The 55388-nt window shown below is 66.4% G+C and carries 58 protein-coding genes and 1 tRNA gene (1 of these 59 only partly in view); 36 read left to right on the forward strand and 23 right to left on the reverse strand.

Translation table 11 applies throughout. The features are described 5' to 3' along the window. Window positions 1–62 precede the first annotated feature (62 nt). The 5 genes from rplQ (at window position 63) to IEX88_RS23410 (ending at window position 5094) form a co-directional block, all read left to right on the forward strand. A complete protein-coding gene (gene rplQ, locus IEX88_RS23395; RefSeq protein WP_188854903.1) occupies window positions 63–485 on the forward strand; it encodes a 50S ribosomal protein L17 in 423 nt (140 codons plus the stop codon). Between the two features lie 146 nt (window positions 486–631). Continuing rightward, on the forward strand, window positions 632–1657 hold the full coding sequence (locus tag IEX88_RS23400) for an NAD-dependent epimerase/dehydratase family protein (protein ID WP_188854904.1): 1026 nt from the start codon (window positions 632–634) through the stop codon (window positions 1655–1657). Between the two features lie 279 nt (window positions 1658–1936). Beyond that, window positions 1937–2071: a hypothetical protein gene (locus tag IEX88_RS27105; protein WP_274604637.1), complete on the forward strand. Its 135-nt coding sequence runs from the start codon at window positions 1937–1939 to the stop codon at window positions 2069–2071. Window positions 2072–2369: 298 nt separating this feature from the next. Continuing rightward, complete coding sequence (locus IEX88_RS23405; protein WP_244640462.1) at window positions 2370–3725, forward strand: DegQ family serine endoprotease; 1356 nt, start codon at window positions 2370–2372, stop codon at window positions 3723–3725. 16 nt (window positions 3726–3741) lie between these two features. Further along, window positions 3742–5094: a replication-associated recombination protein A gene (locus IEX88_RS23410; RefSeq protein WP_188854905.1), complete on the forward strand. Its 1353-nt coding sequence runs from the start codon at window positions 3742–3744 to the stop codon at window positions 5092–5094. Between the two features lie 112 nt (window positions 5095–5206). Here the strand turns inward: IEX88_RS23410 and IEX88_RS23415 are convergent, their stop codons facing one another. Next, a complete protein-coding gene (locus IEX88_RS23415; protein ID WP_244640456.1) occupies window positions 5207–5767 on the reverse strand; it encodes a DUF3291 domain-containing protein in 561 nt (186 codons plus the stop codon). Between the two features lie 189 nt (window positions 5768–5956). Between IEX88_RS23415 and crcB the strand changes: the two genes are divergently transcribed. From crcB to IEX88_RS23440, 5 genes are all read left to right on the forward strand, one after another. Continuing rightward, window positions 5957–6337, forward strand: coding sequence for a fluoride efflux transporter CrcB (crcB, locus tag IEX88_RS23420; protein ID WP_188854907.1), 381 nt, complete (start codon window positions 5957–5959; stop codon window positions 6335–6337). Window positions 6338–6715: 378 nt separating this feature from the next. Beyond that, entirely contained in the window at window positions 6716–7702 is a 987-nt protein-coding gene (locus IEX88_RS23425; protein ID WP_188854908.1) for an RluA family pseudouridine synthase, read from the forward strand. A gap of 2 nt (window positions 7703–7704) precedes the next feature. Beyond that, a complete protein-coding gene (locus IEX88_RS23430) occupies window positions 7705–8403 on the forward strand; it encodes an HAD-IA family hydrolase (protein WP_188854909.1) in 699 nt (232 codons plus the stop codon). Between the two features lie 133 nt (window positions 8404–8536). Continuing rightward, a complete protein-coding gene (locus IEX88_RS23435; protein ID WP_188854910.1) occupies window positions 8537–9310 on the forward strand; it encodes an ATP12 family chaperone protein in 774 nt (257 codons plus the stop codon). A gap of 85 nt (window positions 9311–9395) precedes the next feature. Next, complete coding sequence (locus tag IEX88_RS23440) at window positions 9396–10928, forward strand: acyl-CoA carboxylase subunit beta (RefSeq protein WP_188854911.1); 1533 nt, start codon at window positions 9396–9398, stop codon at window positions 10926–10928. A gap of 48 nt (window positions 10929–10976) precedes the next feature. Here IEX88_RS23440 and IEX88_RS23445 read toward each other — a convergent pair whose 3' ends face one another. The 4 genes from IEX88_RS23445 to IEX88_RS23460 all read right to left on the reverse strand — a co-directional run bounded on the left by IEX88_RS23445 (window position 10977) and on the right by IEX88_RS23460 (window position 14542). Next, window positions 10977–11993, reverse strand: a complete 1017-nt coding sequence (locus IEX88_RS23445) for a sensor domain-containing diguanylate cyclase (RefSeq protein WP_188854912.1) — start codon at window positions 11991–11993, stop codon at window positions 10977–10979. A 170-nt stretch (window positions 11994–12163) separates the two neighbouring features. After that, window positions 12164–12949: a molybdopterin-binding protein gene (locus IEX88_RS23450; RefSeq protein ID WP_188854913.1), complete on the reverse strand. Its 786-nt coding sequence runs from the start codon at window positions 12947–12949 to the stop codon at window positions 12164–12166. Continuing rightward, the gene (locus IEX88_RS23455) at window positions 12949–13848 is read right to left on the reverse strand and encodes a cytochrome b/b6 domain-containing protein (protein WP_188854914.1); all 900 of its coding nucleotides are present in this window, start codon (window positions 13846–13848) and stop codon (window positions 12949–12951) included. The genes IEX88_RS23450 and IEX88_RS23455 overlap by 1 nt, the downstream gene beginning before the upstream one ends. Window positions 13849–14098: 250 nt before the next feature. After that, window positions 14099–14542 (reverse strand): YaiI/YqxD family protein, encoded by a 444-nt coding sequence (locus IEX88_RS23460; protein ID WP_188854915.1) that lies wholly within the window; start codon window positions 14540–14542, stop codon window positions 14099–14101. Between the two features lie 65 nt (window positions 14543–14607). Here IEX88_RS23460 and IEX88_RS23465 point away from each other — a divergent pair, with 65 nt between their 5' ends. Both IEX88_RS23465 and IEX88_RS23470 read left to right on the forward strand, forming a co-directional pair. After that, window positions 14608–15561: a DMT family transporter gene (locus IEX88_RS23465; protein WP_188854916.1), complete on the forward strand. Its 954-nt coding sequence runs from the start codon at window positions 14608–14610 to the stop codon at window positions 15559–15561. 208 nt (window positions 15562–15769) lie between these two features. Further along, window positions 15770–17776, forward strand: coding sequence for an acetyl-CoA carboxylase biotin carboxylase subunit (locus IEX88_RS23470; protein WP_188854917.1), 2007 nt, complete (start codon window positions 15770–15772; stop codon window positions 17774–17776). A gap of 318 nt (window positions 17777–18094) precedes the next feature. Here IEX88_RS23470 and IEX88_RS23475 read toward each other — a convergent pair whose 3' ends face one another. The 4 genes from IEX88_RS23475 to lipB all read right to left on the reverse strand — a co-directional run bounded on the left by IEX88_RS23475 (window position 18095) and on the right by lipB (window position 19703). Further along, window positions 18095–18397 (reverse strand): addiction module antidote protein, encoded by a 303-nt coding sequence (locus IEX88_RS23475; protein WP_188854918.1) that lies wholly within the window; start codon window positions 18395–18397, stop codon window positions 18095–18097. Then, entirely contained in the window at window positions 18384–18689 is a 306-nt protein-coding gene (locus IEX88_RS23480; RefSeq protein WP_188854974.1) for a type II toxin-antitoxin system RelE/ParE family toxin, read from the reverse strand. Before IEX88_RS23480 ends, IEX88_RS23475 begins: the two co-directional genes overlap by 14 nt. Window positions 18690–18754: 65 nt before the next feature. Beyond that, window positions 18755–18934, reverse strand: coding sequence for a hypothetical protein (locus tag IEX88_RS23485; protein WP_188854919.1), 180 nt, complete (start codon window positions 18932–18934; stop codon window positions 18755–18757). Next, the gene (gene lipB, locus IEX88_RS23490; protein ID WP_188854920.1) at window positions 18927–19703 is read right to left on the reverse strand and encodes a lipoyl(octanoyl) transferase LipB; all 777 of its coding nucleotides are present in this window, start codon (window positions 19701–19703) and stop codon (window positions 18927–18929) included. Before lipB ends, IEX88_RS23485 begins: the two co-directional genes overlap by 8 nt. A 147-nt stretch (window positions 19704–19850) precedes the next feature. Here lipB and IEX88_RS23495 point away from each other — a divergent pair. Continuing rightward, window positions 19851–19935 (forward strand) — tRNA-Leu (locus tag IEX88_RS23495). A 493-nt stretch (window positions 19936–20428) separates the two neighbouring features. Here the strand turns inward: IEX88_RS23495 and IEX88_RS23500 are convergent. Further along, window positions 20429–20845, reverse strand: coding sequence for a hypothetical protein (locus IEX88_RS23500; protein ID WP_188854921.1), 417 nt, complete (start codon window positions 20843–20845; stop codon window positions 20429–20431). A gap of 428 nt (window positions 20846–21273) precedes the next feature. Between IEX88_RS23500 and IEX88_RS23505 the strand changes: the two genes are divergently transcribed. Both IEX88_RS23505 and mgtE read left to right on the forward strand, forming a co-directional pair. Next, a complete protein-coding gene (locus IEX88_RS23505; protein ID WP_188854922.1) occupies window positions 21274–21588 on the forward strand; it encodes a hypothetical protein in 315 nt (104 codons plus the stop codon). A gap of 287 nt (window positions 21589–21875) precedes the next feature. Beyond that, the gene (gene mgtE / locus IEX88_RS23510; RefSeq protein WP_188854923.1) at window positions 21876–23312 is read left to right on the forward strand and encodes a magnesium transporter; all 1437 of its coding nucleotides are present in this window, start codon (window positions 21876–21878) and stop codon (window positions 23310–23312) included. Between the two features lie 67 nt (window positions 23313–23379). On the opposite strand, the gene ugpC is transcribed toward mgtE, so the two are convergent. From ugpC to ugpB, 4 genes are read right to left on the reverse strand one after another with little or no spacing between them, the layout of a single operon-like run. Beyond that, window positions 23380–24444: a sn-glycerol-3-phosphate ABC transporter ATP-binding protein UgpC gene (ugpC, locus tag IEX88_RS23515; RefSeq protein ID WP_188854924.1), complete on the reverse strand. Its 1065-nt coding sequence runs from the start codon at window positions 24442–24444 to the stop codon at window positions 23380–23382. A gap of 4 nt (window positions 24445–24448) precedes the next feature. After that, window positions 24449–25297 carry a sn-glycerol-3-phosphate ABC transporter permease UgpE gene (gene ugpE / locus IEX88_RS23520; RefSeq protein ID WP_188854925.1) on the reverse strand — a complete coding sequence of 283 codons (849 nt, stop codon included), beginning with the start codon at window positions 25295–25297 and terminating at the stop codon, window positions 24449–24451. Further along, window positions 25297–26184, reverse strand: a complete 888-nt coding sequence (gene ugpA, locus IEX88_RS23525) for a sn-glycerol-3-phosphate ABC transporter permease UgpA (protein WP_188854926.1) — start codon at window positions 26182–26184, stop codon at window positions 25297–25299. Before ugpA ends, ugpE begins: the two co-directional genes overlap by 1 nt. A 14-nt stretch (window positions 26185–26198) precedes the next feature. Beyond that, window positions 26199–27500 (reverse strand): sn-glycerol-3-phosphate ABC transporter substrate-binding protein UgpB, encoded by a 1302-nt coding sequence (gene ugpB / locus IEX88_RS23530; RefSeq protein WP_188854927.1) that lies wholly within the window; start codon window positions 27498–27500, stop codon window positions 26199–26201. Window positions 27501–28053: 553 nt separating this feature from the next. On the opposite strand from ugpB, the gene IEX88_RS23535 reads away from it, so the two are divergent. Next, window positions 28054–28446, forward strand: coding sequence for a MerR family transcriptional regulator (locus IEX88_RS23535; protein WP_188854928.1), 393 nt, complete (start codon window positions 28054–28056; stop codon window positions 28444–28446). A 59-nt stretch (window positions 28447–28505) separates the two neighbouring features. On the opposite strand, the gene IEX88_RS23540 is transcribed toward IEX88_RS23535, so the two are convergent. Beyond that, on the reverse strand, window positions 28506–29477 hold the full coding sequence (locus IEX88_RS23540; protein ID WP_188854929.1) for a heparan-alpha-glucosaminide N-acetyltransferase: 972 nt from the start codon (window positions 29475–29477) through the stop codon (window positions 28506–28508). A gap of 110 nt (window positions 29478–29587) precedes the next feature. Between IEX88_RS23540 and IEX88_RS23545 the strand changes: the two genes are divergently transcribed. Both IEX88_RS23545 and IEX88_RS23550 read left to right on the forward strand, forming a co-directional pair. Further along, on the forward strand, window positions 29588–30418 hold the full coding sequence (locus tag IEX88_RS23545) for an aldo/keto reductase (RefSeq protein WP_188854975.1): 831 nt from the start codon (window positions 29588–29590) through the stop codon (window positions 30416–30418). Window positions 30419–30525: 107 nt separating this feature from the next. Continuing rightward, the gene (locus IEX88_RS23550; RefSeq protein WP_188854930.1) at window positions 30526–31371 is read left to right on the forward strand and encodes a YdcF family protein; all 846 of its coding nucleotides are present in this window, start codon (window positions 30526–30528) and stop codon (window positions 31369–31371) included. Here the strand turns inward: IEX88_RS23550 and IEX88_RS23555 are convergent. Then, window positions 31272–31622: a DUF3253 domain-containing protein gene (locus IEX88_RS23555; RefSeq protein ID WP_188854931.1), complete on the reverse strand. Its 351-nt coding sequence runs from the start codon at window positions 31620–31622 to the stop codon at window positions 31272–31274. The genes IEX88_RS23550 and IEX88_RS23555 overlap by 100 nt on opposite strands. Beyond that, window positions 31574–32326: a DUF599 domain-containing protein gene (locus IEX88_RS23560; RefSeq protein WP_188854932.1), complete on the reverse strand. Its 753-nt coding sequence runs from the start codon at window positions 32324–32326 to the stop codon at window positions 31574–31576. Before IEX88_RS23560 ends, IEX88_RS23555 begins: the two co-directional genes overlap by 49 nt. Before the next feature lie 166 nt (window positions 32327–32492). Here IEX88_RS23560 and IEX88_RS23565 point away from each other — a divergent pair, with 166 nt between their 5' ends. Further along, window positions 32493–32927 carry a DUF1489 family protein gene (locus IEX88_RS23565; protein WP_188854933.1) on the forward strand — a complete coding sequence of 145 codons (435 nt, stop codon included), beginning with the start codon at window positions 32493–32495 and terminating at the stop codon, window positions 32925–32927. Window positions 32928–33023: 96 nt separating this feature from the next. Here the strand turns inward: IEX88_RS23565 and IEX88_RS23570 are convergent, their stop codons facing one another. Then, complete coding sequence (locus IEX88_RS23570; protein WP_188854934.1) at window positions 33024–33293, reverse strand: hypothetical protein; 270 nt, start codon at window positions 33291–33293, stop codon at window positions 33024–33026. 142 nt (window positions 33294–33435) lie between these two features. Then, a complete protein-coding gene (locus IEX88_RS23575; RefSeq protein WP_244640458.1) occupies window positions 33436–34908 on the reverse strand; it encodes a D-alanyl-D-alanine carboxypeptidase in 1473 nt (490 codons plus the stop codon). Between the two features lie 398 nt (window positions 34909–35306). Here IEX88_RS23575 and clpS point away from each other — a divergent pair, with 398 nt between their 5' ends. The 4 genes from clpS (at window position 35307) to IEX88_RS23595 (ending at window position 39338) form a co-directional block, all read left to right on the forward strand. Next, the gene (gene clpS, locus IEX88_RS23580; RefSeq protein WP_244640464.1) at window positions 35307–35699 is read left to right on the forward strand and encodes an ATP-dependent Clp protease adapter ClpS; all 393 of its coding nucleotides are present in this window, start codon (window positions 35307–35309) and stop codon (window positions 35697–35699) included. A gap of 8 nt (window positions 35700–35707) precedes the next feature. Then, window positions 35708–38152: an ATP-dependent Clp protease ATP-binding subunit ClpA gene (gene clpA / locus IEX88_RS23585; RefSeq protein ID WP_188854935.1), complete on the forward strand. Its 2445-nt coding sequence runs from the start codon at window positions 35708–35710 to the stop codon at window positions 38150–38152. Between the two features lie 89 nt (window positions 38153–38241). Further along, entirely contained in the window at window positions 38242–38979 is a 738-nt protein-coding gene (locus tag IEX88_RS23590; protein WP_188854936.1) for an AzlC family ABC transporter permease, read from the forward strand. Next, window positions 38979–39338, forward strand: a complete 360-nt coding sequence (locus IEX88_RS23595) for an AzlD domain-containing protein (RefSeq protein WP_188854937.1) — start codon at window positions 38979–38981, stop codon at window positions 39336–39338. The genes IEX88_RS23590 and IEX88_RS23595 overlap by 1 nt, the downstream gene beginning before the upstream one ends. A 31-nt stretch (window positions 39339–39369) precedes the next feature. Here the strand turns inward: IEX88_RS23595 and IEX88_RS23600 are convergent, their stop codons facing one another. The 4 genes from IEX88_RS23600 to IEX88_RS23615 are packed head-to-tail and all read right to left on the reverse strand — an operon-like array spanning window position 39370 to window position 42326. Beyond that, a complete protein-coding gene (locus tag IEX88_RS23600) occupies window positions 39370–39795 on the reverse strand; it encodes an HIT family protein (protein ID WP_188854938.1) in 426 nt (141 codons plus the stop codon). Window positions 39796–39853: 58 nt separating this feature from the next. Next, complete coding sequence (locus tag IEX88_RS23605; RefSeq protein WP_188854939.1) at window positions 39854–41089, reverse strand: GNAT family N-acetyltransferase; 1236 nt, start codon at window positions 41087–41089, stop codon at window positions 39854–39856. Between the two features lie 37 nt (window positions 41090–41126). Continuing rightward, window positions 41127–41852, reverse strand: a complete 726-nt coding sequence (locus IEX88_RS23610) for a glycerophosphodiester phosphodiesterase family protein (protein WP_188854940.1) — start codon at window positions 41850–41852, stop codon at window positions 41127–41129. 6 nt (window positions 41853–41858) lie between these two features. Next, a complete protein-coding gene (locus IEX88_RS23615; protein WP_188854941.1) occupies window positions 41859–42326 on the reverse strand; it encodes a RidA family protein in 468 nt (155 codons plus the stop codon). Window positions 42327–42428: 102 nt separating this feature from the next. On the opposite strand from IEX88_RS23615, the gene IEX88_RS23620 reads away from it, so the two are divergent. The 13 genes from IEX88_RS23620 to IEX88_RS23680 form a co-directional block, all read left to right on the forward strand. Further along, complete coding sequence (locus tag IEX88_RS23620; protein WP_188854942.1) at window positions 42429–43307, forward strand: EipB family protein; 879 nt, start codon at window positions 42429–42431, stop codon at window positions 43305–43307. A 275-nt stretch (window positions 43308–43582) separates the two neighbouring features. After that, the gene (rpsB, locus tag IEX88_RS23625; RefSeq protein ID WP_188854943.1) at window positions 43583–44428 is read left to right on the forward strand and encodes a 30S ribosomal protein S2; all 846 of its coding nucleotides are present in this window, start codon (window positions 43583–43585) and stop codon (window positions 44426–44428) included. A 121-nt stretch (window positions 44429–44549) separates the two neighbouring features. Further along, window positions 44550–45476, forward strand: coding sequence for a translation elongation factor Ts (gene tsf, locus IEX88_RS23630; protein WP_188854944.1), 927 nt, complete (start codon window positions 44550–44552; stop codon window positions 45474–45476). A gap of 96 nt (window positions 45477–45572) precedes the next feature. Next, window positions 45573–46292 carry a UMP kinase gene (gene pyrH, locus IEX88_RS23635; protein ID WP_188854945.1) on the forward strand — a complete coding sequence of 240 codons (720 nt, stop codon included), beginning with the start codon at window positions 45573–45575 and terminating at the stop codon, window positions 46290–46292. 28 nt (window positions 46293–46320) lie between these two features. Beyond that, complete coding sequence (frr, locus tag IEX88_RS23640; RefSeq protein WP_188854946.1) at window positions 46321–46878, forward strand: ribosome recycling factor; 558 nt, start codon at window positions 46321–46323, stop codon at window positions 46876–46878. 60 nt (window positions 46879–46938) lie between these two features. After that, the gene (locus tag IEX88_RS23645) at window positions 46939–47655 is read left to right on the forward strand and encodes an isoprenyl transferase (protein WP_188854947.1); all 717 of its coding nucleotides are present in this window, start codon (window positions 46939–46941) and stop codon (window positions 47653–47655) included. Window positions 47656–47676: 21 nt separating this feature from the next. Next, a complete protein-coding gene (locus tag IEX88_RS23650) occupies window positions 47677–48528 on the forward strand; it encodes a phosphatidate cytidylyltransferase (RefSeq protein ID WP_188854948.1) in 852 nt (283 codons plus the stop codon). Between the two features lie 119 nt (window positions 48529–48647). Continuing rightward, window positions 48648–49787: an RIP metalloprotease RseP gene (gene rseP / locus IEX88_RS23655; RefSeq protein ID WP_188854949.1), complete on the forward strand. Its 1140-nt coding sequence runs from the start codon at window positions 48648–48650 to the stop codon at window positions 49785–49787. A gap of 245 nt (window positions 49788–50032) precedes the next feature. Continuing rightward, window positions 50033–52588: an outer membrane protein assembly factor BamA gene (bamA, locus tag IEX88_RS23660; RefSeq protein ID WP_188854950.1), complete on the forward strand. Its 2556-nt coding sequence runs from the start codon at window positions 50033–50035 to the stop codon at window positions 52586–52588. A 38-nt stretch (window positions 52589–52626) separates the two neighbouring features. Then, window positions 52627–53700: a UDP-3-O-(3-hydroxymyristoyl)glucosamine N-acyltransferase gene (gene lpxD / locus IEX88_RS23665; RefSeq protein ID WP_188854951.1), complete on the forward strand. Its 1074-nt coding sequence runs from the start codon at window positions 52627–52629 to the stop codon at window positions 53698–53700. Further along, window positions 53675–54142, forward strand: coding sequence for a 3-hydroxyacyl-ACP dehydratase FabZ (fabZ, locus tag IEX88_RS23670; protein WP_188854952.1), 468 nt, complete (start codon window positions 53675–53677; stop codon window positions 54140–54142). The genes lpxD and fabZ overlap by 26 nt, the downstream gene beginning before the upstream one ends. A gap of 13 nt (window positions 54143–54155) precedes the next feature. Next, window positions 54156–54953 carry an acyl-ACP--UDP-N-acetylglucosamine O-acyltransferase gene (gene lpxA / locus IEX88_RS23675; protein WP_188854953.1) on the forward strand — a complete coding sequence of 266 codons (798 nt, stop codon included), beginning with the start codon at window positions 54156–54158 and terminating at the stop codon, window positions 54951–54953. Window positions 54954–54955: 2 nt separating this feature from the next. Then, window positions 54956–55388 carry the 5' portion of an LpxI family protein gene (locus IEX88_RS23680; protein ID WP_244640459.1) on the forward strand. 467 nt of this gene lie beyond the right edge of the window, so 433 of the gene's 900 nt are visible here — the first part of the coding sequence; the start codon lies at window positions 54956–54958; its stop codon lies off the right edge, out of view.

Raw genomic sequence — 55388 nt, forward strand, 5'->3', positions numbered from 1 at the left:
CGTGGATGCGAGGATGCCGTCCCCCGGCTGAGCAGGCCGGCCATTTCTTAGAGGAAAATCCCATGCGTCACGGTAAAGCCGGTCGTAAACTCAATCGCACCGCCGAACACCGCAAGGCGATGTTCGCCAATATGGTGGCCTCGCTGATCCTGCACGAGCAGATTGTCACCACCCTGCCGAAGGCGAAGGAACTTCGCCCGATCATGGAAAAGATGATCACCCTCGGCAAGCGCGGCGACCTGCATGCCCGTCGCCAGGCGATCTCGAAGGTCCGCGACGAGACCTGCATCCGCAAGCTCTTCGACACGCTCGCGCCCCGCTATGCCGAGCGCCAGGGCGGCTATTGCCGCGTGCTCAAGGCCGGCTTCCGCCGCGGCGACAACGCCCCGATGGCCGTCATCGAGTTCGTCGAGCGCAACCCCGAGGCCCGCGGCCAGATCGACCGCGACCGCGTCGAGGCCGAAGCCGCTGCCGACGCCGCGTAAGCGCGCGGCATCCTGAGTTCGTGAGGGGCCCTTCGGGGCCCTTTTTCGTTTGAGGTGCGTGGCCGCACGACCAGATCGTGTTTGCCGGCGTTGCGCGTCTCACGGGCGCCTGGCGCCGCATCCAAACCGGCACGGAGGGAATCGGGATGGCAGGTGACATGGATCGGGTGCTGGTCACCGGCGCGTCGGGCTTCATCGCCCGGCATATCGTCCTCGACCTTCTGCGCGAGGGTTACGCGGTTCGCGGGACCGTTCGCTCTCAGGACGCGGCGGCCGATGTCGTGGCGGCCGTGGAGGGGCAGGGCGTTTCCACCGAGCATCTCGACTTCGTCCCAACCGACCTCACCCGGGACGAGGGGTGGGATGCGGCGGTGGCCGGCTGTCGATTCGTCATCCACGCCGCCTCGCCCTTTCCCGCCTCTCTTCCGAAGGACCGGTTTGCGTTGGTGCCGGCTGCCCGCGGCGGCGCGCTCCGGGTCGTCGAGGCGGCCGCCCGGGCAGGTGTCGAGCGCCTGGTGATGACGTCGTCGGTCGCCGCCGTCTACTACGGCCACGGCCCGGCCGAGGGCCGCGTCTTTTCCGAGCGCGACTTTTCCGACGTAGATGCGCCGGCGATCTCGGCCTATGCCGTGTCGAAGACATTGGCCGAGCAGGCCGCCTGGGAGGCAGTCGCGGGAACGGGACTGCAGCTCGTCGCGATCAACCCGGCGCTGGTGCTGGGACCGCTGATCGGCGGAAGTGTCGGCACCTCCGCGCGGATCGTCCAGACGATGATGCGCGGCTGGATGCCGGTCGTGCCCGACATGGCCTTCGGGATCGTGGACGTGCGGGACGTGGCGCTGGCGCACCGCCGCGCGATGACGGTGCCCGATGCCGCCGGTCGGCGCTTCATCCTGTCGGGTGGCTCGCGCTCCCTGCGGCAGATCGGGGAAGCGATTGGCCACGACTTCCCGCGCTACCGCCGGAAGATGCCGCGGGCGACCCTGCCGGACCTGATTCTTCGGGTGGCGGCCCTGGCATCGTCGTCCGCCGGTCAGATGCTGCCGGAACTCGGACCCGCCAAGCAACTCGATATGGAGCCGGCCCGAAAGTGCCTGGGTGTTGTATTTCTGCCGCCGGAAACCGCCATCCACGCGACGGCGGCAAGTCTCATCGGCCACGGGCTCTGTTGAAAACTTGATTCAATATCCAGCGCTAAGGCGTTGTTTTATCGATCTTGGCTGATCGCGGGGGAGTGTTGCGCCTTTGCGATAGGCGGCAGTGCCGGGTCCATGCCATTAGCTCGGCCGTCGGATACCGGCCGGATAATTGAAATGCCTCGCAACTTTTGGCGGGGGCACGTCATTTCTAAGGCGGCAAAGGGACGATTGCCGCATGTGTGGCAGGTTTACGCGGATTAAATGATTCAAATGAATGATAACACGATCGAAATCGGAACGAGTATCCCCTCCATGCGCCGCACTCTCCTTACCCTTCTCGGCGCTGTTGCCGCATTCGGCGTCCTGACAGCGAGCTATGCCACGGCAGACCTGCCGGCAGAGATCGCTGCCAACGGTTCCGCGCCGCAGGCGATCGTCGGGCGCTGACGCCAGGCACGCCCTGAACCACAGATTTTAGGAAAGGGGGTCGCGGTGCGGCCCCTTTTTCGTTGCAATCACCGGGCGACATCGCCTGCCTGAAACGGTAGGTCATGGAGCGGGCCCGACCATCCGGCCTTGGCATGGGACCATCTGCGTGAAAAACCAAAAAGCTCTTCTCGTTGCCCTCTCCCTCGTTGCCGCTTGTCCGCAGGTCGCCGCCGCCGAGGGTTGGCTGGACGGCCTGTTCGGCAAGAAGGACGAGCAACGGGCCGCCGCCGAAAATCCGCCCGCGCCGCCGGTTCCAGTGGCTCCTGCGGCCCCTGTCGGGGCGCCGGCGAAGGAGGTCCCTTCCAGCTCTGCCGAAATCAAGCTCTCCTTCGCGCCCCTGGTGAAGAAGAGCGCCTCGGCCGTGGTCAACGTCTATGCGGCGCGGGCCGTGCCGCAGCGCTCGCCTTTTGCCGGCGACCCCTTCTTCGAGCAGTTTTTCGGTCGCCGTCTCCAGCAGCAGCAGCGACCGCGCATGCAGGCCTCGCTCGGCTCGGGCGTCATCGTCGAGTCGAGCGGCCTCATCGTCACCAACAACCACGTGATCGACGGCGCGGACGAGGTGAAGGTGGCACTCAGCGACGGCCGGGAGTTCACGTCGAAGGTCCTGCTCAAAGACGACAGGGCGGACCTCGCGGTGCTCAAGATCGAGGGCGACGCGCCGTTTCCCGCCATCGGCCTGGCCGATTCGGACGCCCTGGAGATCGGCGACCTCGTTCTGGCGATCGGCAACCCGTTCGGCATCGGCCAGACGGTGACCAACGGCATCGTCTCCGCGCTCGCCCGCACGCATATCGGCGTCAGCGACGCCGGCTACTTCATCCAGACCGATGCGGCGATCAATCCCGGCAATTCCGGCGGGGCGCTGATCGACATGCGCGGCGAGCTTATCGGCGTGAACACCGCGATCTTCTCGCGCTCGGGCGGATCGAACGGCATCGGTTTCGCCATTCCCTCCAATATGGTCCGCGTCTTCATCGAGGCGGCGCGCAAGGGTGGGCGGTTCGAGCGGCCTTATATCGGCGCTGGCTTCACCCCGGTGTCGCCGGATGTCGCCGCCGCGGTCGGGCTCGATCTGCCGCGCGGCGCGCTGGTTCAGGATGTCGCGCCGAAAGGGCCGGCGGCGGAGGCCGGGCTGAAGCCGGGCGACGTCGTCCTGGCCATCGATGGCTTCACCGTTGGCGATCCGGACGTGCTCGGCTATCGCCTGGCGACGTCGGGCATCGGCCGCACCGTCGGACTCGAGGTGCTCTCCGGCGGAAACCGGGAGAATCTGTCTCTGGCTCTGACGGCAGCGCCCGAGGAGCCGCCCCGGGATCTCCGCCGGCTGGAGGGCGAGACGCCGTTCGCGGGAGCGACCATCGCCAATCTCTCGCCGCGGCTCGCCGACGAGCTCGACCTGCCGCCGACGAAGACCGGCGTCGTCGTCATGGAGGTCGATCCGCGTTCCTTCGCCGCCCGTTTCGGCCTCAAGCCGAAGGACATCATCGTCGGCCTCAATGGCGAGGCGGCCGTGTCGTCTCAGGCGTTCGAGCGGATGGCCGAGGCCACGCGCCGCGGCTGGCGCTACGAGATCGAGCGCGACGGCAAGCGGCTGACGCAGACGGTGCGCTGATGCGGCGGGCAGGGCGGTGAGCGACCTTTTCGGCGGATCATCCGGCGCACCGGCCCCGCCCGAGCCTCGCCGTGGTGGGGGCGCGGCGGCTGCCGAGCCGAAACGGCCGCTGGCCGACCGGCTGCGGCCGACCTCGCTGGCCGAAGTCGTCGGACAGGAGCACCTGACCGGCCAAGCCGGCGTGCTGACGCGCATGCTGGGCGCCGGCACGCTCGGCTCGATGATCTTCTGGGGGCCGCCAGGCACCGGCAAGACGACGGTCGCGCGCCTCTTGGCCGGCCAGGTCGATTTCGCCTTCGAGCAGATCTCCGCGATCTTCTCCGGCGTCGCCGACTTGAAAAAGATGTTCGAATCAGCGCGGCTGCGGCGCAGCAACGGGCGGCCGACCCTCCTCTTCGTCGACGAGATCCACCGCTTCAACCGGGCCCAGCAGGACAGCTTCCTCCCCGTCATGGAGGACGGCACCGTCGTCCTCGTCGGGGCGACGACGGAAAATCCCTCCTTCGAGCTGAACGCCGCTCTGCTGTCGCGGGCCCGCGTCCTGACCTTTCATCCGCACGACGCCGACAGCCTGTCGCAGCTTCTCCTGAGGGCCGAGGACGTGGAGCAGCGGCCGCTGCCGCTCGACGCCGAGGCGCGCGCGGTTCTCGTGCGCATGGCCGATGGCGACGGCCGGGCGATCCTGACGCTGGCCGAGGAGGTCTGGCGCGCGGCGCGTGCCGGCGAGACCTTCGATGCGACCCAGCTTCAGACGATCGTCCAGCGCCGGGCCCCGGTCTACGACAAGGGGCAGGACGGCCACTACAATCTGATCTCCGCCCTGCACAAGGCTGTGCGCGGTTCCGATCCCGATGCCGCGCTCTACTATCTCTGCCGCATGTTCGATGCCGGCGAGGACCCGCTCTATCTCGGTCGCCGGCTGGTGCGCATGGCGTCGGAGGATATCGGCCTCGCCGATCCCCAGGCGCTCGTCATCGCCAATGCCGCCAAGGACGCCTTCGACTATCTCGGCTCGCCCGAGGGCGAGCTGGCGCTGGCCGAGGCCACGGTCTATCTCGCCACCGCGCCCAAATCGAACGCCGTCTACACCGCCTACAAGGCCGCGATGCGGGCCGCCAAGGAGCACGGCTCGCTGGTGCCGCCGAAGCACATCCTCAACGCCCCGACGAAGCTGATGAAGGGCGAGGGCTATGGCACGGGCTACCGCTACGACCATGACGAGCCCGACGCCTTTTCCGGCCAGGACTATTTTCCCGAAGCCCTCGGCCGCCAGAATTTCTATCAGCCGGTGGAACGGGGCTTCGAGGCGACGCTGAAGAAGCGGATGGATCACTGGGCGCGGCTGAGGGCGGAGCGGGGCGAGGGGTAGGCGCTCGCATCCGGCCCCCACGAGCGGGTTCGGCCGCTGGTGGGTAAGCGCGCATGACGGGGAACTTGCAGGGTCCCGTCGCCGCGGCAGAGGTCCGACATCGTCCCGGCGATCAGCTGCCCGCAAACATCCCCGCTTGGGCGGTCTTGTTGTCTTGGCGCTTGCGCAGGACGGCAGCTCGATCGACGACGACCGGATTTCCTGCCGCGTCGAACGCATGCTTGAAGTCGAACGCATGGGCGGTCGGCCCGGTCTTGTGCAGGGCTTCGAACCGCTCGACGCCCTCGGCCCAGTCCGGGACATGATCGGCGGTGACCCACCACAAAACGTAGCGTGGCCAGTCGCCTTGCACGAACCATTCGCGCGCTCGGCCCAGGGTTTCGGCGTGGATGCCGTCATAGGCGAAGGCCATGGGGGAGGCGAGGTCCTGCCAGAGCGACAGCGTCGAGGGCGCCCAGCCGTCGCCATTGTCGACGTAAAAGCGCGGAAAGACCTGCGTGCCCCAGCTCGGCGGGCCCGGTTCGTCGGGATAGCCGGACCGGGCGATGAAGCCGCCGCTCGCCTCGACGGCGCGCAGGTTCGGGTCGTTCCGGTCGTGGAAGCCGCGATTGGCCGGATCGTCCGAGGGGCGACGAAACATGCCGAAATTGTACAGGGCCAGGCGAGAGGCCATGAGTACAGCGTCCCCGATGACAACCGATGGCAAGAGAGAAACATGCACCATGACGGGTTGCAAGGCCCGAAGGCTTGTCCGGGAAGCTCCTCGATCAGCGCGCTTGGCTGTCTCCACAGAGGCCGGCGCCTTTACCGTCGGCGCGGTTTCCGGCTAGGAACGGGCTCGCCCGGATCAGGCAGTCAGCGAATGCTTAAGCAAATACTTCTCGTCGCCGCCGGCGGTGCCGCCGGTTCGGCCCTGCGTCATCTCGTCGTCGTCGGCTGCACGCGGCTTCTCGGTCTCGGTTTTCCCTGGGGGACGATGGCCGTGAACATCGCCGGCTCCTTTGCCATGGGCGTTCTGATCGAGCTCCTGGCGCGCCGCTTCGACATGTCGATGGAACTGCGCCTCCTGCTCGCCACCGGCTTTCTCGGCGGCTTCACGACCTTTTCCAGTTTTTCGCTCGATGCCGTCGGGCTCTTCGAGCGCGGGTCGTCGGTGCTCGCGCTGGCCTATGTGGTCGGCTCGGTGCTGGCCGGCATCGCCGCTTTGGTGGCGGGACTCTCGCTGGTTCGTGCCCTGGCCTGAGTGTTTGGGGCAGGGCGCGTGACGGGCTGGTTCACCGTCTGGCGAACGAGATCGATGTGCGGCGTTACAAGCCCGCCGCGAATGTGGTACGAGCAGGCCTGGTACCGGCCCTGCTCTCTTCGTTTCTGTTGGGCGTTTACGCCGTCGCCGACAGATTGAAGTCTGTGCCCTGTCGAAGGGAAGAGGACCGACCGTCGCTCCGCGAAGTCGAAGAAGCGCCCGACGCGGTATGCGGGGCTTCGGCGCCGCGCCGGCGGTCGCCCTCTTCCGGGCTTCAGCTTCCCCGATGAAGAAGACTTGATGTTCGGCGTCGCCGACAGTCTCCCGGCCATGCCGGCTGGCCCCGGGCCAGCGGACCAATAAGGAGTTCGCCCAGATATGGCGATCATCGAACAAAAGCGCGTCGAAGACGACGAAGCTGGCCTGCGGCTCGACCGCTGGTTCAAGATCCACTATCCCGGCCTCGGCTTCACGCATCTGCAGAAGCTGCTGCGTTCCGGGCAGATCCGGGTCGATGGCGGCCGGGTGAAGTCCGATACGCGGATCGCGCCGGGCCAGATGGTGCGCGTGCCGCCGATCGGCACGGATGCGGCCCGTGCCAAGGGCGCGCCGCTGACCACCAATCTCATGAAGGGCCGGCAGGACGGCGACGTCCTCTCGCAGATGCTGATCTACGAGGACGAGAAGGTGCTCGTCTTCAACAAGCCGGCGGGTCTCGCCGTGCAGGGCGGCTCGGGCGTTGCCCGGCATGTCGACGACATGCTGGAAGCCTGGCGCAACAAGAGGGGCGAAAAGCCCCGGCTCGTGCACCGGCTCGACCGCGACACCTCCGGCGTCCTCGTCGTCGCCCGCACCCGCGGCGCGGCCTCGTTCCTGACCAAGATGTTCCGTGAGCGCGACACGACGAAGACCTACTGGGCGATCGTGAAGGGCGTGCCGAACCCGAAGGAGGGGCGGATCTCGACCTATCTCGTCAAGGAAGAGACGCAGGACGGCGACCGCATGCGCGTCGGCAAGCATGGCGAACATGGCGCCGACCACGCGCTGACGCATTACCGCGTCGTCGACCAGGCGGCGCAGAATTTCGCCTGGATCGAGTTCGAGCCCTATACCGGCCGCACCCACCAGCTCCGCGTCCACGCGTTGCATATCGGCCACCCGATCATCGGCGACCCGAAGTATTTCGACGCCGATACCAACTGGGACTTCCCCGGCGGCGTGCAGAAGCGGCTGCATCTGCATGCCCGGCGCATCCGCATTCCGCATCCCGATGGCGGCGTGATCGAGCAGATGGCGCCGCTGCCGCCGCACATGGTGCAGACGTGGAATCTCTTCGGCTTCGACGAAGCCGAGACCGGGGACTGACCATGAAGCTCGTTCTCTTCGATTGCGACGGCACGTTGGCCGACAGTTTTGGGCTGATCTGCGAGGCCATGCGCCGCACCTTTGCCGCGCACGATCTGCCGGTGCCGGGCGATGCAGCGACGCAGGCGATCATCGGCCTGTCCCTGGATTCGGCGATCCTGCGGCTCTATCCGGAATGCCCGCCGAAATTGCTGCCGTTGCTGGTCGCCGCCTACCGCCTGAATTTCCGCGCCGCGCGCGAGGATGCCGCGTTTCGCGAGACGCTGTTTGCCGGCATCCCCGCATTGCTCGCGGACCTCAGCGGTCGCGAGACGCTGCGACTCGGCCTCGTCACCGGCAAGACGCGGCGCGGCGTCGACGCGGTTGTCGCCACGCATGGTCTGGAAGGCGTGTTCCTGGCCATCCGCACCGCCGACGACTGCCCGTCCAAGCCGCATCCGGCCATGGTGCTGGAATGCTGCGAGGCGCTCGGCGTCGATCCGGCCGAGACGCTGGTCGTGGGCGACGCCGTCTTCGACATGCAGATGGCGGTGGCCGCGGGCGCTTCGGCACTCGGCGTCGCCTGGGGAGCGAGTGCGCCCTTGGCGCTGTCGCAGGCCGGGGCCTACGAGGTCGCTGCCGATGTCGCCGAGATGGGCACGCTGATCGACGGCTGGCTGGCCGGCGAGACTCTTTCCGCCCGCGCCCCGGTCCTCGCCTGACGGCCGCGCGTCCCTGACACGTCGGACGGCGGCCGGTAATGTCCGCCGCCTCCGCCCCCTGTTTTACGCGTGACGCCTTGCGAAAGCCGGCCTTCCCGCTTCGGGATCACGCTCACACCCGACGAGATCCGCCATGTCCTCGCTGAATCGCCCGGAACTTCCCAAGCGCTTCTACACCGCCGTCTCGGTCGTCGCCGCGGAAGGCGGCGGCTTTACCGTCGAGCTGGACGGGCGCGGCCTGCGCACGCCGCTGCGGCGCAAGCTCGTGGTGCCGACGCGAGCGCTGGCCACGCTTCTCGCCGGCGAATGGGAGGCGCAGAAGGAGCGGATCGATCCCGCGACCATGCCGCTGACCCGGCTCGCCAACACCGTGATCGACGGCATCGCGGATGATCCCCAGGCCGTCCGTGCCGATCTCGCCGGCTATATTGAGACCGACATGCTGTTCTACCGCGCCGGCTATCCCGACCGCCTGGTCGAGCGCCAGCGTGCCGCCTGGGACCCGGTCCTCGCGGAGGCCGAGCGGCGCATCGGCGCCCGCTTCGTCCTCGCGGAGGGCGTCATGCACGTCGCCCAGTCGCCGGAGGCGATCACCGCGTTTCGCCGGCGCATCGAGACGGTCGAGAATCCCTTCGCGATCGCCGCGCTCCACCAAATGACCACGCTGACCGGCTCGGCCCTCCTGCCGCTGGCGGTTGCCGAGGGCTGGATCGATGCGGCGGCGGCGTGGGCTGCGGCGCATGTCGATGAGGACTGGAACATCGAGCTCTGGGGCAGCGATGTCGAAGCGGAGGCCCGCCGCGCGGCGCGCTATGGCGACATGCGCGCCGCCGACGTGTTGCTGCGGGCGCTGGCGCCGGAGGACGGCGGGGCCGGGCGCGGGCAGGACCCCGACGCGGCGGACTAACGTCTCCGCCTTCCGTCGGATTTCCGGGCCTTGACGGCACGTGCTAGACCCGGCGGCAAGGGCAGGATTGCGGGAGGCGCAGGGCATGAAGGACGTCATCGTCGAACTCGAACGGCGACGGGGGCTCGCCCGCGCCGGCGGCGGTGCCGCCCGTGTCGCCGCCCAGCACGCCAAGGGCAAGCTCACCGCGCGCGAACGCCTCGCCGTGTTTCTCGACGAAGGGTCGTTCGAGGAATTCGACATGTTCGTCCAGCACCGCTCCACCGATTTCGGCATGGAGGATCAGAAGGTCTATGGCGACGGCGTCGTCACCGGCTGGGGCACCGTGAACGGCCGCACCGTCTTCGTCTTCGCCAAGGATTTCACCGTGTTCGGCGGCTCGCTGTCGGAGGCGCATGCCGAAAAGGTGCAGAAGGTCCAGGACATGGCGCTGCGCAACCGCGCGCCGATCATCGGCTTCTACGATGCCGGCGGGGCCCGCATCCAGGAGGGCGTCGCCGCGCTCGGCGGCTATGCCGAGATCTTTCAGCGCAACGTGCTCGCCTCCGGCGTCATTCCGCAGATTTCGGTGATCATGGGGCCCTGCGCCGGCGGCGACGTCTATTCGCCGGCGATGACCGACTTCATCTTCATGGTCCGCGACACGTCCTACATGTTCGTCACCGGCCCCGACGTGGTGAAGACCGTCACCAACGAGACGGTGACGGCAGAGGAACTCGGCGGTGCCTCCGTCCACACGACGAGATCCTCGATCGCCGACGGCGCCTACGACAACGACGTCGAGGCGCTCCTGTCCATGCGCCGGCTGATCGACCTGCTGCCGGCCTCGAACACCTCGCCCGTGCCGGAACTGGCTTTTTCCCAGTCGGTCACCGACATGGACATGTCGCTCGACACGCTGGTGCCGGACAGCGCCAACAAGCCCTATGACATGAAGGAACTCGTCCGCAAGACGGTGGATGAGGGTGATTTCTTCGAAATCCAGGCGGCGTTTGCCCGCAACATCGTCACCGGCTTCGGCCGCATCGAGGGCCGGACGGTCGGCATCGTCGCCAATCAGCCGATGGTGCTCGCCGGCGTTCTCGATTCGGACGCGTCACGCAAGGCGGCGCGGTTCGTGCGCTTCTGCGACTGCTTCTCGATCCCCGTCGTCACCTTCGTCGACGTCCCCGGCTTCCTGCCGGGAACCGCGCAGGAATATGGCGGCCTGATCAAGCACGGGGCGAAGCTCCTGTTCGCCTATGCCGAGGCGACGGTGCCGAAGGTGACGGTGATCACCCGCAAGGCCTTTGGCGGCGCCTATGACGTGATGGCCTCCAAGCACCTGCGTGGCGACGTCAACTATGCCTGGCCTTCGGCGCAGATCGCGGTCATGGGGGCGCGCGGAGCCGCCGAGATCATCCATCGCCGCGACGCCAAGGACCCCGACAAGATCGCCGCGCATGCCAAGGCCTACGAGGAGCGGTTCCTGTCACCCTTCGTCGCGGCGGAGCGGGGCTATGTCGACGAGGTGATCATGCCGCACTCGACGCGCCGCCGCGTCTCGCGGGCGCTGGCCATGCTGCGCAACAAGGATCTCGAGAACCCCTGGAAGAAGCACGACAACATCCCGCTGTAGACCTGCACGCCGCGAAGGCGGCTGTAGGGATTGCGGACGGCCTGTCACCTATGCCGACATCAGCGCCTCGACCTGCGGGGCCCTGGCCCGCTCCGCGACGACCACACGGTTCCGGCCCTGGCGCTTGGCATTGTAGAGGGCGGCGTCGGCCGTCGCGATTAGACTGTCGGGCGAGGTCATGTCGGTGCCGAGGCTTGCGGCGCCGATGCTGACCGTCAGGACTTTCGGGTCGATGCCGGGATGGGGCAGGGCCGTCGCCCCCATGATCTCCAGGATGCGTTCGCCGACACTGGCTGCGCCATCCAGGTCGGTGCCCGGAAGCACGGCCGCGAACTCCTCGCCGCCGTAGCGGGCGACGAAATCGGTCGAGCGCAGCATCGCGCCGGACAGCAGCGACGCCGTCCGTTTCAGGCACTCGTCGCCGTTCTGGTGGCCGAGCACGTCGTTGTACTGCTTGAAGTGGTCGATATCGATCATCAGCAGCGACAGCGGCCGGTCGTCGCGCATGGCGCGGTGCCATTCCTGCTGCAGGAACTGGTCGAAGTAGCGCCGATTCGGAATGCCGGTCAGGCCGTCCTGGCTGGCCAACGCCTCCAGCGCCATCTGCGCCTCCTTCTGGACAGTGATGTCGCGCAGCGTCTCGACGACCGCCAGGAGCTCCCCGGTTTCGCTGAAGATCGGCCCGGCGTCGAAGGCGAGGTAGCGCCGCTGGCCGCAGGCATTGGGCGGCTCGCACCAGTTCTCGGCCGACAGGCCGGTATCGCCGAAGGATTTTCCGCGATTGACGCTGTAGAGGGAATCGATCGAGTCCGACCGTTCACGCAATACGAGATCGGCGAGGCAGGGACGCTTGCGCCGGTACAGTCCGCGCCAGTGATCCTTCGTGCCGACGACCTGTGCGGCGGCCAGCCCCGTCAGCCGCTCGCAGGCAAGGTTCCAGATGATGCAGGTGCCCGATGCGTCGAGGACGAAGGTCGGGACGACGAGGTGCTCCATCAGCTGGATGGCGAAGATCTGCGGGTGCTCGGTGACGTTGTGGGATGAGGAAAGCTGCTTGGCACCCATAGTGACGATCCCCTTGCCCGATGTTCAGCGAGGATGCTCCGTCAAAACCATTAACAATGGGTTCTGTGAAACCACTAAAACACTGTTCCGCGTAGACTATCCGTTTGCATTCCGAAGCGGCAGGAACGGCGATTGACGTGTTTGATCAGGTGACTAACGACATTGTGCAACTAGATTCCGGCGAACCAGTCATAGCCGTTGTCTTCCCAATAGCCGCCATTGCCTAGGCCGTGACCGTCGAGCCTGTCCGTCAGTTCGATGCCTGAAATGTATTTTGCCATTTTGTAGCCGAGCTGGCGCTCAACCCGGACGCGAAGCGGCGCCCCGTTGGCGATCGGCAGCGACCGGCCGTTCAGGCCGTAGGCGAGGATGGTCTGCGGGTGGCGGGCGTCGGCGAGGTCGATAGATTCGTAGTAGGGCACGAGCCCGCCGCGACCGTTGCCGTAGCTGTCCATGCACGAGAACACGACGAACCGCGCCTGGCTCTTCACCCTGGCGGCTTCGAGCAGGGCGGACAGCGGCGTGCCGGTCCACTGCGCGATGCAGCTCCACCCCTCGACGCAGTCGTGCCGGGTGATCTGCGTGCGCGACGGCATGTTGCGGATCTCGTCCATCGACAGGCTGAGGCGCTGTTCGACGAGCCCCGTGACCTCCAAGCGGTAGTCGGAAAAGTCCTTGGCGACATGGGCGAGGTAGTTGGCGTCCTGCGGATTGGTCGTGCCGTTCGGCCGCTGCGCCTGGCGAATTTCGCTCTCGGGAAACTCCTGCGCCAGGCTGTCCGAGCTCAGCAAGAGACGCTGGACCCGGTAGGTCAACGAATTGGCGATCTCGAGCACGTTGCGCACCGTGCCGTCGCGCTGGCCGGCGGCATCGAAGCAGCCCGACAGCGGCAGGGCGGCGGCAGAGACGGTGGCGCCGGTCAGAAAACGGCGACGGGAGATGTCCAGCTTGCGCATCACTTCGACTCCGGTTGCACGTCCGCCGTTGCTTCGGCTGGCTCCGGTTCCGCGCCCGGATCGGTGCGGTACCAGCCGGTGATGATGGAGCGGATTTCGTTGAGCGGCCCGGCGGCAAGGACCATGACGAGATGAACGACGAAGAAGGCGACGAGCGCCAGCATCGTCAGGAAATGGATGGTGCGGGCCGTCTGCCGGCCGCCGAACAGATCGGCCAGCCACGGCGCCATCGCATTGACGCCCGGCGACATGCACAGGCCGGTGATGATGATGAGGGGCAGGGCGACGAACAGCACCGAGGCATAGGAGAGTTTCTGCAGCACGTTGTAGTCGCGCCCATGCGAAAAGCGCAGCCGGGCGTGATCGGCGATATCAGGCCCGATGCGGCGGATGTCGGCCGGCTTGGGCAGGATGTCGCGGCGCAGGTGGCCGTTGATCAGGCTGGCGACGAGCCAGCCGATGAGCGTGACCACCAGGAGCCAGGCGAAGAAGAAGTGCACGACGCGGCCGGAACCGAGATCGCGGTATGACGGGATCGTCATCCAGCCCGGAAAGCTCTTGCCCTGCAGGCTGCCATTGACCCAGATCGCCCCCAGCCATCCCGTCGTGTCGAAGCGATGGCCGAAGATCTCGGTGAAGCCGCGCATCGTCGCGCCTTCGAAGGCGGCGCCGATGGTGAAGAAGGAATTGTCGAAGGAAAAGCCCGATTGCCGGCCGATATAGAGGTCGGGCCGCGCCATGAAGATCTGCAGGCCCGACAGCAGCAGGAAAAACAGGCAGATGACCCAGAGCCAGTGGGTGATGCGGGTCGGCAGCCTCTGCCGGTAGATCAGCGGACCCTGGCCCGCCTTCGCGGCATTTCCGGATTTCAGGCCGAATCTGGTTTTCAACCCGATCATCGGTGCGGTTCCCTCTGCGACACGACCGTCCCGACTGTTTCGTCGGACGCGCAGCGTGCAGATCAATGGGCTTTGGAGCGAAGTGACGTCAAGTCGTTCTTCGGCCGAAAGTCCCTGAAAGCTCTGACGATTTTGTGCGAGATAGACATGTAACCTTTGTAATCGCGCAGCGAACAGTCAGGCCGGCCAGACACTCGCGACAGGCCCTTGCCCCCGCGGTCCGCCGCTCGCGCGGCAGCCGCCTGACCGCCTACCGCAGCGCCCGGAGGTTGCGCTCCAGACTCTGGCGAAAGCGGGAGCGGTCGGCGGGCGCAAAGCTCTTGTTGTAGCCCTTGCTCTCGCCGGTTTCGCGCAGATGCTGCTGGAAGGCGCGCATCGACAGCGCCGTGCCGATCGATTCCGGCGTGAAGTCGCGTCCGTTCGAATTGAGCACCTTGGCGCCCTTTTCGAGCGCCCGGGCGGCGAGGGGAATGTCCGAGGTCACGACGACGTCGCCGGCGAGCACCGCCTCGACGATCCAGTCGTCCGCCGCGTCCGCGCCGTCGGCGACCGTCACCATCCGCGCGCCGGGATAGCGCGAGGGGCGCATGCCGCCATTGGAGACAAAGACGCAGGCGACGGAGTGCCGGCCGGCGATTTCCAGCGCCTCGTCTTTCACGGGGCAGGCGTCGGCGTCGATGTAGAGGGTCGTCACGGCATAGCCTCCTGAAGTTCCCTGTCGTCATAGCCGCCGCCCGGCCGATCTGCCATGGTCGGGGCATGTCGACCCCCGTCTCCGCCATCATTCTCACCGACAACATTCGCCGCGGCATCGGGCTGATGGTGCTCGGGGCGCTGCTCGTCCCGGGCCTCGATGCGGCCGCCAAGCTGCTCGGCGGCCGCCACGGCCTGCCCACCGGCGAGATCGCGCTGCTGCGTTTCGTTCTGCAGTGCCTGATGGTGCTGCCGTTTCTCGTCGTGCTGGAGGGGTGGCGGAGCCTGAGGATTCGGCATGTCCGTCTCAACCTCCTGCGCGGTGCCTTGCTGGGGGTCGCCAGTTTCCTGTTCTTCCTGGCCCTGAAATCGATGCCGCTCGCCGACGCCACCGCCATCTTCTTCGTCGAGCCGATGATCGTCACGCTGCTCTCGGCGCTCTTTTTGAAGGAAAGCGTCGGCTGGCGGCGAATCGCGGCGGTGCTTGTCGGCTTTGTCGGCGCGCTGATCGTCATCCGCCCGAATTTTCTCGCGCTCGGGCTGGTGGCGACGCTGCCGCTGATGACGGCCGCGCTCGTCGCGGTCTATCTCATTCTCAGCCGGCACCTCGCTGCCCGGACGCCGCCGCTGGCGATGCATTTCTACGCCGGCATCGGCGGCTCCCTGGTCATGCTCGCCGCCTGCCTCGGGGGCATGGCCATCGGCATGCCGGAGATGGACCTCGTCGTGCCGCGCGGGACGGCCGTCTGGGGTCTGCTCGTGATCATGGGGCTTTTCGCCACCGTCGGCCATCTGCTCTTCGTCCAGGCCTATCGCTACGCCCCCGCCTCGCTGCTGGCGCCCTTCAGCTATTTCGAGATCGTGTCCGCGACCATCCTCGGCCTCGCTCTGTTCGGCGACATGCCAGATCTCGGCAAAGCCAGTGGCATCGCGATCATCGTCGCCTCCGGCGTTTACATCGTCTGGCGCGAGAACAGCCTGGCCCGGCGCCCGCCCGTGCGCCCGCTGGATCGGACCTGAGGGCACTCGGCTTGCCGCTTTAAGGTTCAAAGGTCTAGGGGATTTTTGTCATCTTTCAGATGAACCTGTTCATCCGGTTTCGCAGGTCGAGAAGCGTCCTCCGGCAGCCGTTTGGCGTGTCAGCCCGCGATAGGCCGCCTTTCGTCGTGCTTGCGGGACCATCTCCGGCGCGCCAAGACAGAAAACAAAAGTGCCGGGGGGATGCCTGATGTTCAAAAAAATCCTGATCGCCAATCGTGGCGAGATCGCCTGCCGCGTCATCAAGACCGCGCGTCGAATGGGCATCGCCACGGTCGCTGTCTATTCCGAGGCGGACCGCGGCGCCGTGCACGTCGAGATGGCCGACGAGGCGGTGGCCATCGGCCCCTCCGCCGCTTCCGATAGCTATCTCGTGCCGGAGAAGATCCTGGCGGCCTGCCGGGCGACGGGGGCGGAGGCCGTGCATCCGGGTTATGGCTTCCTGTCCGAGCGCGCCAGCTTCTGCGAGATGCTGGAGGCGGAGGGCATCGTCTTCATCGGGCCGAAGCCGCGGGCCATCCGCGCCATGGGCGACAAGATCCAGTCGAAGCTCTTTGCCAAGGCGGCAGGCGTCAGCATCGTGCCCGGCCATCTCGGCATCATCGAGGATGCCGACGAGGCGGTGCGCATCGCCGCCGGCATCGGCTATCCCGTGATGATCAAGGCGTCCGCCGGCGGCGGCGGCAAGGGCATGCGCATCGCATACAACGAGGCGGAGTGCCGGGACGGCTTCGAGCGGGCTCGGTCGGAGGCGCAGTCTTCCTTCGGCGACGACCGGCTGTTCGTCGAAAAATTCATCGTCGACCCCCGCCACATCGAAATCCAGGTCCTGGCCGACGCGCATGGCAACGCCATCCACCTCGGCGAGCGGGAATGCTCCATCCAGCGCCGCAACCAGAAGGTCGTCGAGGAGGCGCCGTCGCCCTTCCTCGACGCTGCGACCCGTGCCGCGATGGGCGCCGAGGCCGTCGCGCTGGCCCGGGCGGTGGACTATCAGAGCGCCGGCACGGTCGAGTTCATCGTCGACGCCGACCGGAATTTCTATTTCCTCGAGATGAACACGCGGCTGCAGGTCGAGCATCCCGTCACCGAGCTCGTCACCGGCGTCGACCTCGTCGAGCAAATGCTGCGCATCGCCGCCGGCGAGCCGCTGGCCATCGCGCAAGGCGACGTCGTCCTCGACGGCTGGGCGGTGGAGAGCCGGATCTATGCCGAGGATCCGTTCCGCTCCTTCCTGCCGTCGATCGGCCGGCTCACCCGCTACCGTCCGCCGGCCGAGGGACCACTGGGAACAGCGACGGTGCGCAACGACACGGGCGTCACCGAGGGCTCGGAGATCTCGATGTTCTACGATCCGATGATCGCCAAGCTCTGCACGCACGCCGCCACGAGGGCGGAGGCGATCGCGGCCATGGGCGCGGCGCTGTCGCGCTTCGAGATCGACGGCATCGAGCACAACATTCCCTTTCTCGCCGCGCTGATGCGCCATCCGCGCTGGCAGGAGGGACGCCTGTCCACCGCCTTCATCGCCGAGGAGTTTCCCAACGGCTTCGAACGACCGGTGGCGAGCGAGGCGCTGCAGCAGCGCGCGGCGCTGATCGCCACCGCCACCGAGCTCGCCCGCCACCAGCGGCTCGACCGCCATGTCGACCGGCTCCGGCCGCACGGCGGTCAGATCGCACGGGACTGGGAGGCCAAGGTCGACGGCGCCTATTGGGCGGTGACCCTGGAGCGCTGGGACGTCGAGCGCGGCGAAATGGATCTGAGGGTCGGCGGGACGACGTCCGTCGTCGCCAGCCGCTACCATCCGGGCGAAGCGAGCTTTTCGGGCACCATCGACGGCACGGACGTCTTCGTGCAGCTGCGCGACCGGCCGAACGGCGTCGCTCTGTTTCTGGACGGGCTCTGGTTCGAGGCGCGCGTCATGTCGCCGGCGGTCGCTGCGCTCGACCGGTTGATGCTGGAGAGAGTACCGGCCGACACCTCGCGCCTGCTCCTCTGCCCGATGCCGGGCCTCGTCGTCTCCATCGCCGTCGTGGCGGGGCAGGCGGTCAAGGCCGGGGAGACCCTGGCGGTGGTCGAGGCGATGAAGATGGAGAACGTGCTGCGGGCCGAGCGCGATCTCGTCGTCGCCGGCATCGACGCCGTTCCGGGCGACAGCCTCGCCGTCGACGCCGTGATCATGACGTTCGAATAGGCTACGCCAGCACGGAACGTGCAGCCTGGGTGCGCAATCGCCGGGACGGTAGCGTCGAGGCGGTTTTCACCGCGGAGGACGATCCTGTCGAGGAAATCCTCCAAAGCGTCTGGCGGGGGGCGCGCGGGGCTGCAGGCAACGTTCCTCTTCGCGAGGCGGGGCAATGCTCGAATCGCTCAGAGGGTGGAGCTGTTCAAGTGGGAATCCGAGAACGGTTGCGGACCGTGCCCGGACATAGCCGACAAATCTCCGTTCCGACCTGTCCGGACGCTAGAACAATCACAAAGGCCCTTCTCAGGTTCGGATAGAGCAGAGGCGCTACGGCGTCGAAGCCGTGATCGTTATCTTCATGCCCATGGCGCGAACGATCTTCATGACCGTCGAGAAGGCAGGGTTCCCGTTCTCGCTCAACGCCACATAGAGGCCTTGCCGGTTCATGTCGGTTGCCTCGGCGATGCCCGTCATTCCCCGTGCACGGGCAATGACGCCAAGGGCATTCCGGATGCCGGCGTCGTCGCCATCTTCCAAGGCCGCGGACAAAAATTCGGCCTGGCGCTCCGGAGTCGTCAGGTAGTCGGCCGCGTCGAATTCGGGGAGGGAGTTCACGTCAATTTTGGCCATCGTCCAGTTCCTTCGCCAGTTCGTGAGCCCTGCGGATGTCGGCGTGCTGAGTGGACTTGTCGCCACCGCAGAGAAGGACAATCACCACGTCGCCAAGCTGGACATAGTAGACCCGATACCCCGGACCATACGTCACGCGTAGCTCCATAACGCCCTTGCCGACCGACTTGTGATCGCCGGGATTGCCAAGGCGCAGACGTTCAAGGCGCTCAGCGATGCGGGCCACAGCCCGGCCGTCCCGAAGGCGGGCGAGCCACTGCTGAAACTCGGGAAGGCGCTTGATTATCACCAGGAAAGTGTCGGCTATATCCGACAACCTGTCAATAATTGTCGGCTATGGCCGACACGAGCCGATCCTCACCCGGTCAGTTGACGGGCGCCCTCGGGCAACGGCGCAGCTGCGGGGGAAGTCGCGGCAAAGAGGGCCGGCCGCCGTTTTCTTCTGTCGCGACTTTGAAGATCGTCCTCGCGCCGCGGGCGTCCGGCCGCGGAGCGTGCCCGCATCGCGATTTCGGCCTCTTGCGCGATGTCAGTCACGTTGATCTCCTGCCGCCGCATCCTCCGTCGGCCCAAAAATCTCCTCGAAATGCTGGCGCAGGACCAAGTCCACGTCCGGCATCGAGACCGGCAGGCCGAGGTCGACCAGGCTGGTGACGCCGTGGTCGCTGACGCCGCAGGGAACGATCCCGCCGAAATGGTCGAGGTCGGGATCGACGTTGAGGCTGATGCCGTGGAGCGTCACCCATTTGCGCAGGCGGATGCCGATCGCCGCGATCTTGTCCTCGGCCATCGATCCGCCGGGCCCGGCCGGCCGGTCGGGGCGGCGCACCCAGACCCCGACCCGGTCCTCCCGCCGCTCGCCGCGCACCTGGAAGTCGCCGAGCGTGGCGATGATCCAGTGCTCCAGCGCCGAGACGAAGGCGCGCACGTCCGGCCGCCGCCGCTTCAGGTCGAGCATGACATAGGCCACGCGCTGGCCGGGCCCGTGATAGGTATATTCGCCGCCGCGCCCGCTGGCATGCACGGGAAAGCGATCGGGATCGACGAGATCGGCAGCGTCGGCACTCGTGCCGGCGGTGTAGAGCGACGGGTGCTCGAGCAAGAGCACCGTCTCCGGTGCGAGGCCGGCGGCGATGGCGGCGACGTGCTCGTCCATGAAGGCGACGGCGTCGGCATAGGCCGTCAGGCCCGGCCAGATCGTCCATCGGACCGCGGGCGAGTCGGGAGAGGCCAAGAATCGATCCGCAGCGACGGCGAGTCGGGGAGAGGCGGCGGAAGCGGCAAGGCCGGCGAGGGGAGCTGTCATCCCCCGGATGTAGCAATCGGGGGCCGCCGGTGCCAGCAGGGCGGGGCTTCTGACGATTTTCCCGCTCATTTCGCCAAAGCGCTTGTGCGGACCAACATCGTTTGTTACATGCCCGCAGCCGGTCTTCAGGGATCGGTGACACGGCGTGCGGTCGTGGCGGAATTGGTAGACGCGCAGCGTTGAGGTCGCTGTGGGGCAACCCGTGGAAGTTCGAGTCTTCTCGACCGCACCAGTCGTGTTTTGCGCCTGTAAGTTCTTGTCCTACCAACAAGTTCTGAATGGCGCGGGGTTTTTCCCGCAGGGTGCGGGGATCGAATGTTCAGGCGGCGCTGGCGCCGAACTTGGACATGGCCCCTTGCAAGAAAATCCGATCCGCGTCCTCGTGTAGGGGATGCCCCCCCCGATTTCTTGCTGAAATTCAGCTTCTCTATTCTGACCTTTGCTGAGCTCGCCAGGCGATTCGGCCTGATCGTGCGGACGATCGGGGCCGCGTTTCCAGCGTGATGGACGAATCGGATCGGCGGCCAGTCGCCGAAGATCTCGTCGCCGGCGTCTGCCCGCGGCCGACCGATGGCGGTCAAGTTACCGAAGGGCTGGCATGCGGCAGCTCCGGGAGCCGTACTCTCCGTCGAGCCAAAGCGGCCCTCAGTGGAGATGGCGTCGCCTTCGTGCAGTTAGGTCCCGCACGCGATCCATGATCGGTGCGATACTGCTCCTCAAGCGCCTCAGCGCGACCGCTTCTTCAACGTCATCGCGTCGTCGAACGCGCCGGGGGACCGGACGAGATATCCCATGACCTGCTTGTCGTCCCTGTAGGCCACGAAGGCTGCCGAGATGGCATCGACGCTGCGCTGGCCGAAGTTCGGGTGCCGGGTGTGGAGATGTCCGTTCTCGACGAACGTCATGACGTCGTCGGCCTGGACAGGCCTGCCCTCGATCTTCAGGACGCGACGGATCAGGGTGACGGCGTTCTTTCCCAGACCAAAAGGAGGGGCCGGCTGCTGGCTCCTCGTAACGATCTGCCGGACCCTCGCCGGCGTCACCTCATATTCGCGGGCGACGGAAGACATGGAGTCACCCGCCTCGACGCGGCGGACGATCTCGGCGTTGCGCTTGGCGGTCGCTTCCAGGTTTGGGTGCATCAGCCCGATCTTTCGCAGAAACCGCCTTTGTGCCTGTTACTATGGGATATCACTTAGTCGCAGCGGATTGGCAAGCTTCGGTGGCGTTTTGTTGGGCAGCCACGGCACTCTATCCCACATGATGTCGAAGGCTTGGTTGGCGATGAGGGAGCAGCAGCCGTCCTCGTCCCGGGGCCTGCCGGCGGGGTCGATTTCGGCCTGCGTCTCCGCTGCCGGGAATGTGACCGTGCTGCCAGTCGGTGCCGGCATGCCGTCCGGCGCGACGACCGGCGTTTTGCCGTGTCGTCGAAAGAGGTCTTCGACCAGGGGGGCGGGGCGCTTAGGTCGGTGATCGGGTTCCGTACGTCGTTGCGCTAGACGGGCGTCGGCGAGACGGAACCGCATCTCGCTCGCGCGATTAAGAACCAGGATCCAGTCGGAGTACCCACATGAAACTGACAGCCATGGCGCTGGCCCTCGTCACACTCGGCGGCTGCGCCGCCGCCGGGGATGCCCCCCGCGTTCCCTATGCACCGTTTCAAGGCGCCAGCATTTCGGCGAACCGCGCCGCGCCCGGTTCCGAGGCCTTTTGCCAGCAATTCGCCCTGCAGTCGGCGGCCGATCGATACGAGCTCGAACGGGACGGCGACGGCGGCGCCGGCTTTGCCCGCGCCATCGGCGAGGCCGAGGGCCGGCGCGCCTATCAGGGCTGCCTAGCCGGAGATACCAGAGCCCCCGGCACCCTCGTATCGCTTCTTCGCTAGAGCGGACCTCGCAAAGGGGCATGCTGGAAAGATCGTTCGGACCCGGTGAGTGGGCGCAAAGACGCTACCACCGACGGAAACGGCTTCGGAGACAGGATCTCGTCGCGGACGATGTCGCCCGGTAGCGATTGGTCTACGTCGCAGGATCGTGCCGGATGCGCTTCGGCTGTCGGCCCGCTTACGGCTCCTGTCGCGGCCTCGCTGATCGTCGAAACGCCGGTTTCCCATCGGTGCCGCGATGCTCTAGACGTCGCTCATGAATCATCTTGAGCGGCAGGAGGGCGAGTATGGCTGATCGACAGCCCGAGGACGACGTCCTCGACCCCCCGGCCGCCGCCGAACCGGCCAATCCATCGGCGATCTACGACGCCGATGGCGGCTTCGACGCGGGGTATCTGCACAGCGTCACCGAGGCGATCGCCGCGGACGACGCCGAGCACCTGAAGCGCCATGTCGTCGATCTCCACGAATCGGAGCTCGGTGACCTTCTCGAGCATCTCAGCCCGGACGACCGGCAGTCGCTGGTGCGGCTGATGGGCGCGGATTTCGACTATGCCGCGCTCACCGAGGTCGACGAGGCCGTCCGGCTCCAGATCGTCGACGCCATGCCCAATGCGCAGATCGCCGAAGCGGTGCGGGCGCTGGATTCCGACGATGCCGTCTACATCCTCGAGGATCTCGAGGAGGAGGACCGCAAGGAGATCCTGGAGCAGCTGCCGTTCCGCGAGCGCATCCGGCTGCGCCGCGCGCTGGAATATCCGGACGAATCGGCCGGCCGGCGCATGCAGACCGAGTTCGTCGCCGTGCCGCCCTACTGGACGGTCGGCCAGACCATCGACTATCTGCGCGACGAGGACGGGCTGCCCGACAATTTCTCGCAGATCTTCGTCGTCGATCCCTCGTTCAAGCTGCTCGGTGCCGTCGATCTCGACCGCATCCTGCGCATGCGCCGTCCCGCCACGATCGAAGAGATCATGCACGAGACGCGCCATGCCATTCCGGCCGACATGGACCAGGAGGAGGCGGCGCAGATTTTTGAGCAGTACGATCTGCTCTCGGCCGCCGTCGTCGATGCCACCCAGCGCCTCGTCGGCGTGTTGACCATCGACGACGTCGTCGACGTCATCCAGCAGGAGGCCGAGGAGGATCTCCTGCGCCTCGGCGGCGTCGGCGACGAGGAATTGTCCGACACGGTGCTGACGACGGTGCGCTCGCGCTTCCTCTGGCTCCTGATCAATCTGGGGACGGCGATCCTCGCCTCCGTCGTCATCGGCTTCTTCGACGCCACGATCCAGCAGATGGTGGCGCTCGCCGTGCTGATGCCGATCGTCGCCTCGATGGGCGGCAATGCCGGCACGCAGACGATGACCGTCGCGGTGCGGGCTCTGGCGACCCGCGACATCGACATCTATAACGCCGGCCGCGTCATCCGCAGGGAGGTGCTGGTCGGGATCCTCAACGGCGTTGCCTTCGCCGTCATCATCGGCGTCGTCGCCGGGCTGTGGTTCGAGAGCTGGGGAATCGGCCAAGTGATCGGCCTGGCGCTGATCATCAACATGATCGCCGCCGCGCTGGCCGGAATCCTCATTCCGCTGCTGCTCGACCGGGTGGGGGCCGACCCGGCGCTGGCGTCCGGAACCTTCGTGACGACGGTCACGGACGTCGTCGGCTTTTTCGCGTTCCTGGGGTTGGCCGCGTGGTGGTTCGGCCTCGGCAGCAGCTGACGGGCCCGAACCTGCACCGTGGGCGATGCCGGACGGTCGCCGGGCTCCGCCCTATGACGTTGACCCGTCAGGATCCGATCCGCTTGCCGTCCTGTCCGAAGGCGTGCAGCGCGGCGGCGGGGGCGAAGATCCGGGCAGGCTGGCCGATATCGAGCCCCGACCGCCCGGGGACGCGGAAGATCAGGGGCGTCCTGCCACCTGTCGGCGTTCCGTGCACATAGCTCTCCGCCCCGACGAGCTCGACGGCGGTCACCTCGACCTCCGCCGACAGTCCGTCCGTTCCCTCGCCCAGCACGAAAGCTTCCGGCCGCACGCCGAGCGTGAAGGCCCCGTCGCCTGCCGGGGCAAAGCCCGAGACCCGGATGCCGTCTGCGAGAGACAGGCCGTCCGCCCGCCGCTCGGCCGGCAGGAGGTTCATCCCGGGCGAGCCGACGAAGCCCGCCACGAAGAGGCTGGCGGGCTTCTCATAGAGATCGATCGGCCGGCCGACCTGCTCCACCAGTCCGGCGTTGAGGACGACGAGGCGGTCGGCGAGCGTCATCGCCTCCATCTGGTCGTGGGTGACGTAGACACTGGTGGTGGCGAGCGCGCGCTGCAGGCGCCGGATCTCGATGCGCATCTGCACGCGGAGCTTGGCGTCGAGGTTGGACAGCGGCTCGTCGAAGAGGAAGGCGGCGGGTTCGCGCACGATGGCCCGGCCCATGGCGACGCGCTGGCGCTGGCCGCCCGACAACTGGCCCGGCTTGCGGTCGAGGAAGCCTTCGATTTCCAGCGATGCGGCGGTCGCGCCGACGCGGCGCTCGATCTCGGCGGCCTTCATGCCGCGGTTCTTGAGCCCGTAGGACAGGTTCTGGCGGACCGTCATGTGCGGGTAGAGGGCGTAGTTCTGGAACACCATGGCGATGTTCCGGTCGGACGGCTCGAGGTCGTTGACCACGCGCCCGCCGATTTCGATCGTGCCGGCGGTGATCGTCTCGAGGCCCGCGATCATGCGCAGGAGCGTGGATTTCCCGCAGCCGGAGGGCCCGACCAGCACCAGAAGCTCGCCGTCTTCGATGTCGAGCGAGATGCCGCGCACGGCCTCGGTCTCGCCGTAGCGCTTGCGCACGTCCCTGAGGGTGATGGATGCCATTGTTCTACTTCTCGGACTCGACGAGGCCCTTGACGAACCAGCGCTGCATGAGGACCACGACGAGGACCGGCGGCAGGATCGCGAAGATCGCGGTCACCATCACCAGGTTCCAGGGCGTTTCGGCATCGGTGAAGGAGACCATCTTGCGCAAAGCGATGACGATCGTGTTCATCGAGCTGTCGTTGGTGATGAGGAGCGGCCAGAGATACTGCGTCCAGCCGTAGATGAAGAGGATGACGAAGAGCGCGGCGATGTTGGTCTTGGACAAGGGGATCAGGATATCGCGCAGGAAGCGCATGGGCCCCGCCGCATCGATCCGGGCCGCCTCCACCAGTTCCGGCGGGATCGTCATGAAGAACTGCCGGAACAGGAAGGTCGCGGTCGCCGAGGCCATCAGCGGCAGCGTCAGGCCGGTATAGGTGTCGATCAGGCCGAGATCGACCATCACCTTGTAGGTCGGCAGGATACGCACCTCGACCGGCAGCATCAGGGTGATGAAGATGATCCAGAAAAACACCATCCGGCCGGGAAAACTGAAATAGACGATGGCGAAGGCCGACAGGATCGAGATGACGATCTTGCCGACGGCGATCGCGGTGGCGACGACCGCGGTGTTCCACAGGAGCCGCCCGATGCTGACGCCGCCGAGCTGGCCGACACCGGAGAACAGCGCGGTGCCGTAGTTCTCCAGGAACTGGTTGCCCGGCGTCAGCGGCAGCGGCGGGGAGAGAATGGTCTGGATCGTCTGCGTCGAGGCGATGAAGGTGTAGTAGATCGGAAAGGCGACGATCAGGATGCCGATGATGAGCACGAGATGCGCGATCAGCCGGGCCAGGGGGCGATGCTCGACCATCAGGCGTAGTGAACCTTCTTCTCGACGAACCGGAACTGGACGGCGGTCAGGCAGATGACGATGGCCATCAGAATCACCGACTGCGCGGCCGAGGAGCCGAGGTCGAGATTGACGAAACCATCGTTGAAGACCTTGTAGACCAGGGTTTCCGTCGCCTTCGCCGGGCCGCCGCCGGTGACGGCGTGGATGATGCCGAAGGTGTCGAAGAAGGCGTAGACGCAGTTCACCACGAGCAGGAAGAAGCTCGTCGGCGCGATCAGCGGGAAGACGATCGTCCAGAAGCGCTTCGACCCGCGCGCGCCGTCGATCGCGGCCGCCTCGATCAGCGAGCGCGGCACCGACTGGAGCGCGGCGACGAAGAACAGGAAGTTGTAGCTGATCTGCTTCCAGGCAGCGGCGACGACGACCATCACCATCGCCTGGTCGCCATTGAGAAGCGGATCCCAATTGTAGCCGGTTGCCCTGAGCATGTAGGCGAAGGTGCCCATGGTCGGGCTGAACATGAACAGCCAGAGCAGGCCCGCCACGGCCGGGGCGACGGCATAGGGCCAGATCAGCAGCGTGCGGTAGAAACCCTTGCCGCGCACCACCGTCTCCGCCGCCGAGGCGAGGAAGAGCGACAGGCCCATGGCCAGCGCCGCCGTGGCGACGCTGAACACCACCGTAACCTGCAGCGAATGCAGATAGTTCGGATCGGCGAACACCGCCCGGAAATTATCGAGCCCGACGAACTCGGTCGAGAGCCCGAAGGCGTCCTCGCGCAGCGTCGATTGGTAGAGAGCCTGCCCGCTCGGCCAGTAGAAGAAGACCAGCGTCACCGCGATCTGCGGCGCCAGCAGCAGATAGGGCAGGACCTTGTTGGGGAAGACGACGCGCGGAGAGGCCATCGGGCTCTTCTGCCCTAGCGGGTCGCCGCGGCGATGGCCGCGTCCCCGCGTTCCTTGGCCTTGGTGAGCGCGGTCTTGGCGTCCTGGCTGCCGTTCAGCATGGACTCGAACTCTTCGTTCTCGATGTCGCGCACCTGCGGCAGGTTGATCAGCCGAACGCCCTTGGAGTTCTCGGTCGGCGGCTTGCCCATCATCTGGCTGATCGGCGTCTCGCGGCCGGGATTCTCCTTGTAGAAGCCGCTCTTCTTCGTCGCCTCATAGGCTTCCAGCGTCACCGGCAGGTAGCCGGACTTCTGGTGCAGGCGCGACTGGATGTCGGTCTGCGACAGGAAGTTGAAGAACTGGGCGATGCCCTTGTACTCCTCGTCGGTCTTGCCGCCGAAGACCCAGAGGCTGGCGCCGCCGGGCGTCGTGTTCTGCGGCGCGCCATTGCCCTTGGTGTCGTAGGGGAGCTGGCCGATGCCGTAGTTCATGCCCGACTTGACGACGTCGCCGAGACCGCCGGACGATTCCGTCAAGATCCCGCATTCGCCGGAGAGAAAGAGCTGCTTGGCCTCGGAGGTGCGCCCGCCGTAGCGAAACACGCCTTCCTTGGCGAGGTCGGCGATCGCCTGGAAATGGTCGACATAGATGGGCGAGTCGATCGCCAGCTCCACCTTGCCGCCGGCCAGGCCGTTCTCGCCGCTGGCATAGGAGACGTTGTTCCAGGCGGCGAAGTTCTCGAGGTGGATCCAGGTCAGCCACGTCGAGGTGTAGCCGCAGGGCGCCGCGCCGCTTTCCTTGATCTTGCGCGCGGCGGCAAACACTTCGTCCCAGGTCTTGGGCGGGTTGGCCACGTCGAGCCCCGCCTTCTCGAAGGTATCCTTGTTGTAATAGAGGATCGGCGAGGACGAGTTGTACGGGAAGGACAGCATCGTGCCGTCCGGCTTGGAATAATAGTTGACGATGCCCGGCAGGTATTTCGCCTTGTCGAAGGTGTAGCCACCCTGTTCGAGAACCTCGGCGACAGGCTTGATCGCGCCTTCGGCGCCCATCATCACGCCGGTACCGACGTCGAAGACCTGGATGATCGCCGGGGTCTGCTTGGCGCGGAAGGCGGCGATGCCGGCGTTCAGGGTCTCGGGATAGGTGCCCTTGAACACGGGCTTGATGACGTAGTCGCCCTGGCTGGCATTGAACTCCTTCGCCAGTTCTTCGACCACCTCGTTGTTGGCGCCGTTCATCGCATGCCACCACTGAAGCTCGGTGGCGGCGTGGGCGGACGCCGTGAAGGCGGCACCGGCGGCGAGGGTGCACAGAATCGCGCGGATAGACATGACGTTCCTCCCAGGGGCGTCGACAAAGGCTGGCCCTCCGAGGAGAAGCACGCCGTCTCGATCGCCGTATCAAGCTTTAGGGCGATCTCTGCCGCCTCATGAGGCCTGCAAAGAGCCATGCCGGGGGAAAGGCGTCAACCAACCGGTCGCGCATTTCGATATCCAGTTGGGGACAGAAACGCCGGGTAAGCGGTTGGTCGGCTTGAGCGCCGTCGATCGGGCCGGCCGAGTCGAGCGAACCCGGATCAACTTCCGGCCTATTCTCGGCGACAAGAACCAGGGTCGTCGACGCGCCGTCGTGATCAACAGCCCACGGCGGACGCGACGGCGATCCTGCCGCCGACCGACCAACGGGGTGAGGCGTACCGCCCGGGTTCAGCCGAAGGGGCGAGCCGGCCCAGCCTCCATTCCACCGATCGATTGCGGCCCATAGTCTTTTTCAGGTGACGCGTGAGGCCGCCGCCGGTGAAAAGATCTTCTGCTAGGGTGATCACAAATTGACTTTTACGTAAGTCTGGGACCAGACAGGGGTTCGATCTCCTAGGGAAACTCGATGCGCGATTACTACACCATCACCGAGCTGACGCGAGAGTTCGACATTTCCACGCGCACCATCCGCTTCTACGAGGACGAAGGTCTCATCGCGCCGATTCGGCGGGGCCGGACGCGGTTGTTCCGCCATTCCGACCGGCATCTCCTGAAGATGATCCTGCGCGGCAAGCGGCTCGGCTTTTCGATCTCCGAAATCCGCGAGATCATGCAGATGTACAAGACGCCCCCGGGCGAGGCCGGCCAGCTGCGCGCCATCGTCCGACGCGTCAGCCAGAAGCGGCTGGAACTGGAGCAGAAGCGGCGCGACATCGAGGAGCTCCTGTCCGAGCTCGACAATGCCGAGGAGGCTTGCCTCACCCGCATGGCTGAGCTGGGCGTCACCCAGGGAAGCTGAACTCGGCTGCCGCGGCGAGCCGCCGAGGCCGCCCGGCAACCGTCGCGCTCGGACAAGCGTCAGGGACGCGGCGCCGAGCAGGCGAGCACCATGTCGCCGATGGCGGCGTTCTCGGTCTCGGTCGTCGTCTGCGCGAGCAGCCTCTCCAGAAGGTCGGCGCCGACCAGGCGGTCGCTGATGCAGCTGCAATAGCGCGAACAGAAGGCGGCATCCTGTCGCTCGGCCATGCAGCCCCGGCGACAGTCTGACTGCAGGATGCGGGCCGGGTCCGGCGGATAGACCTGCGCGGTCGCCGCGACCAGGCCGAACAGCAGCGGCTGGTGCAGGAGGTAGAACAGCAGCGAATGGCGGCCGAGCCAGGCCAGCGGCGCGGCTCTCCCGAGGCGCTGGTTCCAGAGGCGCAGCCGGTCGAAGGCGCCGAACCGGCGGCCCGCCTGCGCGGCCGCGATGCCGAGGAGAACGGCACCGAACCAGGGAAACAGCGGAACGAAGTCATTGGAGACCGGGGGCTTGGCGGCCATGCCGATCCAGGCGAGCGCCTTGGGATCGAGAAGGTCGCTCGTCACGAACTGCGGCAGGGCGATGACCGCCAGCGCCACCAGGGCCGTCACGGGGAAGGGCAGGCCGAGGAAGGCGAGGCCGAGCAGACTGGCCAGCGCGATCTCGTGCAGGATGCCGAAGAACACGAAGCCCTGCGGCGTGACGTAGAAGGTGACGAGCGTGATCGCCGCCGCGCCGAGGGCAACCCCCAGCCACCGCCGCCAGAAGGAGCGCCACCGGATGCCGCGCGCATGCGCCAGGACCAGGCTGACGCCGACGAGGAAGAGAAAGCTCGAAGCGATGCAGCGGGCGAACAGCTTCCAGCCGCCCTGGGCGGTCAGGCCGTGATCGACATAGCCGAAATTTTCGAGGTCCCAGGTGAAGTGGTAGATCGCCATCGCGATCAGCGCCACGCCGCGGGCAATATCGAGCGCGTCGATCCGCCGGACGACCGCCTCGGGCCGCGCACTCTCCGTCTCGCCTGGCGTCATTGCGGCCCTTGACCCTTCTCGTCGACTGGAAAACTGGACGCGCCGCCTATCTCATGAAGCGAAACGCGCCGCCCTGTCGGGGCGACGTGATGGCACAGAAAGGCATCGGCATGAAGATCATCGAGGCGAACGGCGCACGGATTCCGGCGATCGGCTATGGCACCTACACGCTGGAAGGCGACGTCTGCACTGACATGGTGGCGAAGGCGATCGGCGCGGGGTACCGGCATATCGACACGGCGCGGATGTACAAGAACGAGGCGGCCGTCGGCGAGGGCATCCGCCGTTCCGGCATCACCCGCGACGATCTCTTCGTCACCACCAAGGTCTGGTGGACCGACATCGCCGAGGGCAAGCTGCAGGCGTCCGCTACCCAGGCGATCGAGGCCTTGGGCATCGGCGCGGTCGATCTCCTTTTGATCCACTGGCCCAATCCGGATGTCGCGCTGGAAGAATCGATCGATGCCCTGAACGAGACGATCGACCTCGGCCTGACCCGCCATATCGGCGTCGCCAACTTCACCAGCGCCATGCTCGACGAGGCGGCGGCCCTGTCGGAAGCGCCGCTCGCCTGCAACCAGGTCGAATACCACCCCTTCCTGTCGCAGGAGGCCATTCACGCGGCCTGTCGGCGTCATGGCATGGCCATGGTCGCCTATTCGCCGGTCGGGCAGGGCGGCGAGATCCTGGCCAACCCCGTCGTCACCAGCATTGCAGGGCGGCACGGGAAGACGCCGGCGCAGATCGTGCTGCGCTGGGAGATCGAGCAGGAGGGCGTCGCCGCCATTCCCCGCACCAAGACGCCGGAGCGGCTGGCCGAGAATCTGGCCGTCTTCGATTTCGAGCTCGGCGCCGATGAGAAAGCGGCGCTGACCGCTCTGACCAGCCAACGCCGGCGCCTGGTCGATCCGTCCTTCGCGCCGAACTGGGATCGCGTCTGACGCGCGGCATGACGGACCGCCGCTCCCGTCGGACAACGGGAGCGGCAGTGGCGGCGGGGGACGCCAGCGGCTAAGGGAGAGGCTTCCTCGCACCGAAAGTGCCGCCCTTGTTCTTCGTCGTCTCGAAACTCGCCTGGTTCCTGCTGCAGCCGCTGGTGATCACGGCGCTCCTCCTGGCGCTGGGGATTTTTCTCGGCGCCTTGGGGCTGCGCAGGCTCGGGGCGGGACTGAGCCTCCTGGCGCTGGCGATCCTGCTGGTCGTCTCCGCCAGTCCGGTGGGCCTCTTGATGACGGCGGCGCTCGAGAACCGCTTTCCGCCGCCGGAACTGCCCGCGCGCATCACCGGCATCGTGGTTCTCGGCGGCGCCCTCGACACCCGCGTCGCTCGCACTCGCGGCGGCGTGGAACTGAACGAGGCCGCCGACCGGATGACGGCCGCGACGGCCTTGGCCCTGCGCTATCCCGACGCCAAGCTCCTGTTCAGCGGCGGCGTCGCGGCCGTCCTCGAGGAGGATGTGCCGGAGGTCGAATCGGCCGAGGAGTTCTTCCTGTCGCAGGGAATCGCGCGTGACCGGCTGATGCTGGAAGGGCAGGCGCGCAACACCTACGAGAATGCCGTCTACGCCAGAGAGCTCGCCGCCCCCAAGCCGGGCGAGGTCTGGGTGATGATCACCTCTGCCCAGCACATGCCGCGCAGCGTCGGCTGCTTCCGCAAGGCCGGCTTCGACGTGATCCCCTATCCCGTCGACTACCGGACGCCGGCCGGCAGCCTGGTCTGGCGGCCGTCGACCTCCTCGACCCGCAACCTCGACAAGGTGAACGATTCGTTTCGCGAGTATCTGGGCCTTGTCGCCTATTGGCTGAGAGGGCGCACGGACGCGCTGTTCCCGGCGCCCGCCTCGTCGATCTCCTCCGGCGCGGCAGCGGATTCTGACGCAGCCCCCAGCCTGTAGATGCCCTTGAAGCCGTCGGGGTCGACGACGCGACCCTTGCGGCGGATGGTCAGCGCCCCGGCCTTGGCCATTTTCACCGCCTCGACGCGGATCGGATGCATCAGCAGCCGCCATTTCGTCTCGTCAGGGCCGGCGATGGCGCGGGCGACTTCCGACGGACAGACCGTCTTGTCGGCACCGCGTTCGGCGATCATCGTGGCGATCAGCTCGGCGATTCCGTCAGCGGCGTCTGGGGCGGGGGTGTCAGACATGGAAGCGGATCCTCGTCGGCATCGGCCACCGTATGGCGGGCCGGGGAGAAAAATTGGCGCTGGGCGAGAATCGCCATCACGAAAAGCGTGGTGCCGATCAGGAAATAGGCGCCGATAAACCAGCCGAGGAAGGCGAGCGCAAAGAAGACGCCGCGAAGCCCGGCATTGAAGTTCTTCGCGGCCAGCTGGTTCATTCGCGTGGCGCGGGCGACCGCCCGCTGGGCAGCTTCCGGATTGAGCATGGCATCCGAGCGCATCGGAATCGCGCCGATCAGGATGGTGCAGTAGTTGAACAGGCGATAGGCCCAGCCGAACTTGAAGAAGGCATAGGCGAAGATCGCCACCTGGCCCAGCAGTTTCACCTCGACCAGGCCGCGATCGAGGCGGCCGTGGAAAGGCAGATCGGCGGCGATGGCCGCGATGCGGTCGCTGGAGCCGAGCAGCGCGAAACAGCCGCCGATGGCGAAGATGCAGGCCGAGGCGAAGAAGGCGGTGCCCTGCTGCAGGCCCGCCATGATCGCCGTGTCGATCATCCGGAGATCGCGGTTGAGCATGACCTGCATCCAGCGCCGCCGCTGTACATTCATCGCTTGGCTGAGGCCGTGCCGCGACCAGGGGCTGCGGTCTGTCAGCCAGTTGTAGGCAAACCAGCCGCCGATGAAGACGGCGAGTGCCAGGCCATCCCGGAAATCCAAACTCGCCATGTGTCTATCCCGAACCCGCGCGCCTTGTCGGAACGGTCTTCGCAAATTGCAGGCCGGGCGGCAATCGCGTCCGGCGGGCGGCCGGCCGCCCGCTGCGGCGCTTCGCCCTGCCGAGCGCGGCGGGCGAGCGCTTGACGCAGGGCCTGGCATGGCGGCAGAACGCGGCATGTCGCTTCATATGGTCAAGCTCTGCGTCGGCGCCGATTCGGTCGAGGATCTGCAGTCATGGGTCGCCCAGCGGATGGGCGACGCGGCCAGCCGCGGCCTGCCGCAGGAACAGATCCATCAGACCCGCGCGCTGCCCAAGCGCGCCGACGAGATTCTCGCCGGCGGCTCGCTCTACTGGGTGATCAAGGGAAAGGTGCAGGTTCGCCAGCCCATCCTGGAACTTCGCCCGGTGGTCGACGCCGAGGGCATCAAGCGGTGCCACATCGTGCTCGAGCCGCGCTTCGTCCTGACGGACTGGCAGCCGCGCCGCGCCTTCCAGGGCTGGCGCTATCTCGAGGGCGCCGAAGCGCCGGAGGATCTGGGAGCGGGCGGCGAGGGCGGTGCGCTGCCGCCGGAGCTCCGGCGTGAACTCGCCGACCTCGGGCTGATCTAGCTTCCCCACGCCGGCCGGGCGTTCGCCCGTCGCGCCGACGCGATGGGGCGGATCATCACCCGCGTGGGCCGGACGGCTCCGCGGGAAGCGCGCGGGTCAGCGAACGCGCAGCCGGATCGCGCGGTCGCCGACCGGCGAATAGACGACCAGCCGCGGCGAGGCCGGCGGCTGCGAGGCGCGCCAGGCGCGGGCCCCGTGGCAGAGCAGAAGGCCGACGAGATCCTTGGCCTTCAAAAGCGAGCGGCCCTCGCGGAACTCCGAGATGCGGCGCGAGGCCTGATGCAGCGGATGCATGCCGACGACGGTCGCGCCCATCCTCCGGGAAACGGGCTCCATCTGGCCGAGGCTTTCCTGATCGATGGTCATTGCGGCAGTCCTCAACGCGGCTGGATAGGGCGCACTATCGTTGTGAAATCAGGGCGCGGCTGCGCAATCGACCGTGGGGTGATCGCCGGCGACATCCGCGTTGTGGGGTATCCGGCCGGCGGTCAGAACCGCCGGCAATCAGTCAGTTGGCGACGCTGTAGCAGTTGTAGGAGTGCTGCTTGAGCGCGTCGCAGGCCCGGTTCGCCTCGGTCCGCGACTGGAAGCCGGCGAAACGCGCGCGGTACAGGGTCTGCGAGCCGCTCGCAACGGACTCGGTGAAAGGCTGTGCGTTGCTGAGGGCGGAGCCGCTGCGTGCCTTGGCTTCCGCGAGCATTTCGAGCGCACGGTTCTGTTCGGGCATGGCGGCGATCTGGACGACCCAGGGCGAGGTCCGCGGAGAGGCAGCACGAGCGAGTATGGTCCCCGTCGTCATCGGATCGAAATCTCGGCCGGTGGGAATGTCACCGGGCGGGACGGGGCCGGACGGGGCGAGGGCGTTGACGGGGGCGGTGGGGCGCGGGGCCTTGAGGGCGGCCCGCAGCGCGGCGCGACCGACGATCGGCCGGGTCGGCGCGGCGGCGAGGCGCGCGACGGCATGCGCGGCGTCGGCATCGGCGCCGTAGGCTTCCGCGATCCGCTCGTTGATAGTCTCGCGCATGCGGGGCAAGGGGACGCTGGACGGCGGCTGGTAGCTGAAGGTCGGCGGGGCGGCGGCGACGGTGACGCGCGGCTCAGTGCTGCGCGAGGCGATCAGGTCGCCGCTGCTGCGGGTCGACGCGACCGCGAGATACTTGGTCAGGAGGTCGGCCATCTTCTTGTCGCGGGCGGCACCGGTGCGCCCGCCCATCACCACGCCGACGATCTTCTTGTTGTCGCGCAGCAGGGAGGAGACGAGGTTGTAGCCCGAGGCGTTGATGTAGCCGGTCTTGATGCCGTCGACGCCCTGGATGCGGCCGACAAGCCGGTTGTGACCGTTGATGGTGCGTCCGCGGAAGTTGAACGATTTGGTCTTGAAGTAGCCGAACTCGCGCGGAAAATGCTCGCGAAGCGCGATGCCGAGCGTGGCCATGTCGCGCGCCGTGGTCTTCTGCTCGCTGTTGGGCAGGCCGTTGGCGTTGCGGAACGTCGTCTTGCTCATGCCGAGCTGGCGGGCCTTGGCCGTCATCTGGGCGGCAAAACGGGCTTCCGAGCCGGCGAGATGCTCGGCGATGACGACGGACGCGTCGTTGGCCGACAGCGTCACGAGGCTGAGGATGGCTTCCTCCACCTTGAGGGTCGAGCCGACCTTCAGGCGCAGCTTGGTCGGGGGGCGGGCGGCGGCATAGGACGACACCTTCATCGGCGTATCGCGCGACACCCGGCCGCTCCGCATGGCCTCGAACAGCATGTAGAGCGTCATCATCTTGGTCAGCGACGCGGGATAGCGCAGCGCGTCGCCGTCGCTCGAATACAGGACCTTGCCGTTGTTCGCATCGATGACGAAGGCGGCGTCGTTGCTGTCGGCCGAGGCCAGCACGGTGGACTGCGACAAAAGCGCCATCGAGATCGCGCAGACGCCGACGGCCTTGCTGAAGCCCGACAGACGATCCTTGCGGCTGGGAATTCCTGTACGCACGAGCAACTCTCTCGGTTCGGTCAAAAGGGACACGCCGGACTTTCCAGTGCGACGGGGCGCCGCCGATGGAAGCCGATGGTCGGCGTCTCTTCGATAGAGGGGAGACTAAGCGGTGCGGATTACCAATCCGTTTATGGTTGCCGGAGTGTTGTGCCCGGTGTCTCGAACCCGCCGGCGGAGGGAACTGGAAGGGCTACCTTAGCAAGGACCACGCCGATTCTTCGGGAAATATCGCGCAAGTCCGGCTAAAACCGGGCGGAACAAAATTTGCATGGAATCGCAAAATGTTCGGCGTGAAACCAGAATGGGCTCGCCAACGGTGCGGCATCGATCAGGAAACTTTCATGGGCGGCCGACATGTCTTAAAATCCCGGCGCGGCACATTACATAGCCGAGGCATGACAGAGGTGGCGGCAGTGAACGACGGAACGGGAACAGGGTTGGAATCGGATCTCGTGCGTTCGCAGGCGGGCCGGCAACGCGGATCGGATCCCGATCGCGGAACATCGGTCATCACCCGGACCAAGCCGCAGACGAAGAAGCCGAGCCTTTACAGGGTGCTGCTTCTGAATGACGATTACACCCCGATGGAATTCGTGATTCATGTCCTGGAGCGTTTCTTCCAGAAGGATCGCGAGGCGGCTACCCGAGTCATGCTGCATGTGCACAATCACGGCGTTGGCGAATGCGGTGTCTTTACCTACGAGGTCGCGGAGACGAAGGTCACGCAGGTCATGGATTTCGCCCGCCAGCATCAGCATCCGCTGCAATGCGTGATGGAAAAGAATTGAGGTGAAGCTTGCCGACATTTTCGCAAAGCCTTGAAAAGTCTCTGCACCAGGCGCTGACGCTCGCCAACGAGCGCCAGCAGGAGTTCGCCACGCTCGAGCACCTGTTGCTGGCGCTTTTGGAGGACAAGGACGCCGCTGCGGTGATGAAGGGCTGCAACGTCGATCTCGACGTTCTGCGCGCCAGCCTGGTCGAATACATCGACACCGAACTGGCCAACCTGGTCACCGGGCATGAAGAGGATTCCAAGCCGACGGCGGGCTTCCACCGCGTGATCCAGCGTGCCGTGATCCACGTCCAGTCGTCGGGTCGCGAAGAAGTGACAGGGGCAAACGTGCTCGTGGCGATTTTTGCCGAGCGCGAGAGCCATGCTGCCTATTTCCTGCAGGAGCAGGAGATGACTCGCTACGATGCCGTGAACTTCATCGCTCATGGCATTGCCAAGCGCGCCGGCGGGTCGGAAAGTCGACCGCTGCGGGGCGCCGAGGACGATCAGTCGACCATGGGACCGGATGAGGAAGGCAGGCGCAAAACGACCCAGGATGCTCTCACCGCCTACTGCATCAACCTGAACGAAAAGGCGAAATCCGGGCGCATCGATCCCTTGATCGGCCGCACCGAGGAGATCAACCGGACCATCCAGGTGCTCTGCCGCAGGTCAAAGAACAACCCGCTCTACGTCGGCGATCCCGGCGTGGGCAAAACGGCCATCGCCGAAGGCCTGGCCAAGCGGATCGTCGAGAACGACGTGCCGGAGGTTCTGGCCGACGCGACGATCTTCTCGCTCGATATGGGCACGCTGCTCGCCGGCACACGCTATCGCGGCGACTTCGAGGAGCGGCTGAAGCAGGTCGTCAAGGAGCTCGAGGAGTATCCGGGCGCCGTCCTGTTCATCGACGAGATCCACACTGTCATCGGCGCCGGCGCGACGTCCGGCGGCGCCATGGATGCCTCGAACCTGTTGAAGCCGGCGCTCTCCAACGGCGCCATCCGCTGCATCGGCTCCACCACGTACAAGGAATACCGGCAGTTCTTCGAGAAGGACCGGGCTCTCGTCCGGCGCTTCCAGAAGATCGACGTCAAGGAGCCGACGATCGACGACGCCATTGCCATCATGAAGGGGCTGAAGCCCTATTTCGAGGACTTCCACAAGGTGAAGTTCTCCAATGAGGCGATCAAGGCGGCGGTCGAGCTGTCGGCGCGCTACATCAACGACCGCAAGCTGCCGGACAAGGCGATCGACGTGATCGACGAGACCGGCGCGTCGCAGATGCTGCTCCCCGAGGCGCAGCGCAAGCGCAAGATCGGCGTCAAGGAGATCGAGGCGACGATCGCCACGATGGCGCGGATTCCGCCGAAATCGGTGTCGAAGGACGACGAGGAAGTCCTCGCCCATCTCGACACGCAGCTGAAGCGCGTCGTCTACGGCCAGGATGCGGCGATCGAGGCCCTTTCGGCGACGATCAAGCTGGCGCGAGCCGGCCTGCGGGAACCCGACAAGCCGATCGGCAGCTACCTCTTTTCGGGCCCGACGGGCGTCGGCAAGACGGAAGTCGCCAAGCAGCTCGCTTCGGCCCTCGGCCTGGAACTTCTGCGCTTCGACATGTCGGAATACATGGAGCGGCACACGGTCTCGCGGCTGATCGGCGCGCCTCCCGGCTATGTCGGCTTCGACCAGGGCGGGCTTCTCACCGACGGCGTCGACCAGCATCCGCACTGCGTGCTGCTGCTGGACGAAATCGAAAAGGCGCATCCGGACCTCTTCAACATCCTGTTGCAGGTCATGGACCACGGCAAGCTGACCGACCACAACGGCAAGAAGATCGACTTCCGTAATGTCATCCTGATCATGACAACGAATGCGGGCGCGGCGGAAGGCGCACGGGCGGCGATCGGCTTCGGCTCGACGCGGCGCACCGGCGACGATGTCGAGGCGATCAACAAGCTGTTCACGCCGGAATTCCGCAACCGGCTGGATGCGATCATTCCGTTCGCGGGCCTTGGCCCCGAGGAGATCAACCGCGTCGTCGAGAAGTTCGTCATGCAGCTGGAAGTCCAGCTGTCGGAGCGCGGCGTCACCTTCGAGCTCACGCCCGAGGCCGTCGCCTGGCTGGCGGACAAGGGCTATGACGAGCACATGGGGGCGCGGCCGCTGGCGCGCGTCATCCAGGAGTTCGTCAAGAAGCCGCTGGCCGACGAGGTCCTGTTCGGCAAGCTGAAGAAGGGCGGCACCGTCAAGGTGACGGTCGTCGACGACGAGAAGGGCGGCAAGAAGCTCGCGCTCGAATGCATCGCCGACGATCAGCCGAAGTCGAAGCGGTCTCGCGCCAAGGTCTCGGCCGATGGCGAGGAGTTCGACGACGACGATGACGGCGAGGACGACGAGGATGACGGCGACGTCGCGGTGAAGACCGCCAAGCGCCCCGCCACCAAGGCGCCGCGCAAGACGAACTGAGCTCGGCTCATCATGCCAAGGGCCGCCCGAAAGGGCGGCCCTTTTTTGCGCGCCGACATGGCGCGGACACCAGGAACCGGACAGCAGACATGAGCGCCAGCGAGGACAGCACGGCGGAGCCCTCGGCGTTCCATTGGATCGCCAAAGGCATGCTCGGGATCTTCAGCCCGCCGGCGCTGATCCTCACCGTCTCCTTCATCGGCTTTGCCGCCCTGGCGCGCGACGCGGGGCTCGACTGGATGCAGGCGTCCTTCATGACCTTCGCCGTCTGGGCGCTGCCGGCCAAGATCATCCTCGTCGGCGCGATCACCGCCGGCGTGTCGCTGCCGGCCGCAGCCCTCGCGGTCGGCCTGTCGTCGCTGCGGCTGATGCCGATGGTGGTGGCGCTGCTGGCCGAGATCCGGACGCCGAAGACACGCACGCTGACGCTGCTCTTCCTGTCCCATTTCGTCGCCATCACCGGCTGGGTCTACGCGATGGAACGGGTCGACCAGGTGCCGCGGGAGCGGCGGGCGCTGTTCTTCGGCAGCTTCGCCATTCTCCTGACGGCGGTGAACACGGTCGTCGTCGCTCTCGTGTTCAATCTGATGGGACAGCTGCCGGCGCTCGCCACGGGCGCGCTGGCCTTCCTGACGCCGGTCTATTTCCTGACATCGCTGTTCGGCTCCGCGCGTGACCTTTCCGGGCGCCTGGCGCTGTTTCTGGGGATTCTCTGCGTGCCGCCGGCGCACTGGCTGTCGCCGGACTTCGACCTTCTGATCGCCGGCATCGGCGGCGGCGCCCTGGCCTTTTTCCTCGGCCGGGCGGTCGAGGCGAGGCGCGTCTGATGGGCGACCTTTCCTTCCACGCGATCACGGCGGCCTGGTGGCCCTATGTCTTCATCCTGCTCGCCGGCTGGCTGCCGACCGACATGTGGCGCTATCTCGGCGTGCTCTCCGCCAGCCGTCTCGACGAGACCTCGCCCTATGTCGCGCTGACCCGCACGATCGCGACGGGCATGGTCGCCGCGGTGATCGGGCGGCTCGTCCTCTATCCCTCGGGATCCCTGGCCGAGATCCCCGACGCTGTCAGGATTGGCGCGCTCGCCGCCGGGTTCGCCGTGTATCTCATGGCAGGCAGGCGGGTCCTGGTCGGCATTCTCGTCGCGGAAGCGATCCTGATCGGCGTGCCGCTGGCGATGGGCTGACGAGGGCCTCGCCCGCGGTACTCCGCGCGGATCAGTCCAGCGCGGCCCGGATGAGCGCCGCCTGTTCGGCCAGCATCCCGGCATCGGCCATCCCGCCGGAATGCGGCACGAGAGCCACTCCCTCGTAGCGCGGGATGACGTGGAAGTGCAGATGGAAGATCGTCTGTCCCGCCGGCGCCTCGTTGAACTGGCTGACCACGACCCCGTCGGCCGCAAAAGCTTTATGGGCGGCGCGGGCGAGGCGGGCGACGCGGGGCATCAGAAGGGAGAGGGTCTCATCCTCGGCATCGAGGAGGTTGCGCGAGGGTGCCTTCGGGATGACGAGGCAGTGACCTTTGGACTGCGGCATGACGTCCATGAGGGCAAGGGCGACGTCGTCTTCAAAAATCTCGTGGCGGGGAATCTCGCCCCGAAGGATCTTGGCGAAGATATTGCCCGGATCGTATGCGTCGCTCATCCCACGTCCTCCTCACGGCTGTCGGTGCTCGCGGGTTTCGGACGGAAACGCGGTCCGGTCAATCCTCGCCTTTGCGGAAGGGCGTGTGCCGGGCCAGGATTTCCTGCCGCCGCTCGACCTCGCGCCGCTCGAAGTCGAGATGGTCCTCCACCGCCTGGCGCAGGCCGGGATGGCGGATGTAGTGGGCGGAATGCGTGGTCACAGGCGCATAGCCGCGGGCCAGCTTGTGCTCGCCCTGGGCCCCGGCCTCGACGACAGCCAGCTTGTGGGCGATCGCGTAGTCGATCGCCTGGTGATAACAGACCTCGAAATGCAGGAAGGGATGCTCCTCGATGCAGCCCCAGTAGCGGCCGTAGAGCGTGTCGCCGCCGACGAGGTTGAGCGCCCCTGCGATGTAGCGGCCCTCGCGCCGGGCCATCATCAGGACGATCCGCTCCGGCATGCGCTCGCCGATCAACCGGAAGAATTTTCGGTTGAGATAGGGTCGGCCCCATTTACGGCTGCCGGTGTCGTTGTAGAAGTCGAAGAAGGCGTCCCAGGCCTCCTCGGTGAGATCGGCGCCGGTCAGCCATTCCACCGTGATGCCGGGCGCCAGCGCCTCGCGCCGCTCCTTGCGCAGCACCTTGCGCTTGCGCGAGGCGAGAGTGCCGAGGAAATCCTCGTAGCTGGCGAAGCCCTCGTTGCGGAAATGGAACTGCTGGTCCGTCCGATGAAGATACTCGTCGGCGTCCATGGCCGAAAGGTCGTCGGGCGTGAGGAAGGTGGCGTGAGCCGAGGAAACGCCGGTCTGGCCAACATAGGCCTTGATGCCTTCGCACAGCGCCAGGCGCCGCACATCGGCCCCTGGCGTCGTACCGACGAGCAGCCGCGGTCCGGTCGCCGGCGTGAACGGCACGGAAACCTGGAGCTTCGGATAGTAGCGCCCGCCGGCCCGCTCGAAAGCGTCGGCCCAGCCATGGTCGAAGACGTATTCGCCCTGGCTGTGGCCTTTCAGATAGGCCGGCACGAAGCCGATCGCCGCGCCGTCCGCATCTTCCAGCACGAGGTGCTGCGGTTGCCAGCCGGTGCGGCCGCCGACGCAGCCGCTGTCTTCCAGCGATTTGAGAAACGCGTGGAGGAGGAAAGGATTGCCGGGAAGGGCCGGGGCGGCATCGCCCGCGGCGGCGGCATCCACGAGCGCCAGGCGGTCCCATTCGTCAGCCGGCAGCCTGTCGATCGCGTCGACCACGCGGATGGCGAAGCCTGGCTCCGCCACCGGTCCGTCCGAAGCCCCGGTGCCCTGATGTCTTGTCATGCCTGGAAGCTATCGTCCGCCTTGTGCATTGCAAGCGTCACGCCTGCGGCACAAAGCCCTCGAAGGTCATCTGGTCGGCATGCGCCTGTGTCGTGGCAATGTCTTCGGGCGTGCGGACCGTCCAGGAGATGACCGGCGCGCGTCGCTCGCTGCGCATCCAGTCAACGAACGGATTGGGCAGGTGGTGCACGCTGTAGGAGACGAACCGGCAGCCGCGCTCGATCGTGGCGCGGTGCGCGGCGAGCAGTTCTGGCCGCAGACCCTCGGCCGTCAGCCCCACCGGCAGCTCGCAGCCGGCGAGCGCCTGCTCGATCAGCCAGACGTCGAAGGACATCAGCGCCAGCGGCCCGCGATAGCCTGAAATGACCGGCCAGAGCGCGTCGAAATAGCCCGCGTCCTCTTCGGCGGTGGTTCCCTTCATCTCCATGATCACGGGCACGCGGCCGTCCACGAAGGCGAGGAACTCGGCTACCGTCGGGATCGTCTGGTCGGTATGGCCGAGCGTTACCTTCGCCAGATCCTCAGCCGACCAAGCGGCGACGCGGCCGCTTTCCGTCGTCAGCCGCTCCACCGTCGGATCGTGGAAGACGACGGGAACGCCGTCGCGCGTCAGGCAGACGTCGCATTCGATGGCGTAGTCGCCGGCAATGGCGGCGGCGGCGGCGGCGATCGTGTTTTCGATGACGGCAACATTGCCGTCGTGCAGCCCGCGATGGGCGATCGGCCGGCGGGTCAGCCAGCCGAGAGGACCGTCAAATGTCATGGGGGCTCACCGGATCTCGAACAGGGCCTCGATCTCGACCGCGGCATCCATCGGCAGGGCCGGGACGCCGACGGCCGAGCGGGAATGCCGGCCGGCATCGCCGAGGATGTCGACGAGGAAGTCGGACGCGCCGTTGGCGACCTTGTGCTGCTCGGTGAAATCGGGGCTGGAGGCCACGAAGACGGTGAGCTTCAGGAGGCGGACGATGCGGGTGAGGTCGCCGCCCAGCGCCGCGCTGGCCTGCGCCAGGATGTTGATCGCGCAGAAGCGCGCCGCGGCCTGGCCGTCCTCGAGGGCGACGCCGCCGCCGAGCTTGCCGGTCACCGCCACCTTGCCACCGTCGATCGGCAGCTGGCCGGAGGTCTGCAGCAGCGAGCCGTAGAGGACGAAGGGCACGTAGTTGGCGGCCGGAGCGGCGGCGACGGGCAGCGTCACGCCGGCGGCGGCGAGGCGGGTCGTGATGGTGTCGGTCATGAATTGTCCTTTGTTGGCGGGAATGTGAGACTAAGGCGGAAACAGGGATGCCGGATGGCCTCCCGACGGGCTGCCGGCCGAACCGTTCCGAGAGATTTTCGCATGATGTCCCGCAGTTTGATCGTCCTGGCAACGTTTTCGGCATCCGCGGCCCATGCCGCCATGCCGCTGGCCCCGCATCAGGCTGTGTACAATCTCAGCCTGGCTTCCGAATCAAGCGGGATCGTCGACGCCGAGGGCAGAATCGCCATGGCGCTGAAGACCGACAAGTGCGGTGTCTACGATCTCGACTACCGTTTTGTCGCGCGTTTCCAGCAGGAGCAGGAATTCACGCTGACGGACCAGCAGACGAATTCGACCGAGAATCTGGCCGGGACCGAGTTTGAGTTCACGACGAAGACCTTCGTCGACGGCTCGCCGGAAAAGGAGATCCGTGGCGCGGCGCACCAGGAGGGCGAGACGACGAAGGTGGCGATGCAGTCGCCCGTCGAGCGCCAGTTCGACCTGCCGAGATCGGCCTTCCCCATGCAGCATACCGCCGAGCTGATCGCCCATGCCAAGGCGGGCGAGCGGATCGTCGAGACAAAACTGTTCGACGGCGACGACGACGCCGAAAAGCTTCTCACCAGCACCGCGATCATCACGCCCAATCTGACGCCGGCCGCCGGCGCTGCCGCCGCGATGCCCGAGCCCGCCGCGCCGGCCTCGGGCAAGCCCGACCCTTCGTCCGCACCGGGAGAGGGCGCCCAGCCGGCGCCGACGGCCGCCATTCAGAAGCTACTAGCCGGGCTGGCGTCCTGGCGAATCAGCGAGGCCTATTACAACAGCGACAGCGACCCGGACGGCATGCCGGTGTTCCAGACCAGCTATGTCCTCTACGAGAACGGCGTCTCGGATTCCCTGCGCCTCGATTTCGGCAGCTACGTCCTGACCGGCTCGCTGAATCAGCTCGATCTCTTCGACGCGACACGCTGCCAGTAGCGGCGCGCGGCAGGCGGGTGAGGCGTCGGCGGCAGGCGATCCGGTGATCCCGGCCGGGTCCGACGCGGCAATTTTCGGCTGCCGGCCCGTGCCGGTGCCCCGCAGTCGCGGACAGTTTGACCTTGCCCGGCGCGGCGCAAAGGTGTATGGGCGCGGTCATTCCACACACGGAATTCGGGACTGACAGCGGAGAAATCCGTTCGCTCTGTCCCACCGGTGGCGGCCATCCGGCTGCTTCTTTTCCGTGGAGGCTCAACCGGTAAAAGGAAAATACCATGGCATTGCCAGATTATTCCATGCGTCAGCTGCTCGAAGCGGGCGTCCACTTCGGCCACCAGACTCACCGCTGGAACCCGAAGATGGCGCCGTTCATCTTCGGCTCGCGCAACAACATCCACATTCTCGATCTCGCCCAGACGGTGCCGCTCCTGCACACCGCGCTGAAGGCGGTTTCGGACACCGTCGCCCGCGGCGGCCGCGTGCTGTTCGTCGGCACCAAGCGCCAGGCTTCGGACATCATCGCCGACGCTGCCCAGCGCTCGGCCCAGTATTACGTCAACGCCCGCTGGCTCGGCGGCATGCTGACCAACTGGAAGACGATCTCGAACTCGATCCAGCGCCTGCGCAAGCTCGACGAGATGCTTTCGGGCGAAGCCCACGGCTTCACCAAGAAGGAGCGGCTGACCCTGCAGCGCGAGCGCGACAAGCTCGACCGGGCCCTCGGCGGCATCAAGGACATGGGCGGCGTGCCGGACATGATCTTCATCATCGACACCAACAAGGAAGCCATCGCGATCGAGGAAGCCAAGCGCCTCCACATCCCGGTGGTCGCCGTGATCGACTCGAACTGCAACCCGAACCCGATCGACTTCCCGATCCCGGGCAATGACGACGCGGCCCGCGCCATCACGCTGTACTGCGACCTGATCGCCAAGGCCTGCCTCGACGGCATCGGCCGCCAGGCCGGCGCCATGGGTGTCGACATCGGTGCGATGGAAGAGGCTCCGGCCGAGGCCCTCGACGAAGTCGCGATGCCCGACCAGTCGGCTCCGGAGACAGAGTCCGATGTCGCCGCCGAGGCGACGTCTGCTGCCGAGCCGGAAGTCCAGCCGGCGGCCTGAGGGCTGCTGCCGCTTCTGGCGGCGCTTCCTGACCGGACGGCGTAATCGCGCCGTCACATTTACGGCGCACCTCTCGTCTGGCGACAGGGGTGCGCATGTTTCATTTCCAAGAGGCTGATCGATGACCGTTACCGCCGCGATGGTGAAAGAGCTGCGCGAGAAATCCGGCGCAGGCATGATGGACTGCAAGACCGCCCTTTCCGAGAACGCCGGCGACATGGAAGCCGCGATCGACTGGCTGCGGGCCAAGGGCATTTCCAAGGCCGACAAGAAGTCCGGCCGCACCGCCGCCGAGGGCCTGATCGGCGCCGCGTCGGGCGGCACCGAGGCGATCGTCGTCGAGGTCAATTCCGAGACCGATTTCGTCGCCCGCAACGACGCCTTCCAGGCGATCGTGCGCAACGTCGCCAATGTCGGCCTGCCGACCGACGGCTCGCTCGAGGCGGTCGCGGGTGCGACCTATCCCGGCTCGTCGAAGACCGTCGCCGAGACGATCACCGAGGCTGTCGGAACGATCGGCGAGAACATGGCTCTCCGCCGCACCGCCAAGCTGACCGTCGGCGACGGCGTCGTGGCGACCTACATCCACAACCAGATCTCCGACGGTCTCGGGAAGATGGGCGTCCTCGTCGCCCTCGAGTCGACCGGCGACAAGGCCGCTCTTCTCGCCTTCGGCCGCCAGGTCGCGATGCATGTCGCCGCGACCAACCCGCTGGCGCTGACATCGGGCGAAGTCGACCAGGCGACGGCCGATCGCGAAAAGGCGATCTTCGTCGAGCAGGCCCGCGAGTCGGGCAAGCCGGAAGCCATCATCGAAAAGATGGTCGAGGGCCGGATGCGCAAGTTCTACGAGGAAGTCGTTCTCCTCAGCCAGGCCTTCGTCATCAATCCCGACCTGACGGTCGAGAAGGCGCTGAAGGAAGCCGAGAAGGATTTCGGCGCTCCGGCAACGATCGCCGGCTTCGTGCGCTTCGCCCTCGGCGAGGGCGTCGAGCGCGAGACCTCCGACTTCGCCGCCGAAGTCGCGGCCTACGCCGGCAAGAAGTAAAGCCTCTCCCCAGACGAGACAGGCCTCGGGCGTCCGCGTGACAAGCGGACGCCCTTATTGTATCGCAGGCCGGAATTTCCCGAGGAACGACCCTTCATGACGTCAGGCATCCGGTTCAAACGCGTTCTGCTGAAGGTCTCGGGCGAGGCCCTGATGGGCAGCCAGGGTTTCGGGATCGACGTCACCGTGGTCGACCGGATCGCCGGCGATATCCGCGAGGCCCGGGAACTGGGCGCCGACATTTCCGTCGTCATCGGCGGCGGCAACATCTTCCGCGGCGTGGCCGTCGCGTCCAAGGGCGGAGACCGGGTGACCGGCGACCACATGGGCATGCTGGCGACCGTCATCAACGCCCTGGCGCTGCGCACCTCGCTCTTGAAGATCGGCGTCGAGTCGATCGTCCTGTCGGCGATCGCCATGCCGGAGATCTGCGAGAGCTTTTCCCAGCGTGACGCGCTGGCGCATGCCGCCGCGGGCAGGGTGGTGATCTTCGCCGGCGGCACCGGCAATCCCTTCTTCACCACCGATTCCGCGGCCGCGCTCCGCGCCGCCGAAATGGGCGCCGAAGCCCTGTTCAAGGGCACGCAGGTCGACGGGATCTACACGGCCGATCCGAAGACCGATCCGACCGCGGTGCGCTTTGAGCAATTGACCCATAGCGAGGTGCTGCAGCGCGGCCTGGCGGTGATGGACGTCGCCGCGGTCGCTCTGGCCCGCGAGAACCACATTCCCATTGTCGTCTTTTCCATTCACGAAAAGGGCGAGTTCGCCCGGATCCTGTCGGGCACCGGCCGCGCCACGATCGTGACGGACTGAGACGCCGAGAGAAAGCGAAGGACCTGATATGGCGGATTTTGACTTTACCGAACTGAAGCGTCGCATGGACGGCGCGATCAATGCGCTCCAGCACGACCTCTCCGGCCTGCGCACCGGCCGGGCCTCGGCGAGCCTGCTCGACCCCATCACCGTCGAAGCCTATGGCACGCAGACACCGCTCAACCAGCTCGCCAACGTGTCCATTCCTGAGCCGCGCATGCTGTCGGTCTCGGTCTGGGACAAGAGCATGGTCGGCAAGGTCGAGCGCGCGATCCGCGACAGCCATCTCGGCCTCAACCCGATCACCGACGGGACCACGCTGCGCATTCCGCTGCCGGAGCTCAACGAGCAGCGCCGCAAGGAACTGGTCAAGGTTGCGCACACTTATGGCGAGAATGCCCGGATCGCAGCGCGGCATGTGCGGCGCGACGGGATGGAGACCCTGAAGAAGATGGAGAAGGACGGCGATATCGGGCAGGATGACAGCCGTCAGATGTCCGACCGGGTCCAGAAGATGACGGACGAAACGATTTCCGAGATCGACAGGTCGCTGTCGGCTAAGGAAGCCGAAATCATGCAGGTCTAGGCTGCCGCGATCCAGGGCCGTCGGATTGCCGGCGGCCGGCTAGAAGAAACGAGGCTTCCCGTGCGACTTCCGCAACACGTCGCGATCATCATGGACGGCAACGGACGTTGGGCCAAGGCGCGCGGACTGCCGCGCACTGTCGGTCACCGCCGCGGCGTCGAGGCAGTCCGGGAAGCGGTCCGCACGGCGGGCGCCCTCGGCATCCGCTACCTCACGCTGTTCGCCTTCTCGTCCGAGAACTGGCGCCGTCCGGCGCAGGAAGTCGACGAGCTGATGGGGCTCCTGAAGCTGTTCATCCGCCGGGACCTCGCCGACCTGCACAAGGAGGGCGTGCGCGTCCGGGTGATCGGCGGCCGCGACAATCTGAGCCCTGATATCCGCGCGCTGCTGGAGGAGGCCGAAAACCTCACCTGCAACAACGACAGCACGACGCTGGTCATCGCCTTCAACTACGGAGCGCGCGAAGAGGTTACCCGGGCCGTCAAGCGCATCGCGGTCAAGCTCGCCTCCGGCGAGGTTTCCGCCGACGCGGTGACGGCCGAGTTCCTCGACAGCCACATGGACACGGCGGGCATTCCCGATCCCGACCTCATCATCCGCACCTCAGGCGAGCTGCGTCTGTCGAACTTTCTCCTCTGGCAGGCCGCCTATTCCGAGTTCGTCTTCATGCCGTGCCTGTGGCCGGACTTCGACCGCAAGGCGTTCGAGGAGGCCCTGGCCGATTTCGCCGGTCGCGAACGGCGTTTCGGCAGCGTCTCCTGCGACATCGCTTCCTGAGGTGCCGCGGATCTTGCCCTCATGAGCCTCCGGACCGGCCCCGCACTGAAGAGCCAGTCCTGGACCGATCTGCGCGTCCGCCTGATCTCGGCCCTGGTGCTGGGCTGCTTCGTGCTCGCCATCGCGGTGATCGGAGGCGTGCTGTTTCGCCTGTTGTGCTGCGCGGCCGCCATCGTCGTCTTCGAGGAATGGTCGCAGATGACGCGGGCCCGGCGTGCCGGGCCGCTGTTCAAGCTGGCGCGGCGCGCGCTGCTGTTTGCGCTCTTTGCCTTCCTGCTCGGCGCCAATGCGGCCGCACTCGCCATCGTGGTCGCTGCCAGCGCCTTCATCGCCTTCGTCGATCGCCGCGAGCACCGCGCCGACTGGACGCTCGGCGGCCTCGTCTATGCCAGTCTGGCGGGTTTCGCGCCGGGCATGTTGCGCGGCGACGACGCAGCCGGCCTGGCGGTGCTCGGGCTCGTCATCACCGTGGTCTGGTCGTCCGACATCTTTGCCTATTTCACCGGCCGGGCCCTCGGCGGACCGAAGATCATGCCGTCGGTGTCGCCGAAGAAGACCATATCGGGCTGCCTTGGCGGACTCTTGGCCGGCGTCGTGCTCGGCACCTTGTTTGCTTACGCGGCGACCGGCGAGGTCCATGTCTGGATGCTGCTCCTGACCGCATGCCTGTCGATCCTCGGACAGGCGGGAGACCTTTTCGAGTCCTGGATCAAGCGGCATTTCGGCGTGAAGGATTCCGGGCGGATCATTCCGGGCCATGGCGGCCTGATGGATCGGATCGACGCCCTGATCGTCGCTCTGGCCGCGGCCTGGATCGTCGGCATGGCGTTGAACGGCCTCGACCACCCGGCGCGCGCGCTCTTCGACCTGTAATCGGCGCGGTCTGCCGGCTTGCCGGTATGAACCCGCGATTCAATGCGGTATGCCTCGCGCTTGAGTTCCTTTCCGGCGCCGTGCAGCATGCCGCGCGGTGCGATATCGAGGGTTGACCAATGGACGTCTCGTCCTTTTTCGCGATGATCTGGGACACGGCGCTGATCAAGATCATCCCGTTTCTGTTCGTCCTGACGGTGATCGTGTTCTTCCATGAGCTGGGTCATTTCCTCGTCGGGCGGCTGTGCGGGATCAAGGTCCTGGCCTTTTCCGTCGGCTTCGGCCCCGAGCTGATCGGCTTCAACGACCGCCAGGGAACGCGGTGGAAGCTCTGCGCCATTCCGCTCGGCGGCTACGTCAAGTTCCTCGGCGACGAGAACGTCGCCTCCGTGCCCGACAATGCCGCCGTTGCGCGGATGGACGAGGCGGAGCGGCAGAAGTCGTTTCCTGCCCAGAGCGTTGCCCGCCGCGCCGCGACGGTGGCCGCCGGCCCGATCGCCAATTTCATCCTCGCCATCGCGATCTTCGCCGGCGTCGCCTACTTCAACGGCCGGGTCGTCGGCGACCCCATCGTCGCCGAAGTGCGGGCGGAGTCGCCGGCAGCCGAGGCCGGTATCCTGGCGGGCGATCGGATCGTGGCGCTGGACGGCAACGAGGTGACGTTCTTCGGCGATATCCTGGAATATGTGTCGACCCGGGCGAATGTGCCGATCGATGTCGCCGTGGAACGAGCCGGTGCGACGCTTCACCTGCAGGTGACGCCGCGCAACGTCACCCAGACCGATGCCTTCGGCAACGAGGTGACGGGCCCGCTGATGGGCCTCGTCGCCACCCGCGAGAGCTCGTCGTTCCGAACCGAGAAACTCTCGGCGGTCGAATCGGTCCGCTATGGCGCCGAGCAGACCTGGTTCTTCACCAGCCACACCGCTTCTTTCATCGGCGGCATCTTCACGGGCAACCAGGCCGCCGACCAGATCGGCGGTCCGATCCGCATTGCCGGCATCTCCAGCCAGGTCGCCACGCTCGGCTTCGCGGCGCTCCTGATTCTGGCGGCGCAGCTGTCGATCTCGATCGGCCTGCTCAATCTCGTTCCGATCCCGATGCTCGACGGCGGCCATCTCCTGTTCTACGCTTACGAGGCCTTGCGCGGGCGACCGCTGAGCGAAAAGGTGCAGGAGTTCGGATTTCGAATCGGAATCGTGCTGGTGCTGTCGCTGATGCTCTTCGCCGTCTGGAACGACATCTCGTGGATGACCTGATGCCGTCGGCCTTCCGGCCAGACAATGGTTGGGGTGGGCGCGGATCGTCGAAGATGTTCGCCGGCAGAACTAACCATTCGTTGACCATAACCGGTCGATCAGTGGCTGGGGCGCAACGGTTTTCCGATTCCTAAACTGAATCGGTCCAGTTTGCTTGAATGCGGTACCAAAGCCGGTAAAAGGCATGGATGCATGGAGCCAAGCTGGCGCCCGTGCGGCATAATGAAAAAAAGGTGGTGAGGCCTATGACGGCTGGATCAAAGCTTCTGCAAGCCGCGTCGGCGTTCGCGCTTTCCTCGACTTTGCTGACGGCGACTCTTGGCGCTCAGCTCGTCATGGTTGCGCCCGCGCATGCCGCTGCGGTGAGCCGCGTCGAGGTCCGGGGCAATCAGCGGGTCGAGGCGGACACGATCCGCGGCCTCCTCGCCATTCGTCCCGGGCAGAACGTCGGCGACGCCGAGATCGACGAGGGCGTTCGCAAGCTCTATTCGACCGGTCTCTTCTCCGATGTCCGCATCAGCCAGGCGGGCGGTGTCGTCACCGTCAACGTCGACGAGAACCAGATCGTCAATCAGGTGCTGTTCCAGGGCAATTCCAAGCTCAAGGACGAGCAGCTCGCCGCGGCCGTTCAGACCCAGTCTCGCGGTGCCTATTCCGCCGCGACAGCCGAGACGGACGTCGCCGCGATCAAGGATGCCTACGTCAAGATCGGCCGCAGCGATGCCACGGTCTCCGTGCGCACGCTCCCGGTCGAGAACAATCGGACGAATGTCGTCTTCGACATCGACGAGGGTGACCGCACCAAGATCGGCCAGATCAACTTCGTCGGCAACAACGCCTATGGCGACGGCCGACTGAAGGAAGTCGTCGCGCTGCGCGAATCCGGCCTCCTGAGCTTCATCCAGCGCAACGACGTCTACAGCGAGGACCGTCTTCGCGCCGACGAGGAGACACTGCGGCGCTTTTACTACAACCACGGCTATGCCGACTTCCGCATCGTCTCTTCGGTCGCCGAGCTCAACGACGCCGAGAACCAGTACACGGTGACCTTCACCGTGGAGGAGGGTGAGCGCTACACCTACGGCGCCATCAACGTCGAATCGAGCATTCCGGGTGTCGACACCGAAGTGCTCAAGAGCGAAGTGAAGACCGACACCGGCGACGTCTACAATGCCGAGCAGGTCGAGAAGTCGCTCGTCGCGGTGACCAACAAGGTCGCCGAGAGCGGCTACGCCTTTGCTCAGGTGACGCCGCGCGGCAACCGCGACTTCAACAACCGGACAATCTCCATCGACTACGTCGTCGATCAGGGGCAGCGCGCCTACATCGAGCGCCTCGACATCCGCGGCAACACCAAGACGCGCGACTACGTCATCCGTCGCGAATTCGACGTGTCCGAGGGCGATGCCTTCAATCAGGTCCTCGTCCAGCGCGCCAAGCAGCGCCTCGAGGGTCTGGGCTTCTTCACGTCGGTCAACATCTCGACCGCGCCCGGCTCCGAGCCGGACCGCGTCGTCGTCATCGTCGACGTCGTCGAGAAGTCGACCGGTGAGTTCTCGATCGGCGGCGGTTACACGACCGGCGGACAGAGCGAAGGCCCGGTGGCCGAAATCGGCGTCACCGAGCGCAACTTCTTGGGTCGCGGTCAGTTCGTGAAGGTCTCTGCCGGCTTCGGTGCCGACACGCGCAACTACCAGCTTTCCTTCACCGAGCCCTATTTCCTCGGTCGCCGCCTGGCAGCCGGCTTCGACATCTACACCTCGACGAACACGTCGGAGTCCTACGATGTCGAGCGCACCGGCGGCTCGCTCCGTCTCGCTGCGCCGATCACCGATGAAGTCACGGCGCAGATCGCCTACAACTTCAAGCAGGAGAAGTTCGGCGACGACGACGGCGGCCGTCGCGTCCAGGACAATTCGGGCAATTACTACATCGAGACGGACTCGGGCACGCCCACCGTCATCGGTTCGGTCGCTTCGGACTACGACCTGCAGGATGGCCAGCGGTTCGTCACCGCCACCTGCAACAACCCCAACCCTTATGGATTGGTGTCCGCGAACGTGAACGGTCAGTCGACCGATTTCAGCAATGCGCCGAAGTACACGCGGTCGACGATCATCAACGAGGCGATCTGCGACAGCCCGTACACGACGTCCTCGATGTCCTACGCGCTCACCTACAACACGCTGGATTCCACCAAGGATCCGCGTAACGGCATCATCGCGTCCTTCGGCCAGGAAGTGGCGGGCCTCGGTGGCGATGCGAGCTTCATCAAGACGACGGCGAAGGCGTCCTACTTCCAGCAGCTGCAGGAAGAGTACGACGTGGTCGGTCAGCTCAGCGTCGGCGGCGGCAATGTCTCAGGCCTCGGCGACGACCTCCGGGTGTTCGACAACTTCTTCAAGGGCCAGGACATCGTCCGCGGCTTCGAGACCAAGGGGATCGGCCCGCGCCAGTTCGAGCTGGATGGCGGCGGCAACACTGTGGGTGACGGCGTCGCGATCGGCGGCGAGAACTACCTGAACGCCTCGGCCGAGACGACCTTCCCGCTGCCGCTGGTCTCGCGTGACTTCGGCTTCCGCGGCGCGCTGTTCGCCGATGCGGGCACGCTTTGGGGCACCGAGTTCGCCGGACAGACGGGCGTGGTCGGCGACGAGCTGAAGATCCGGGCATCCGCCGGTGTCGGCCTGATCTGGGCGTCGCCCTTCGGCCCGCTGCGCGTCAATTACGCCCATCCGTTCATGAAGGAAGACTACGACGAGACGCAGGAGCTGTCGTTCGGCTTCTCGACGCGGTTCTAGGGATCGGGGAGGGCGGGCTTCGCCCTCCCGCGGATTTGATGACAGAGACGCGCTTCTATCCCAAGGGCGAGGGCATGACCCTCGCCGAGCTCGCGGCGCTTTGCGAGGGTGAGCTTCGCGACGGCGCGGACGCCGGCCATCGGGTCGATGGGCTCGCTGCCCTCGACGATGCCGGGCCGCGCGACATCGGATTTTTCGACAACAATCGCTATGCGGCCGTGTTGGCCGAGACCCGGGCAGGGGGCGTTCTCATTGCGCGCCGAAGCGTCCATCTGGTGCCGCCCGGCGTGGCCGCCCTCGTGGTTCGCGACCCGGGCCGGGCTTTCGCCCTCGCCGGTCGGGCCCTGTTTCCCGATGCGCTGCTGCCGACGGGACTCGAACTCGGCGGTATCTCCGATCGCGCCTTCGTCGATCCCTCGGCCGTGCTCGAAGAGGGCGTGATCGTCGAGCCGCAGGCCGTGATCGGCCCGCGCGCGGTGATCGGCCGAGGCACGCATGTCGGGGCCGGGGCGGTGATCGGGCCGGGATGTCAGATCGGCCGCGACTGTCGCATCGGCTGGCATGCCAGCATCCAGCACGCGCTGATCGGCGACCGCGTCATCCTGCATCCGGGCGTCCGTCTCGGCCAGGATGGCTTCGGCTATTCAGCCGGCCGCGACGGCATCCTGAAAATGGTCCAGATCGGTCGGGTGATCATCCAGGACGGCGTCGAGATCGGCGCCAACACGACGATCGACCGGGGCGCCATTCGCGACACGGTGATCGGCGAGAATACCAAGATCGACAACCAGGTTCAGATCGGCCACAACGTGCGCGTGGGCCGCAACTGCATGATCGTCGCGCAAGTGGCTCTGGCCGGCAGCGTGACGCTCGGCGACGGGGTCGCGATCGGCGGGCAGTCTGCCGTCAACAACCATGTGACGGTGGGCGACGGCGCGCAGATCGCGGCGATCAGCAGCGTCGCGGGCGATGTGCCTGCCGGGGCGCGCTGGGGCGGCGTTCCGGCCAAGCCGGTGCGCGACTGGTTTCGCGAGGTAACCTGGGTCAGTGAAATGGCGAAACAGCGCCGAGTTCCGGAGGTCAGGCATGGACGAGACGACAACGACGCTTGAGAGCGTCGATATCCTCCAGATTCTCGAGCTGCTGCCGCACCGCTATCCGTTCCTGATGGTCGACCGGATCGTCGGCATCGATGCGGATCGCAGGGCTATCGGCATCAAGAACGTGACGATCAACGAGCCGCATTTCCTCGGGCATTTTCCCGGTGCGCCGGTCATGCCGGGCGTCCTGATCATCGAGGGCATGGCCCAGACCGCCGGGGCGATCTGCACCATGGCGATGGGAAAGGGCACGCCGCAGCTGGTCTATTTCATGACCATCGACAATGCGAAGTTCCGCCGTCCCGTGGTGCCGGGCGACCGGCTCGAATATCACGTCGAGCAGACCAAGAAGCGCGGCAATATCTGGAAATTCGACTGCGTCGCCAAGGTGGATGGGGTCAAGGTCGCCGAAGCGAGCGTCAGCGCCATGCTGGTCCCGCGCGACGCCGGCTGACAGAGGCGCTCTCATGCGGATTCATCCTTCCACGATCGTCGAGGACGGCGCCGTCATCGGCGAGGGCGCCGAGATCGGACCCTTCTGCCATATCGGTCCGCGGGCGACGCTGGGCGCCGGGGCGAAGCTCGTCTCGCACGTCGTCATCGCCGGCAATACGACCATCGGGGCGAACGCCCACATCTATCCCTTCGCCTCGCTTGGCCATGCGCCGCAGCACCTGAAGTACCGCGGCGAGGATACGCGGCTCGTCATCGGTGACAATTGCCTGGTGCGCGAGAGCGTGACGATGAATCCCGGCACTGTCCAGGGCCGATCGGAGACGACGGTCGGCGACGACTGCTCCTTCTTCACCGGCGCGCACGTCGCCCATGACTGCCATCTTGGCTCGCATGTGACGCTGATCAACAACGTCATGCTGGCCGGCCACTGTGTCGTCGGCGACTATGCCACGATCGCCGGCGGCTCGGGCATCCACCAGTTCACCCGCATCGGCCACCACGCCTATATCGGCGGCCTTGCCGCGGTCGAGGGCGATGTCATTCCCTTCGGCATGGTGCTCGGCAACCGCGCCTATCTCTCCGGGCTCAATGTCATCGGCATGAAGCGGGCTGGCTTCAACCGCGAGGCCGTCCGCAATGTCCGCAAGGCCTACCGGATGCTGTTCTCCGACGACCTGACCTTCCGCGAGAACATGGACGAGGTGCAGAGCGAATATCCCGACGATGCGCTCGTCCAGGATCTTCTCGGCTTCATCCGCGCCGGCGGCGACCGGGCGATCTGCTTCCCGCGGCACAGCCGCCCGGCGTGACGGTGGCGCCGGCGGTCCCGGACGCGATCGTCGCGCCGCGCCATCCCGGAGAGCCGCTCGGCATCGTCGCCGGTGGCGGCGACCTGCCGCGCCTCGTCGCAGCGCAGGCCCGCCTGCATGGTTGGGAGCCCCGCATTCTGGCCGTCGGCGACGGCATTGGCGCGGCCTGGCTGCCTGACGACGCCTGGCCGATGGCCTGGGGCCGTCTCGGCAATGCCTTCGCCCACTTGAAGGACAGGGGTGTGCAGCGACTCGTCCTGTGCGGTACGGTCTCGGTGCGCCCCGATTTCCGCGCGATCCTTCCCAGCCTGAAGACGCTCGCCATGCTGCCGCAGATCTTTCGCGTCATCCGCGGCGGTGACGACAACCTGCTGCGCGCGGCCGCCCGAGCCTTCGAGCAACGCGGTTTCGAACTCGTCGCGGTGCAGGAGATCC

The sequence above is a fragment of the Aureimonas glaciei genome, from assembly GCF_014643375.1.
Lineage (GTDB): Bacteria > Pseudomonadota > Alphaproteobacteria > Rhizobiales > Rhizobiaceae > Plantimonas > Plantimonas glaciei.

Coding starts and splice junctions, on each gene's coding strand:
- rplQ (WP_188854903.1), top strand. CDS start 63: ATGCGTCACGGTAAAGCCGGTCGTAAACTCAATCGCACCGCCGAACAC.
- IEX88_RS23400 (WP_188854904.1), top strand. CDS start 632: ATGGCAGGTGACATGGATCGGGTGCTGGTCACCGGCGCGTCGGGCTTC.
- IEX88_RS27105 (WP_274604637.1), top strand. CDS start 1,937: ATGCGCCGCACTCTCCTTACCCTTCTCGGCGCTGTTGCCGCATTCGGC.
- IEX88_RS23415 (WP_244640456.1), bottom strand. CDS start 5,767: ATGGCCTCTCGCCTGGCCCTGTACAATTTCGGCATGTTTCGTCGCCCC.
- crcB (WP_188854907.1), top strand. CDS start 5,957: ATGCTTAAGCAAATACTTCTCGTCGCCGCCGGCGGTGCCGCCGGTTCG.
- IEX88_RS23425 (WP_188854908.1), top strand. CDS start 6,716: ATGGCGATCATCGAACAAAAGCGCGTCGAAGACGACGAAGCTGGCCTG.
- IEX88_RS23430 (WP_188854909.1), top strand. CDS start 7,705: ATGAAGCTCGTTCTCTTCGATTGCGACGGCACGTTGGCCGACAGTTTT.
- IEX88_RS23435 (WP_188854910.1), top strand. CDS start 8,537: ATGTCCTCGCTGAATCGCCCGGAACTTCCCAAGCGCTTCTACACCGCC.
- IEX88_RS23440 (WP_188854911.1), top strand. CDS start 9,396: ATGAAGGACGTCATCGTCGAACTCGAACGGCGACGGGGGCTCGCCCGC.
- IEX88_RS23445 (WP_188854912.1), bottom strand. CDS start 11,993: ATGGGTGCCAAGCAGCTTTCCTCATCCCACAACGTCACCGAGCACCCG.
- IEX88_RS23450 (WP_188854913.1), bottom strand. CDS start 12,949: ATGCGCAAGCTGGACATCTCCCGTCGCCGTTTTCTGACCGGCGCCACC.
- IEX88_RS23455 (WP_188854914.1), bottom strand. CDS start 13,848: ATGATCGGGTTGAAAACCAGATTCGGCCTGAAATCCGGAAATGCCGCG.
- IEX88_RS23465 (WP_188854916.1), top strand. CDS start 14,608: ATGTCGACCCCCGTCTCCGCCATCATTCTCACCGACAACATTCGCCGC.
- IEX88_RS23470 (WP_188854917.1), top strand. CDS start 15,770: ATGTTCAAAAAAATCCTGATCGCCAATCGTGGCGAGATCGCCTGCCGC.
- IEX88_RS23475 (WP_188854918.1), bottom strand. CDS start 18,397: ATGGCCAAAATTGACGTGAACTCCCTCCCCGAATTCGACGCGGCCGAC.
- lipB (WP_188854920.1), bottom strand. CDS start 19,703: ATGACAGCTCCCCTCGCCGGCCTTGCCGCTTCCGCCGCCTCTCCCCGA.
- IEX88_RS23500 (WP_188854921.1), bottom strand. CDS start 20,845: ATGCACCCAAACCTGGAAGCGACCGCCAAGCGCAACGCCGAGATCGTC.
- IEX88_RS23505 (WP_188854922.1), top strand. CDS start 21,274: ATGAAACTGACAGCCATGGCGCTGGCCCTCGTCACACTCGGCGGCTGC.
- mgtE (WP_188854923.1), top strand. CDS start 21,876: ATGGCTGATCGACAGCCCGAGGACGACGTCCTCGACCCCCCGGCCGCC.
- ugpC (WP_188854924.1), bottom strand. CDS start 24,444: ATGGCATCCATCACCCTCAGGGACGTGCGCAAGCGCTACGGCGAGACC.
- ugpE (WP_188854925.1), bottom strand. CDS start 25,297: ATGGTCGAGCATCGCCCCCTGGCCCGGCTGATCGCGCATCTCGTGCTC.
- ugpA (WP_188854926.1), bottom strand. CDS start 26,184: ATGGCCTCTCCGCGCGTCGTCTTCCCCAACAAGGTCCTGCCCTATCTG.
- ugpB (WP_188854927.1), bottom strand. CDS start 27,500: ATGTCTATCCGCGCGATTCTGTGCACCCTCGCCGCCGGTGCCGCCTTC.
- IEX88_RS23535 (WP_188854928.1), top strand. CDS start 28,054: ATGCGCGATTACTACACCATCACCGAGCTGACGCGAGAGTTCGACATT.
- IEX88_RS23540 (WP_188854929.1), bottom strand. CDS start 29,477: ATGACGCCAGGCGAGACGGAGAGTGCGCGGCCCGAGGCGGTCGTCCGG.
- IEX88_RS23545 (WP_188854975.1), top strand. CDS start 29,588: ATGAAGATCATCGAGGCGAACGGCGCACGGATTCCGGCGATCGGCTAT.
- IEX88_RS23555 (WP_188854931.1), bottom strand. CDS start 31,622: ATGTCTGACACCCCCGCCCCAGACGCCGCTGACGGAATCGCCGAGCTG.
- IEX88_RS23560 (WP_188854932.1), bottom strand. CDS start 32,326: ATGGCGAGTTTGGATTTCCGGGATGGCCTGGCACTCGCCGTCTTCATC.
- IEX88_RS23565 (WP_188854933.1), top strand. CDS start 32,493: ATGTCGCTTCATATGGTCAAGCTCTGCGTCGGCGCCGATTCGGTCGAG.
- IEX88_RS23570 (WP_188854934.1), bottom strand. CDS start 33,293: ATGACCATCGATCAGGAAAGCCTCGGCCAGATGGAGCCCGTTTCCCGG.
- clpS (WP_244640464.1), top strand. CDS start 35,307: ATGACAGAGGTGGCGGCAGTGAACGACGGAACGGGAACAGGGTTGGAA.
- IEX88_RS23590 (WP_188854936.1), top strand. CDS start 38,242: ATGAGCGCCAGCGAGGACAGCACGGCGGAGCCCTCGGCGTTCCATTGG.
- IEX88_RS23595 (WP_188854937.1), top strand. CDS start 38,979: ATGGGCGACCTTTCCTTCCACGCGATCACGGCGGCCTGGTGGCCCTAT.
- IEX88_RS23600 (WP_188854938.1), bottom strand. CDS start 39,795: ATGAGCGACGCATACGATCCGGGCAATATCTTCGCCAAGATCCTTCGG.
- IEX88_RS23605 (WP_188854939.1), bottom strand. CDS start 41,089: ATGACAAGACATCAGGGCACCGGGGCTTCGGACGGACCGGTGGCGGAG.
- IEX88_RS23610 (WP_188854940.1), bottom strand. CDS start 41,852: ATGACATTTGACGGTCCTCTCGGCTGGCTGACCCGCCGGCCGATCGCC.
- IEX88_RS23615 (WP_188854941.1), bottom strand. CDS start 42,326: ATGACCGACACCATCACGACCCGCCTCGCCGCCGCCGGCGTGACGCTG.
- IEX88_RS23620 (WP_188854942.1), top strand. CDS start 42,429: ATGATGTCCCGCAGTTTGATCGTCCTGGCAACGTTTTCGGCATCCGCG.
- rpsB (WP_188854943.1), top strand. CDS start 43,583: ATGGCATTGCCAGATTATTCCATGCGTCAGCTGCTCGAAGCGGGCGTC.
- tsf (WP_188854944.1), top strand. CDS start 44,550: ATGACCGTTACCGCCGCGATGGTGAAAGAGCTGCGCGAGAAATCCGGC.
- pyrH (WP_188854945.1), top strand. CDS start 45,573: ATGACGTCAGGCATCCGGTTCAAACGCGTTCTGCTGAAGGTCTCGGGC.
- frr (WP_188854946.1), top strand. CDS start 46,321: ATGGCGGATTTTGACTTTACCGAACTGAAGCGTCGCATGGACGGCGCG.
- IEX88_RS23650 (WP_188854948.1), top strand. CDS start 47,677: ATGAGCCTCCGGACCGGCCCCGCACTGAAGAGCCAGTCCTGGACCGAT.
- rseP (WP_188854949.1), top strand. CDS start 48,648: ATGGACGTCTCGTCCTTTTTCGCGATGATCTGGGACACGGCGCTGATC.
- bamA (WP_188854950.1), top strand. CDS start 50,033: ATGACGGCTGGATCAAAGCTTCTGCAAGCCGCGTCGGCGTTCGCGCTT.
- lpxD (WP_188854951.1), top strand. CDS start 52,627: ATGACAGAGACGCGCTTCTATCCCAAGGGCGAGGGCATGACCCTCGCC.
- fabZ (WP_188854952.1), top strand. CDS start 53,675: ATGGACGAGACGACAACGACGCTTGAGAGCGTCGATATCCTCCAGATT.
- lpxA (WP_188854953.1), top strand. CDS start 54,156: ATGCGGATTCATCCTTCCACGATCGTCGAGGACGGCGCCGTCATCGGC.